Source organism: Litorivivens sp. (assembly GCF_041624475.1).
Taxonomy (GTDB): domain Bacteria; phylum Pseudomonadota; class Gammaproteobacteria; order Pseudomonadales; family Spongiibacteraceae; genus Litorivivens.
Window position 1 is genome coordinate 228,474 of the sequence record NZ_JBFJUX010000002.1, and the last position, 56,986, is coordinate 285,459.

The window sequence follows — 56,986 nt, forward strand, 5'->3', positions numbered from 1 at the left end:
TCGTCAGCAGATGTGGCTGAGCCTTGTTTTTTGCGGCTAGCGCGATACTCGCCGGGCGTCATGCCGGTCCACTTCTTGAACGAGCGATGAAAGGCGCTCGGCTCGTCAAAGCCCAGCAGGGCTGAGACGGCGTTGATCTTGAGCTCCGGTTGGTTGAGCCAGCGTATTGCGTGCTCCTTGCGCAGATTGTCCTTGAATTCCTGATAGGTGGTGTCGTAGTCCTTCAGGCGGCGGCGCAGGGTTCTGACCGACATGTTCAGCTGTTCTGCCATCGCGACCACACTCGGGAAATCGCGGCTCAGGTCGTTGCCGACAATGCGTTTCATCTGGGCCAGCAGTGAGGTGTCTTCGTCGTCGGTCGACACCATCAGATAATAGGGCGCATCGCGCAGGAAGGCGCGCAGGGAATCCTCGGTGTGGACGAGCGGGCAATCAAGGTAGTGCTCGGGCAAGACAAAGGCGTTTTCCAGCTGGTCGTAGTACACCTCGCAACCGAGAATGTGCTCATAGTAGCTGGGGTCCTCCGGCTCCGAACCCTTGAGTCGCACTTCGTGCAACTGAATGTGACGACCAATCAGCCAGGAGCAGAAGCGTCGCCAGATCGCCATGCAGTGCACCACCGTATCGGTATCGAGGCTTGGCGTGTCTTCGAGCAGGTAGGTGGTATTGAAGGTGTAGGTTGCGCGACCGTTGCCGGTGCGGCGAATCGGTTTGGTATTGACCGGTGACAACCCGGTTATGCTACGACAAAAGCCCATAAATTCCGCGGCCCGGCGCAGCGCATTTTCCAGGGTAGTGCAGTGGATAATGCACATGCACATCATTCTGAACGTGCCGGTAGGGGTGGCCTGCTGCAGGTTGAGACCAAAGGATTCGTCCTGCAGCAGCCACATTACGCGTCCGTAAATCAGGGTGTAGTAACGGGCGTCGATGGGGGTCTCGGGGTCGGCTTTGGGGTCGAATGGATCCTGGGGCAAGTCGAGCGACTTAATCAAAGCCTTGGGGTCGTAGCCCTGTGCTTCAGCAACGCTGAGCATGGTTCGTGCGTATTTAAGCGGCACATAGTCGTTGCGGTGAGCAGATTTTGGGCGCATATCAGAGCCAGTTGTCGGGTGTTGCATTGAGTATGATGGGCGCCGGCGTTGCCGCAGCGCCACCGGATATAGCAAAAAGCGGCAAAATCATAGCATTATCGGTCACAGATAGACCATCCCCGCTTTGCTCCGCAGCCCATCGATTCTACAGGGGGTAGTGGCAGGCAACTCGAACGGCTGAATCTTCAGAGCGCAGTTCCAGCTCGGGTTCCTGCTGCAGGCAGTGGGGCTGGGCCTTGGGGCAGCGGGGCGCAAAGGCGCATCCGGCAATCGCGTCCTGAGTACTCAGTTCACCGCGTACGGTGTCGTCGCCGGCCCAGTGTTTGCCAAAGCTGGGCACTGCATTGAGTAGGGCGCGGGTATAGGGGTGAGCGGGCTGTTCGCACAGGGTATTGGCATCACCCACTTCCACCAGCTTGCCTTTGTACATGACGGCTATGCGGTCTGAAACATGTCGCACCACCGACAGGTCATGTGAAATGAACAGCATCGCCAAATGCATGCGCTGCTGAATCTCCAGCAGCAGGTTGAGTATTTGAGCCTGGACCGATACGTCGAGGGCCGACACCGCCTCATCGCAGATTAACAGTTCCGGCTCCAGTGCGATGGCACGGGCAATCCCGATGCGCTGGCGTTGGCCGCCGGAAAACTCGTGCGGATATTTGTTCAGGGCATCACTGCTGAGGCCGACCACGTCGAGCAGTTCCTGTACTCGGCGCTGTCGTTCTGCGGGGCCGCCGCGGCGGTGAACAATCAGAGGCTCTTCCAGGATATGGGAAATGGTGTGCCGGGGGTTAAGCGATTCGAAGGGATCCTGGAACACCATCTGCATATGCGGGCGCAGGGAGCGCCATTCGCGGTTGCTCAAGCCGGTCAATCGGCGTTCGCGGAAATACACGCTGCCCCCTGTAGGGGTGTGCAGGTTGAGCAGCGCCTTGCCGAGGCTGCTTTTGCCGCAGCCCGACTCGCCGACCAGGCCGAGGGTCTCGCCCGGATGAATGGTCAGGCTGACTCCGTCAACCGCTTTGATGGTGGTTTTGTGTTGTTTGAATACGCCGTAACGCTGATGGAAGTGCAGACAAAGCGCGTCAATGCGGAGCAGGGAATCAGTCGACATGTGCTGCCTCCTGAGTCAGTTCGCGCCAGCGCAGGCAGCGCACAGCGTGCTGCTGATCACTTTCATCCAGGCTTACCGGCTCGGTTTCACAGCGAGTAGTAGCAAACTGGCAGCGGTTGCGAAAGCGACAGAATGTGCCGTAAGTCTCGGGCTTGGCAACGGCCCCGGGAATGCTGGGCAGAGGCTGTTTGTGACCGCTGGCGGCGCCCGGCGTTGAATACAGCAAGGCGCGGGTGTAGGGGTGGCGAGGTTCGGCAAACAGGGTGTCGCTGGCGGCGGTTTCAACAATTTGCCCAGCATACATTACGGCGATGCGATCACTGATCTGCGAGATCAACGCCAGATCGTGGGTAATGAAAAGCAGGGCGGTATTGTGTTCCCGCTGCAGGCGTTTGATGAGCTGTAGAATCTGCGCCTGAACCGTCACATCCAGAGCGGTTGTAGGCTCGTCGGCGATCAGCAGTGCCGGTTCGCAGGCCAGCGCCATGGCGATCATGACCCGCTGACGCATGCCACCGGAGAGCTGATGGGGATAACTGTCGAAGCGGGACTCCGGCTGGGGAATACCGACACTGTTCAGCAGCTCGATAACTCGCTGGCGCATCTGACTGTTGTTGCGCTGGCGGCCGTGGATCTCGAGGACTTCGGCGATTTGATCACCAATGCGATGCACCGGATTGAGCGCCGTCATCGGATCCTGAAAGATCATGCCGATTCGGTTGCCGCGCAAAGCGGCCAGCTGTTGCGGTTTGAGGTCTCTGAGGTTCTGTTCCTGAAAGACAATATCACCGCCGGCGATGTAGGCATCAGGTTTTGGCAGCAAACCCATGATGGACAGCGCGGTAATGCTTTTGCCGCTGCCGGACTCCCCCACGAGACCTAGCGTTTCACCGGCCTTCAAGTGCAGGCTGACACCGTCGACGATGGTCAGGGTGCTGTGCTCGCCGCGTATGCAGGTCCGCAGCTCGTTGACTTTCAATAGCGTGCTCATTTGCGCCAGGTCTCATCGATAATCAAGCTGGGTTTTGCGCGTTCGATTTCGTCGTTCTCAATTTGCTGGCGGATTTCACTGTCGATCCAGAACAGGCCCCCGGTGCTGCCCATGGTGGCGAAGACTGAATCGCTGGTGCGGGTGGCGCGCCAGGGTGGCAACTTCAGCCAGCGCCAGTAACCCTCGCGGGTGTAGGGTACTTTAAAGGTCGGAATAAATGATCCCTGCTCGTGAACCAGCTCCTGCAGTTTATGGGCAAGTCGGACGCGCTCTGCTTTGTCAGTTGCCCGGCGGTATTCCATGATGTAGCGATCGATTTCTGGGTTGTCGGTGTTGGTTATATTGTTGTTCTGCGGCTTGTGCGCGTTATCTGAGTGGTAGAACTCCCAGAACACCGGCGAGAGGCCGCCACCGGACCAGCCCATCCAGGCAATCTGGTGTTTCTTTTCCAGTATCTGTTTAAACCCGGTTGAGGGGTCGAGCAATTGCAGTTGAAGGTCGATGCCGGCCTTGAGTGCCTCGCGCTGGATTATCACCAGCCGGTCGCTGTGATTACTGCTCAGGTAGGTCACCCGCAAGCTAAGCGGTCGACCGTCTTTTACCCGAATGCCTTGACCGTTGCGCTCCTGCCAGCCCGCTTCATTCAGCAGTAAATTGGCTTTGGCCAGATCAAAGTCGCGTGCGCGAATATCGGGGTGGGTGTAGTCACCGTAACCTTCGTACTGCGAATTCAAACGTTCATAGTCGCCGCGCAATACCGTATCAATAACTTTTTGGACATTGGTGGCATGGGCGATGGCGTAACGCACCTTGCGGTCGCCGAGTGTCGGGTCGTCTTCGTTCAGGTAGATGCCCGACGAAGGCTGTGGTACGTCATTGTAAAATTTTATCTTGCCCACGAGGCCTTGATCGTAAATATCGCCCTGAGCTTTTTTATGCCAAAAACGCGGAGAATTCAGCGGGAAGGTGTCGAGCTCGCCTTTAGCAAAATACTGATAGGCCATATTGATATCGCGGATTACTTTTACGCGGATATGATCCGGGTTGAAGCGATATTGCAGGTAGCGTTTATTGTCACCCCACCAGTTCCGCTTGCGCTCAAACTCCACGTATTTTCCCTTGCGGATTTTGCTGATCTGATAGGCGCCGGTATTCGGTTCGATCTTCCAGTTATAGTTGCGTACCCACTGTTCATCGAGCTGGTGGAAGTGGGCGGGTGTGGGGCGCAGACCATATTCATACAGCAATTCTTCGCGCGGTTTAGGCACCGCGCCGGTAATGGCAATTGTATGCTGATCGTATTTTTTTACCTCAACAATCACCTTGCTGTAGTGGTTGTTGTACCAGGGCGCCACGATATGTTCGGAGCGCATAAACTCCAGAGTAAACAGGTAGTCATCTGCCGTTACCGGCTTGCCATCGGACCAGCGCGCGTCCGGGTCGAGCCGGTAGTAAACGGTTTTGCCGTCCCCATCAAAGGCCCAGTGAGTCGCCAGCATGGGGATGGGGTTCAGCGTGTTGGGATGAAAGTCTACCAGCGCCAGCGCATTGGCGCGCAGATAATGGGCGAAGCTGCCGTTGGCGTCCGGGCCGACCAGGCGCAGGGTGAGTGGAAAGGTCGTGATAAAACTGCGAAAACGACCGCCGCGCTCGGCCTTCGGTGAGGCAAAAATCGGATCTTCCAGATTGGTCTGCCAATTCAGTTTTTCCGGCAGAGTTTCCGGCGCTGCGACAATATTTGGCGACAGCGCTGCAAGCAAGAGCGCAGCAAAAACTAAAGTGAATCTATTCATAATAGCTGAACTTGCGTGGATCAAAGGCTTCCCGAATGGCTTCACCAATGTACGTGACCAGCATTAATACCAGGGTCATTGCAGTAACGACCGACAGTACCAGCCACAGGGAATCCAGATTCTCTGTACCCTGTTTTAGCAGTTCTCCCCAGCTGGGGGTGGGTGGCGGCAGCCCAAAGCCCAAATAATCCAGTGCGGTTAGTGAGGTTATGCCGCTGGCAACGGAAAAGGGCACAAAGGTGATCAGCGTCGAGACGCTGTTGGGTAATATGTGTCGAAACACAATGCGGCTGTTAGATGCACCGATGGCGCGCGCCGCCATGACATAGTCGCGTGCAGCCTCTTTGTAGGTTGCCGTGCGCATATACCAGGTAATGCCGGTCCAGCCAAAAAACACCATGATGCCCACCAAGGTCCAGAATCCCGGCTGCACGATAGAAGCGACGATCATGATGACGTAGAGAAAGGGCACGTTCGACCATATTTCAATAATGCGCTGAAAGATCAGATCAAAACTGCCACCCCAGAATCCCATCAGACAGCCAATACTGACCCCGATCAGGTAGTTGAAGAACAGCAACAAGAGCGAAAACAACAGCGCTATGCGAAAGCCGTAAATGATCCGGGCCAGCACATCCCGGCCGCTGGTGTCGGTGCCCAGATAGTGTCCGCTGTCCCATGAGGGTGCGTGCGGCGGAAAATCACCGACGGCCAGATCGGTTTCCAGCGGGCCATAGGGAACCGGCGGCATGATGACGATACCTTCGCCGCTTTCAGCCAGCCGTGCTTTCAGAGCCTTGTAGTCGGTCTCGTAGCGATAGTCGAAGCCAAAGGTCTCACCGGGGATAATGTCGCCATAGGTGGGGAAATACCACTCTCCCTCGTAAATCACCAACAGTGCTCGTTGGTTGGCGATCAGCTCGGCGCCAAGACTCAGTATGAACAGTGCCGCCAGAATAATGGCGGAATAGTAACCGCGACGGATGGCCTTGAAGCGCTCCAGCCTTTTGCGCGCGACCGGATTGAGTTTCAGCATCAGCGCGCCTCTCCGAAGCGGATACGCGGGTCAACCAGGGCCACCAGAAAGTCGGAGATGATATTGCCTATCAGAAACAGCAGCGAAGTGATCACCAGTATGCCCAGTACGACCGGGTAGTCGCGCTCGAGAATGGCTTCATAACCAAGCAGGCCGATGCCGTCGATGTTGAAGATGGTTTCGATCAGAAAGGAACCACTCATAAAAAAAGCGATATTGCCGCCGAAGGAGGTGGCAATGGGAATAAGACTGTTGCGAAAAGCGTGCTGCCAGACCGCTTTGGAGCGGGTCAAACCCTTGGCGGCGGCGGTGCGCATATAGTCTGCGGCCTGATTGTCCATCAGCGCGTTCTTCATCATAAAGGTCGTAACCGCAAAGCTGCCCGCCATATACGCGATGAGGGGCAGGGTGCCGTGATAGAAGATATCTTTGAATTTTTCCCAGGTCGATAAATCATCGTAGTCGTCGCTGACGAAACCGCCGAGGGGAAAAATATCCCAGTTGGCCGCGAATAAAGAGACCAGTGCTATACCGACTACATAGCTTGGCAGGGCATAGCCGAGAAAAATAACCGCCGAAGAGGCGTTATCGAGGAAAGAATTGTGATGCAGGGCTTTGCTGACGCCCAAGGGAATGCAGACCAGGTAAGTAATGAATAAGGTGGTGAGGCCGTAGAATATGGAGACCGGAAAACGCTCTTTGATAATGCTCCACACCGGGTCGTGGTAGCGGCTGGACTCCCCCAGATCAAATTGCAGTACGCGCCCGAGCCAGTGAGTGTAACTTTCCAGCAGAGGCTTATCGAAACCGTAGTAGGCCTCCAATTGTTTGATCTGTTCTTCCGAGAGGGTGTTGCCGCTTTGGGTGTCTCGGCGGCCGGCGGATTGCTCGCCGCTGACCAGCGCCGATGTCATCATTCGCTCTATAGGGCCACCGGGTACCACCCTGGTGACGGCAAAAACCAACAGGGTAATGCCGATAAATGTTGGAATAATCAACAGAAAGCGGCGTATGAAATAGGCGCTCATAGAATCCTGTCTGGCGGTATTGGAAGTTAGCGACCGGAGAGCTGGGTCACATCGACATACAAACTAAGCACTTGGCCTGGTTTCAGATATTTGCGGGTATCAATATTGTTCCACTGCGCTATTTCGTCAACGTTAACACTGAAACGGTCTGCAATTCTGGCGAGTGAGTCTCCGCGTCGCACGGTATAGGCCACCCAACGAATTACGCTGCGATTGCTGCGTTCATTGCTGGCAAGGCTGATCGACTTGCTCTGCCAGATCACCAGTTTGCGCCCAGTCTGCAATGGGTCCTTGGGTACCATGTTGTTCCAGCGGGCAAGCTCCTTTACTCCAACCCCGTATTGGCGGCTGATGGTCCACAGGGATTCTCCGGATTTTACCTGGTGGTATACAGACTGTTTGCCGGTACTTTGACCTTTTTGTTGGGCCGAGGCCAGGCGCTGTTTCTCGCTCAGGGAGTAGTGAGAGTCGGCCATCGAGGCTGAGGGCAGCAGCAGTGTCTGGCCAGCGCGAATGGTGTTGCTGGAGAGCTTGTTGGCCGCTTTGATAGTGGCTACATCGGTATTGAAGTGGCGAGCGATCTTGATCAGGCTGTCGCCGGGTTCGACGCGGTAGCGGCTCCAGTTCAGGCGCTGGGAGGGCGGAATCTCGGCCAGGGCGGCTTTGAAGTGGCTGGCGTTCTCGATGGGAATGGCGAGCCGGTGGGGCCCGTTGGGATCAGTTGCCCAGCGGTTATAGCCGGGATTGTAGTGATACATCTCATCAATGCTGATGCCCGCGAGTTCGGCCGCTTGTGCCAGATCGATCTGGCCATTGGTTTCGACAATCTCAAAGGTTGCTTCATTCGGGATCGGCGCAATGCTGATACCTTCCTGCTCGGATTGCTTAATCAGTTGAGTCAGGGCGATCAGTTTGGGAATGTAGGCTTCGGTTTCCTCGGGCAGTGACAATGACCAGAAGTCCGTGTCCCGGCCGGCCTTGCGATTGCGGCGAATCGCACGGTTTACGGTGGTGGCGCCGGAGTTGTAGGCGGCCATGGCCAGTAACCAGTCGCCGTCAAAACGCGAGTGTAATTCCAGTAGATAGTCCAGGGCCGCTTCGGTGGAAGCCATTACATCGCGGCGCCCGTCATACCACCAGGTGCGGGGAAGGCCCATGTGTTTGGCTGTAACCGGCACAAATTGCCAGAGCCCGGCGGCGCGGCCGTGGGAATAGGCGAAGGGGTCAAAGGAGCTTTCGATGGCAGGCAGGAGCGCGAACTCCATCGGCATATTGCGCTCGTTGATGGCTTCGACGATAAAGTGCATGTAGCGGCTTGAGCGTTCCGTTATGGTCTGAAGGAACACGGGCCGGTCGCGGTAGAACTCAAAGTACTCCTGAACGCGAGGGTTGTCGCTGAGGTCCGTCAGCTGATAGCCATCGATAATATGGTGCCAGAGGTCATTATTCGTTTCGGGTGCTGGTTCGGTGAGGCCGAGGAGTTTGCAGTCCCCTTTGCGTATCGAACCTTTTGCACAGGTGCTTGGCTTGGCAGAGACTGACTCTTCCTGTTCGGGTTGCGGTGCGCAGCCTCCCAGTGAGACCAGGGAAGCAAGAAGAAACAGCGTTTTTAAATTATTGTTTATGGGTTTGCTCATAAAAAAATACCATCAGTACATACCGCGTCACTGAATGGTTTGCCCGCAAAAAGTTCAGGCAAAACAATCGTCTAAAAGTTATCTTTCCAGCGCCTTATCGCCGCAAAGACTTCAGCTTCCCTGTCGATGTGAATATTAGCATAATCCCTTGCAGAAGCTTGCACGCTCGTTTTGTCGGCCCGCAGGAAGGGGTTGGTCGCGAGTTCTTCTGCGATGGTTGACGGCACCGAGGGCTGGTTTTTCGCCCGCAGGCGATCCACTTCGCGGCTCCGGGCGATCAGTGATTCGTTGTCGGGCTCGACAGCTCGAGCGAAAGCCAGGTTGGCCTGAGTGTATTCGTGGGCGCAATAGACCCTTGTATCAGCGGGCAAATCCTTCAATTGTGCCAATGATTGATGCATTTGCTCGGGCGTGCCTTCAAACAGGCGACCGCAGCCGCCGGCAAACAGGGTGTCACCGCAAAACAGACCGGGCTGATCGGTTTCATTGGTATAGAAAGCGATGTGGTCGAGGGTGTGGCCGGGTACTGCCAGTACGTCAAAGCCGGTGTTGAGGGCGGTAACGCGGTCACCGGCGCAGACGGGCTCATTGATTTCCGGTGCCGACGTTTCAGGGCCGATGATACGCAGAGAGGGGTGGGCGGCTGTCAGCTCGGGCAGGGCGCCAACGTGATCGAAGTGGTGGTGAGTGATAAGCACCCCTGTCAGCTTCAGGTTTTTGGCCTGCAAGTGCCGCTCTACGGGAGCGGCTTCTCCGGGGTCAACGACAAAGGCCTGGCCCTGGGCATTTGACAGGCACCAGATGTAGTTATCGCTAAAGGCTGAAATAGGCTCTATGGTAATCATGCATACTCAGTTTCGGGATTTTGGGGTACGCTAATTGACTGCCGGCGGGAACGCAAGCAAAGTTCCTGCCATGCAGTAGAGCGTTTAGAGTACATTCCAGTCGAGGAGTTTCACTGTGTCCACCTGGCGACGCCAAGCCCCCGATGGGGAGCTGCTGCCGAAACTGAAAGCCTGGTTTGATACCGGGCTTGGGCGGCAGCTGGTCAATGAGGAGCGCGCACTCGTCAAGTCCGCTCTGGACGGGGCGTTCGGACACTCGCTGCTGGAACTGGGCCTGAGTGGTCGTACGCTGACCTCCTGTCCCGAAGCGATTAGGCGACACTACTGCCTGGGGCCTCCGCTGCAACGTGAGCTGGGCAAAAATCTGGATGTACTGACCGGCTATGCTGATCTGCCCATCGCCACTGAGAGTCAGGATGTGGTGGTGGTACATCATCTGCTGGAGTTTATCGCCAACCCCCATAATATGTTGCGCGAGCTGGAGCGTATCACGGTCCCGCACGGCAAATTGTTGATTGTCGGCTTCAATCCCTTGTCTCTGCTCGGCTTGAAGCTGCATGTGCTGGGGCGCTTGTCGAGCGACAGTGTCTGGCAGCAGCACTGGCTGACCATTTCTCGGCTGGAAGACTGGCTGGGATTGCTCGGTTTTCGGGTCGAGCGGCGCTGGTACGGTTTTCATCGTTTGCCTTTCAGCAAGCCCGAATGGCTGACTCGGCCGCCACCGCTCGAACCTGATAGCTTGAGAAATCTACCGATGGGTGGCACTTTTCTGCTTTCGGCGACAAAATACCGCGTGCCGGTCACGCCGGTTCGTCTGCGCTGGATGCGCGACCCCATGGTGAATGTGCGCCCGTTGGGGGCCGCTCGCCAGGGAACCTATAAAATCAGTGAGTAATCAATGACAGTTGAAGTATTTACCGACGGTGCCTGTCGGGGAAACCCGGGGCCTGGCGGATGGGGCGTGTTGCTGCGCTACAAGGGCGTTGAAAAGGAGCTTTACGGGGGCGAGCCGGAAACCACCAATAACCGCATGGAACTGCGAGCAGCCATTGAAGGCTTACAGGCGCTCACCCGGCGCAGTGAGGTGGTGATTACCACGGACTCCCAGTATGTGCGCAAGGGCATTACTGAGTGGATAGCGAACTGGAAGCGCAGGGATTGGCGCACAGCGGACAAGAAACCTGTAAAAAACAAGGATCTCTGGCAGCGGCTTGATGAGCTCAGTCAGAAGCACCAAATTGAGTGGCGCTGGGTGAAAGGCCACAGTGGCCACCGGGAAAACGAAATCGCAGACCAACTGGCCAATCGCGGCATCGACGAGCTGTCAGCCTGATCGCCACGCAAACCAAAACAGGAGTAGTACGTTGAGTCGTCAGGTTGTACTGGATACTGAAACCACGGGTCTTGAACCTTCTCAAGGGCATCGGATCATCGAAATCGGCTGCGTCGAACTGGTAAATCGGCGCTTGACCGGGCGCCACTACCACCAGTACATCAACCCCGAACGTGAGGTGGAAGCGGGCGCGATTGAAGTTCACGGCATCACCAATGAGTTTCTTGCCGACAAACCCGTGTTTGCCGCCATCGCCGACGATTTTATGGAGTTTATCCGCGGCGCCGAACTGATTATCCACAATGCGCCTTTTGATGTGGGCTTTATCGACAATGAGTTGAAGCTGTTGCAGCGCGATGAGCGCACAGCAGATACGTGTCGGGTGATAGACAGCCTGGTCATGGCCCGACAGAAACACCCGGGGCAGCGCAACAGCCTGGACGCCCTCTGTTCGCGCTACGGTGTGGATAACTCTCAGCGCGACCTGCACGGCGCCTTGCTCGATGCGGAAATTCTGGCGGATGTTTATCTGCTGATGACCGGCGGTCAGACCGATCTGGCGCTGGCCGGCGACAATGCCAGTGGCAGCAACGACGGCGGCGCCAGGGTCACCGAAATTCGCCGCGTATCCCCGCAGCGACCTGGCCTGAAGGTCTTGCGTGCCAGCGATTCAGAGCTGGCCGCGCATCAGGAACAGCTTCAGGCCATCGACAAAGCCAGCGACGGCAGCTGCCATTGGCTGCAGAAAACCTGAACTATTTCGTTATGAGGGCTGGGTGTAACAGTTACATCGGCTCATGACGAGCCTCATTTTTTGGCAGTATTCACATCAATCGGCGTATCCGGCTGGTCGCTGGCAGGTAAACTGTATTAGTTTTAATAACAGATACTTATCGCGCACCTTGGATAAACGACAGGCATAGTTGCCGGGCCGGGGCTGGGCGCACAACAGAATAAAAGCCAGCCAACGCCGCTGGCGCGGAAAGGATTACAGATGGCCGTCGTTCGATGTTTTGTACGCGTGGGAGTTGCCAGTGCAGTATGAAGTCCCTGTCAATATGTCTTCTCTGGATCTGGTGTCTGCTGAGCTGTCTGCAACGCTCGACGAAGCGACTGACGCTTTTGAAGATTACATTTCTGAGACGGATAATCTTGACAAGCTGAAGGGCGTGGCCCAGCTCACCTGGCAGATAGCCGGCACCCTCGATATGATTCAGATACCCGGTGCGGCCTTGCTGGCGCGCAATATCGAGCAGGCACTGCAGTCCTGCTGTGACGCCGGGCGCGGCCCCAGCGAAAAGCAGGCCGAAGCTCTCAGTACCTCCCTGTTTGTTCTGCCGCGCTATCTCGAATCGGTTGCTGCCCGGCAGTCAGATATCGCCGTCATTCTCTTGCCCCAGGTGAATGAGCTGCGCACGGCACACGGCAAAGATCCGGTCTACGAGCACGCCCAGCTGGGTATCAAACAACCGCGATTCAGCAGTGATTTCAAGATTGAAATTCCGGTGGCTGCCGTAAAGGTCGATCAGGACACGCTCAAGCGGCTGCGCCATATGTATCAGGTGGGTCTGCTGGGTGTGCTGCGCGACTCGCAGGTGACTCTTCATCTCCGCTTGATGTTTCGCGCGGTACAGCGGCTCTGCGCCCTGATTCCGCCTGGGCCGTCCCAGCGTTTCTGGCTGTTGGCCAATGCTGTGCTTGACGCCTTCCAGGAGCACCGGCTGGCGCTCAATACGACTCGCCGCAGAATCTTTACCGTGCTGGACAAGGCCATTCGCGCGATTGCTGCGGACCCAGAACAGCTGACTGTCGTGCCTGAGGCACCCGGCTGTGAAGAAGAAATGCTGTACCTGCTGCAAATCAGTGACAGTGAGGCCGACTCTATCGCCGGCCGGCTGATCAAATCAGCGGGCATCGCCTCACTGGGTGTCTCCGATCGCGACATGCAGATAGCCATGCGGCGCATGTTTGGGCCGGGACTGGATGCCATGACCACGGTGATTCGAGAACTGCGGGCTGAGCTGCGCAATGCCACGGATATACTTGAAATACTGATGCAGAGCGGCCGCACCGACGACGAAGAGGTGGCTCCGCTGTGTCTGATTCTGGTGCAGTTGAGCGGCATACTGCAAGTGCTCGGTTTGCCAACCCTGTCGCGTTACGCCAGGGCTCAGGCCGAACAGACTGAGGGCTTGAAAAACCTAGACCATAAAAGCACTCAGGCCTTACTCCCTGAAATCGCAGACGCCATTCTCTTTATCGGGCACAGCCTGGACAACCTCGAACGCAACCCCGGTGCAGTGGACGAACTCGACGAGCTCACGCCCGATCGCCAGTTGCAGATCAGCAGCCTGAGTCAGCTTGAGACCTCTCGGATACTGCTTTTTAAGGAGTCCGAGGCCGGCATCAGTCTGGCGAAGCGGGCTATCGGTGCCTATGTCGAATCGGACTATGATATCGCCCATATCTACAACGTGGGCAGCACTCTCGATACTATTCGAGGCGCGTTTCAGATGCTGACCATGAAACGCATTACCGGGGTACTGCGGGCCGCGGTCAACTTCGTAAATGACTTCGTTGAAAAGCGCGATATGCGTACGCCAGAAAAGGCCAGCATGCTGCTGGAAACACTGGCCGATGCACTGATCAGTGTAGAGTACTATCTGAAGGAACTAAGCCGGCATCACCACGCCGATGAAGAGCTTCTGTCGCTGGCAGAAGAGAGTCTGAAAGCGCTGGGCTACCAGTCGAAAGCCGCCTGAACAGCGCTTTTCCATCGTCATAGGATGACTCAGTCATGAGCCTGACTTTGCTCGTTATATGCCTCGTCCTGCTTGCAATTCCTTTGGCCTGGGTTGCGCTGAGGCTCCTGTTCCGGCTGCCCGTGTTGAAGCACTTTGCACAGGGTGCTGTGGCCCTGATCGCGGCGGGCCTAGCCGGGCTGGCGCTGTTTACTGCCTGGGACCTGACCTCTTACCGCGCTTTACTCGAAGAAACGCCGGTAGCCGAGCTGGCCTTCTACCGACAGGCTCCCCAGCAGTATCGGGTGGAGTTGCGCGTGGAGGATGAGCCGCGTGAGTTTCTGCTCTACGGCGACCAGTGGCAGCTGGATGCGCGAATGATCAAATGGCAATCGGTGGTAGCGCGTCTTGGCGTCGACCCGCTGTTTCGGCTGGAAAGAGTTTCCGGTCGCTACGCGAGTGTAGTGGATGAGTTGAACAAGCCGCGCAGCGTTTACGCGCTTGGCGAGTCCCGGGGCCTTGATTTGTGGCACTGGCTGCGACAGAGCGATCAGCTTACCCGGCTGGCAGACGCTGATTACGGCAGCGCCGCCTACCTGCCGATGGCCCACGGAGCCCGGTTTCAGGTATCGATGACCAGTTTTGGCCTGATAGCGCGCCCCCTCAACGCCGAGGCCGCCGCAGCGGTCGCCCAATGGGCGCCTTGACAGGCTGCTCCGCTAACGCGAATATGCGTCGCCCAAGTATTTGAACCCGGAGCAAAATTTGGAATTCCTCTCGGACTACGGTCTTTTTCTGGCGAAAACCGCAACCTTTGTGGTTGCGGCCCTGTTAATTATTGGCATGCTGGCCTCACTGGGTTCGCGGCGGCGCGATCACGACGGCCACATTGAAGTCACGGCGCTCAACGAGCGTTTTGAAGACTGGGAAGAACAGATAAAGTCTGTGGTGCTCGATGAGGCTAGCTTCAAGCAGGAGCGGAAGGCGGCCCAGAAGAAGGCCAAGGCCGAACGTAAGGCCAAAAAGAAAAGTGGGGAAGACGAGCAGCCTAAGCCGCGCCTGTTTGTGCTCGACTTTGATGGCGACGTAAAGGCCTCTGACGTTGAGCACCTGCGCCACGAAATCTCTGCCGTGCTGACCCTGGCCAAGGACAGCGACGAAGTTCTGGTTCGCCTCGAAAGTGCCGGAGGTATGGTGCACAGCTACGGACTGGCAGCTTCTCAGCTGGCCAGGATTCGCAGTCACGGTATCCCGCTGACGGTAGCCGTGGACAGAGTTGCCGCCAGCGGCGGCTATATGATGGCCTGTATTGCCAATACGATTCTGGCGGCCCCCTTTGCAATTCTCGGCTCTATCGGGGTAATTGCTCAGCTCCCCAACTTTCATCGTCTGCTGAAACAGCACAACGTGGATTTTGAGATGCATACGGCAGGGGACTATAAACGAACCTTGACTGTATTCGGCGAGAACACGGATGAGGGTCGGGATAAATTTCGCGAAGAACTGGAAGAAACCCACGTCCTGTTCAAGCGGTTTGTTGCGGAAAACCGGCCTCAGGTTAACATCGAGAAAGTCGCCACCGGTGAGGTCTGGTACGGCACTCAGGCGTTGGACGAAAATTTGGTGGATGTCATTTCGACCAGTGACGAGTATATTCTGCAGAAACGCACAGCGTGTGACCTGTTCGAAGTAAAATACGTTGCCAGAAAAACGCTGGCAGAGAAAGTAGGTGTTGCCGCACATGGGGCACTGGATACTGTGCTTGGAAAATGGATTTCACGTTTGAGCCAACGACCCCTGGTCTGAGGCCAAAACGCTAGAGGTACTGCGTGGATTGTCGTAATCATTCCGGCCTGACTCTTCTTGAAATACTGATACTGCTGCTGGTTTTCGCCGGGCTTGCAGCACTGGTATATCCCGTGGTGGTAGAACGCCTCGACGACTACCGGGTAGAGCAGGCTGAGGCCGATCTTGAAGCGCTGTCGTCGGCGCTTGAGAAATACAAGCTCGACAATCACTTTTATCCCACCACAAAGCAGGGCCTGCAGGCTCTGATCGCGCACCCGACATCGGGCCCGATACCCAAAAACTGGAGCCCCGGGGGCTATCTCAGCCGCGGCGTCGTGCCGCTCGACCCCTGGGGGCAGGCCTATCACTACCAGAGTCGGGAGGATGGGCGCTACTACGAACTAAGCACCCTCGGCGAGGATAATAAGCCGGGCGGAGAGGGTGTAGCAGCGGATATTAAAGTGAGCCGTTAGATTTCCGCGCCTTGTACTTTCCGCCCTGTCGTATCTGTGTTAAGAAGTAGTCAAATAACAAGGCAGATACTGCAGGAAGGTCCATGAAACAACTTGGCGTACTCGACACCGCCTTTATCAATCTCGAACAAACCAATACCCCTCAGCATATCGGCGGTCTCGGCATTTACGATCCTTCCACCGCTCCCGGTGGCTTTGTCCGCTTTAAGCAGGTCATAGCCAGTTTTGAAAAAAGGCTGCACCGGCTGCCGCTGTTTCGAACCCGTTTGCATCCGGTGCCCGGTAACATCGATCGACCATACTGGGTCGTCGATGAAAACTTCGATGTCGAGTTTCATTTGCGCCATATCGCCTTGCCGCAGCCGGGCGATTGGCGCCAGCTCTGTATTCAAATAGCCAGGCTGCATTCGCGGCCGCTGGATATGTCCCGGCCGCTGTGGGAAGCCTACATAATTGAAGGTCTCGATAATATCGCCGAATTGCCGGAAGGCAGCTTTGCGGTCTACACAAAAATGCACCATGCTCTGGTGGACGGGGCCGGCGGCCAGTCCTTTATGGCGGCGCTGCACGATCTCGAACCGGATCCGGAAGAGAGCTCTGATTTTCAGCTATATCAGCCGCCGATCGTTATCGATCACAAGCCCAATTCCGGTGAGTTGCTGGCCAGGGCAATGGTCAACCAGACCAAAAACACCCTGTCGCTGGCCTCTGGGGGCGTATCGCTGGTGCGGGATTTCGCCAAACTGGGTTACGGCATTTTTAAAAAGTCGGTACCTCTGCCGGATATTAACGCCCCGAAGACCCGCTTCAATACCCCGGTTGGCAGCCATCGCGCCTTTGAGGCAACCACTTTTCCGCTGGATGATTTCAAGGCCATCAAGAATGCTTTTGGCGTCAAAATTAACGATGTCGCCCTTGCGGTAGTCTCCGGAGCCATGCGGCGCTATCTCGACCATCTTGGCGAGCTGCCGGAGGAATCCCTCGCAGCGGGTGTGCCCATGAATATGCGCTCCCGGCGCGGTGAGAACGAAGACAACAATCAGGTGGGCTCTGTGTTCTGCAAGCTGCACACGAATATTGCCGACCCGGTGGAACGACTGCAGGCGATTCAGCAAAGTGCGAGCGATGCCAAGGAGTTTGGCGAAAAATCTCCGTTGGTTGATGCGATGAAACTGGTGGGTGTTTTTTCGCCCTGGTTTGCTCACGGTGGGGCAAAGCTATACTCGTCGGGCAAGATAAGTCGGCATATGCCGGTCAATATCAGTACAGTCGTAACCAATGTCCCTGGCGCAAATTTTGACCTTTACTGCGCCGGGGCGCGACTGGTGCGTTATCACGGATTGGGGGTTCTTACGCCCGGTGTCGGACTGTTTCACGCCGTATTTTCTTTCGGCAACGCAGTAACAATCTCAATTCTCGCGGACCGCGAACAGCTCGAAGATCCCATGCGCTACCGCGAGTTTGTTGAAGAGTCTTTTGCCGAGCTCAAGGCAGCAGCGGAAAAAGTCAGCGCCTCGCCGACGCCGCGTCGCAAACGAAAAACCTCAACGGCAAACTGATTTATCTTATGAGTGAAAGACTTTGGGACACATTGATCTGCAATGCGCTGGTATTTGATGGCAGCGGCAATCCACCCTGTACGCAGGATCTGGCGATAACTGACGGAAAGATTGTGGCGCGGGATGATTCCCTGCCGCAAAGTCGCGCCCGAGAAACTGTCGATGCCAGCGGCCAGTGGCTGCTGCCGGGGATGGTCGATATTCATACCCACCTCGATCTGGAGGTCGAGGTGAATCCAGGGCTGGGCGAGGCGGTGCGTCACGGCACCACTTCGGTGGTTGTAGGCAACTGCTCATTGGGCACTGCCTTTGGCGCCCAGGAAAAAAACGGCGAAAGTCCGGTCATCGACTGCTTTACGCGCGTTGAAAATATGCCCAAACGGGTGCTGCAAAAGTGCGTCGACAACATGCACTGGGACAATACTGCAGATTATCTCCGCCATTTCGAAGAGCTGCCGCTTGGCCCGAATATTGCGCCGCTTTTGCCGCACTCCATGCTCCGCGCCGAGGTCATGGGGGTTCACGACAGCGTAACCCGGCCGCCGACGCAGCAGGAACTTGAGGCCATGCTGGCACTGACTCGGGAGGCGATGGATCAGGGCTATATCGGCTTTTCCACCGACAGCATCATTTTTCATTACCTGGCAAACGACCCCCATAAGGAAAAACGCATACCGACCCAGTTTGCGTCGGAGGATGAACTCAAAGCCCTTCTCAATATTGTGCGGGACTACGACCGGGTTTGGCAGGCGACGCCCGACAGCAAACATCTGCTGACTACGCTGCGGCGGTTCTTCTGGACCTCGGGCAGATTGTTTGGCAAACCGCTGCGAGTCAGCGCGCTGACAGCACTGGATTTCAAATCCACGCCCGGTGTCTGGAAGCGCTTGTTGCGACTGGCCAAACTGCTGAACTCGCCATTGCTTAAGGGGCGCTTCCATTTTCAGGCCCTGTCGACCAATTTCAGAATGTGGGGCAATGGCGTGCAGGCGCCCATATTTGAAGAGCTCGAATCGACCCGTGCGCTGATCGCCTATGAAGTCGACGACGTTGAAGGGCGCCGCGCGCTGATGGAAACCAGCGAATGGCAGGAGCAGTTTCGCAAGGACTGGCAGTCCGTTTCACCGGAATCTGCAAGCTGGCTGACCCGGATCGGCGTTCCGACCGCCACCTTTCAGCTTGATCCGGAGGATATTCATATCGACCCGGTCACACCGGTTGAAAGTTGGCACAACCACAAACTGTCGAGCATTTTTGCGCGTTTTCAGAAATACCGCAGGGGCGAGACCGGCCCTGCCTGTGAAGCGGAGGCGGAAGTGTTCGACAGTGCGCCTGATGATTGCGGTTCGCTTGCGGATTTTTTTGCCCACTGTCTGCGCCGTTTTGATCTCAAGTTTCGCTGGTGGCTGGATGTCGCCAATCTCGATCCAGAAATTACGGAACAGATTCTGTTCGACGACAATACGCTGCCGGGTTTTAACGACAGCGGAGCTCATATTACCAACCTCGCGTTTTACGATGGCAACCTGTTGACCCTGCAGATTGCCCAGCGCCGGGGGCTGGAAAAAGTGGCTCACGCTGTGCACCGGCTTACCCGGGCGCCGGCTGACTTTTTCAATCTGGATGTCGGCACGCTGGAGATCGGTGCGCAGGCTGATCTGGTGCTAATCAACCCGGAAAATCTAAAAAAATACGACTCCAATGCCAGTCGTGAGCTGGTATACAACCCTCACTTTGAGCACGATGTGCTGGTGAATCGCTCTGATGGTGTGGTGGAGCAGGTGTATATTCGCGGCTGTCGGGTATGGGAGGAAGCCGGGCGGTTTACCGACTCCTTGGGCTCTGAAACCCTGGGTAGGGCGCTTACCGCTCGGCATAGCACCGTTTAGTATTTCCGCAGTTGTGCCTGATTCCAGTCAACAGCTGGCTGGCTCGGTCTGCGTGGTTTATCTGATCCATAAGATCCCCGCACTACGTAAGAAAATCCATTTGGAGATATAGTTATATGATCACTGTTTATCACCTCGCCGTTTCCCAGTCTGATCGCATCGTTTGGATGCTGGAAGAACTGGGTGTGGAGTATAAACTTGAATGGTTTGATCGCGGTGAAGACATGCTTGCGCCGCCGGAGTATCTGGCACTGCACCCCGCAGGCATGGCGCCGGTAGTGAAGGACGGTGACAAACTGCTGACTGAATCGGCGGCCATTCTGGAGTATCTGAATCATCGCTACGGTGGTGGACGGTACAGCGTCAAACCCGAGGAAGAGGATTACGCTGACTACCTCTACTGGATGCACTTCAACAACAACGTGCAGTCGGTGTTTTTCCTGAAAATGGCGCTGGGTGGTGACTTAAGCGCCCAGCCAGATAACATGGTGGCGAAAACCGCCCAGCGTCGTGAGGAGCGTTACTACGCGCACCTGAATGATTATCTGGAGGGGCGTTCCTATCTGGCAGGCGATCGTTTTACCTGTGCCGATATAATGATGATGTTCAACCTCACCGCGCTTCCACTGTTTGGAGGCCGCAGTATCGATGATTTGCCGAATGTTAAAAAATATGTAGAGGGGATATCCCAGCGCCCGGCCTACCAGAAGGCTATGGCGATCGCGGGGCCGGGCGCGTCGCGACCGGACTAATCCGGGGCTATTAAATCGGGGTATAAACAGGCGGGGCGTGAATCGCCCCGCAGTTTCATCAAGAGCCTGGTCGGCGCACCGTTTCAAAGGTGCCGTGCAGGTTCCAGCCATCTTTCAGTTCCCCGGCCGTTGAAATGGCCACTTCCTTGGCTTCAACGATGGTGCAGTTACCCGGTTGGAGTACCGTTTTCTTCTTGTCGTATTCAATTTCCAGCGCTACGACATGTCGGGCATCCGGCAAACAGAGCCGCACGTCCCTCGGTGATTTGAAATTAACAACCTCAACATCCGTATTGGAGTTGACCGTAAATTCGCCCGGCTCCTGATACAGTCTTTCGACGGCCTGGCGAAAAGTGCTCTCATTCTCTACCTGAGCTATAGCTGGTGCGCTCAGGGCCGCAGTAATGGCAATAACGGGTGCTGTTTTTGTCAGTTTCATGCGTCCTCCCTAGCTTGCTTGGTAATGAATAGCTAATTCCGTCCAGATTGGCGTACTTGACGCGTTGCACACAGTGATAAGTGTTAGAGCGCAGACCTTCAAGGCGGGTTACCGGAAATGTGTTAACCGGCTCACAGCGATCCAGATCAGTTTTTGTGAATTTTTACAGGAGTGCTGCTGCCGGTACGACAGCCCAGTCAGCGTTTAAATAGGCTCTTTTTCCAGCGCGAGGCTGTCTGCGCTTGCTTGGAGATACCAGAGATGGCTGTCCCAATCGCCCAGCACTATGCGCTCAGCATCTTGGCCGTCGATCTTGAGTGCATGGCGAGCCGGGCGGTGGGTGTGGCCATGTATCAGGCGCTTGCAGCCGTGTTCCGACAGCGCTGTGAGCACTTCGGCGGGGGTGACATCCATGATGTCTTCAGCCTTGTTGCTGGTCGCTTCGCTGCTGGCCATGCGCAATTGCTCTGCCAGTTGCCGGCGGGCGGCGAGGGGTTGCGACAGTAATTGCTGTTGCCATTCTTGGGAGCGCAGTTGCTGCCGCAGCTTCTGGTATTCAGTGTCGGCGGTACACAGGCTGTCGCCGTGCATCAGTAAGGTGGGCGTGCCGTAGAGTTCGATTTTGCAGGGGTCGGAGAGCAGAGTGCCGCCGGTTTCTTCGGCGAAACGCTTGCCGAGCAGAAAATCGCGATTGCCGTGCAGAAAATAGAGCTGGGTGCCGCTATCGCTCAATTTTCTGAAGGCGGCAACGCTGTTACGGGCCAGTGTCGCGTCGTCATCATCCCCCACCCAGGCCTCGAACAGGTCGCCGAGCACGTAGAGCGTTTCTGCTTTTGCTGCTTTATCGTTAAGGAAGTGCAAAAACGCCCGGAAAATATCCGGGCGTTTTTCATCCAGATGCAGGTCTGAGATGAAGAGGGTAGTCATTATTCCGCGACGTAGGCCTTCTCGATTACCACATCCTCTGCCGGGACATCCTGATGACCGGCGGCCATGGTGGTAGAAACGCCCTTGATCGCATTAACCGTATCCATACCGTCGACGACCTTGCCAAATACTGCGTAGCCCCAACCCTGAGCGGTTTTGCTGCTGTGGTTGAGGAAGTCATTGTTCTTCACGTTGATGAAAAACTGGGAAGAAGCCGAGTGAGGATCCATGGTGCGGGCCATGGCCAGCGTGCCCAGCTCATTTTTAAGGCCGTTGTCCGCTTCGCACTCGATGGGGTCGCGGGTGGCCTTCTGCTGCATGCCGGGGGTGAATCCGCCACCCTGAATCATGAAGCCGTCGATGACGCGGTGGAAGATGGTGCCATCATAGAAGCCTTCTTCCACATATTGCTTGAAATTGGCCGCTGTATTCGGGGCCTTTTCGAAATCCAACTCGATTTTGATATCGCCATGATTTGTCTGAAGAATAATCATTTTACCGCCTGTGTTGATCAGTGTTGAAAGCCGCTATAATACCCGCCTTTTGCGTTGGACGCGAAACCCAATCCAACCCTGCTGGAAGAGTGCATGAGCAAACCCGAAACCCAGGCCACCAATTTCGTTCGCGACGTGATCGCGGCCGACATCGCCGCCGGTAAATTAAAGCCTGAAGAGGTTGTCACCCGTTTCCCGCCGGAGCCCAACGGCTATCTGCACGTGGGACACGCCAAATCGATTTGCGTCAATTTTGGACTGGCAGAGCAGTTCGGCGGTCGCTGCAACCTGCGTTTTGACGACACCAATCCCGCCAAGGAAGAGCAGGAGTACGTGGATGCAATCAAAGAGGATGTGCGCTGGTTGGGTTTTCAGTGGGCCGGCGATGTGCGCTTTGCCTCGGATTATTTCGATCAGTTCTACGAGTGGGCCCAGCATCTGATTCGCGCGGGTTTGGCCTATGTGTGTGACCTGAGTGCTGAGCAGGCGAGTGAATACCGGGGCTGGGCGACCAAGCCCGGCAGGCCAAGTCCTTTTCGCGAGCGCAGTGTTGAGGAAAATCTCGATTTGCTGGAGCGGATGAAAAACGGCGAGTTTGACGAGGGCAGCAGGGTGCTGCGCGCCAAAATCGATATGGCCTCGCCAAATATGAACCTGCGTGACCCGATTCTGTACCGAATTCGTAAACAGGCACATCACCATACCGGCGACAAGTGGTGCATCTACCCGAGCTACGATTTTGCCCACGGACAGGAAGATGCCATCGAAGGCGTGACACACTCTATCTGCACGCTGGAGTTCGCCGATCACCGGCCCCTGTATGACTGGTTTCTGGAGCATCTGCCGGTGCCTTCGCGGCCCCATCAGTACGAATTTGGCCGCCTGAACCTGGACTACACCGTCACCAGCAAGCGCAAGTTAAAACGTTTGGTAGACGAAGGGCATGTAGACGGTTGGGATGATCCGCGCATGCCCACCATTCACGGCATGCGCCGGCGAGGCTTTACCGCTCGCGCCATTCGCAATTTCTGCGATGCCTTGCCCGTGGCGAAATCAGACGGTGTGGTCAGTATTGCCCAATTTGAATCAGCTGTGCGTGACGATCTCGACAAGCACGCTCCTCGCGCCATGGCGGTGCTGAACCCGCTGAAGCTGGTCATTGAGAATTTTGCCGAAGGTGAGGTGGAAAATCTCAGCGCTCCCCGGCATCCGAAGGAAGATATGGGCGAGCGGCGGCTGCCCTTTACTCGAGAGCTGGTTATTGATGGGGAGGATTTCAGCGAAGACACCTCTCTGTCACGTAAGAAATTCAAGCGACTTGTGCTGGGCGACTATGTGCGCCTGCGCGGCGCTTATGTGATCAAGGCTAATCGGGTTGAGCATGATGCTGATGGCAATCCGACAGTGGTTTTTTGTGAGTTGGTGGAAAACACTGTCGGCGAGAACCCGCCGGAGGGTATTAAACCTCGTGGCGTGATTCACTGGGTGTCGATGAGTGAAGGGCGCAAGGCAACCATTCGCAAGTACGACCGACTGTTTCTCAGCCCTTCGCCAGACAAGGGAGAGGAAGACTTTCTTGCCCACATTAACCCGGCTTGCAAAACGGTTCTGGAAGCGTGCTGGATAGAGCCGGAGCTAGCCGATGCGGCGCCGGAAAGCAGTTTCCAATTCGAGCGGGAAGGCTATTTTGTGGCAGATCGTTTTGACCACAGCCCGGAACACCCGGTATTCAATATGACCATTGGTCTGCGTGACAACTGGTCAGACAAGGCATAGGCATGGCATTAACACTTTACAATACTCGCACCCGCAGCAAGGAAGCGTTTCAGCCGATTAACCCCCAGCGGGTCACCATGTATGTGTGTGGGCCGACGGTATACAACTTTATTCATATTGGTAATGCACGCCCGGCGGTGGTGTTCGACACCTTTTACCGCCTGCTGAAAACCCAGTATCCCGAGGTGGTTTACGCGAGGAATATCACCGATATCGACGACAAGATCATGAAGGCTGCTAAGGACAATCAGGAGTCGATTGCCGATGTCGCCGAACGTTTCACTCAGGCCTATCTGGAAGACATGGTGTCGCTTAACACCCTCAAACCGGACCTGACGCCCAAGGCAACCGAAAACGTCGATGCAATGCAGGCAATGATTGCTACGTTGATTGAGCGTGACCATGCCTATGAAGCCGAGGGCCACGTGCTGTTCGCCGTTGAATCCATGGAGGGCTACGGCAAACTGTCCAACCGCTCACTGGAAGACATGCTTGAAGGTGCGCGGGTAGAAGTTGCGCCTTACAAACGCTACGCCGGCGACTTTGTGTTGTGGAAGCCCTCCGGTGAGGGCGAACCGGGTTGGGACAGCCCCTGGGGTTATGGCCGGCCGGGGTGGCACTTGGAGTGCTCCGCGATGATCAAGGCGCACTTGGGAGATCAAATCGATATTCACGGTGGCGGTCGGGATCTGATTTTTCCCCACCATGAAAACGAGCGCGCGCAAAGTTGCTGCAGCCAGGACGGCGATGAGTTTGTTCGCTACTGGATGCACAACGGCTACCTCAATATCGACGGCGAGAAGATGTCGAAATCCTTGGGTAATTTCCGCACCGTGCGCGATTTGCTGGGTCAGTACAAGGGCGAGGTGCTGCGCTTTGCGCTGCTCTCTGCCCAGTATCGCTCTGAACTGGATTTTTCCAAGGCGCTGCTGGATCAGGCCAAGGCCAGCCTCGACTCTTTGTATACTGCCCTGAAGGACTGCGCAGAAATCAAAGCTGATCTGACCGTGTCATTGGATGAGCAGCCGGCTTACAAGGCCCTGCTGGATGATTTGAATACGCCGATCGCCATTGCCGAGCTGCATCAGCTGGCCAAAGCTCTGAACAAGGCTGAAGCGGCAGATAAGCCGGCGTTAAAAGGCCAGCTGCTGCGCTGCGCCGAGCTTATGGGGCTGCTTCAGGCCAAACCGGAAAGCTGGTTTAAGGACAGCGCGGGCGAAGCGGGAATTTCCGCCGACGAGGTGGAAACTCTGATCGCTGAGCGGCAGCAGTCGAAACTGGATAAGAACTACGCACGTGCTGATGAAATTCGCGAGCAGTTAAAAGCGCAGGGAGTGGTGCTTGAAGACAGTCGTGAGGGAACTCAGTGGCGCCGGGAGTAAGACTTAACCGCTGACGACGCGGTTGCGCCCCTCTTTCTTTGCGCGGTAGAGATATTGGTCGGCAGTGAGCATCGCGGCCTGCAGGTCGCTGTAGTGCTGCGCAACGACCACGCCGAAACTCGCGGTAATCTTTTCGACGAACCCTTCGATATCCAGCTGTTCTACGCGGGCGCGCAGCTTCTCAGCAATTTCCCTGGCACTGTCTTCGTTTGCCCGCTGCACCAGAATCAGAAACTCTTCGCCGCCCACGCGACTGATAACGTCGCTGGATCTCAGGCTGTCGGTCAGCGCCGCGGCAAAACTGACCAGCACGTCGTCGCCTTTCTTGTGCCCATAGCGATCGTTAATCAACTTAAAATTATCGATGTCGCAGGCAATCACCGTCAGGGGAAAGTGAGCACTTTCCTGACGCATGCAGTCGGGGAAGAAAAAACTGTCGAGAAAGCGCCGGTTGGTCAGGCCCGTTAGCGGGTCGGTTACGGCCTCAATGACTTTGTCGGTATGCTGGGTGCTCAGGGCGAGGTGGCTGTGGTGGCGGTAAAACTCACTGATTGCAGCCAGAATCATCAGTGTGATAAGGGCTGCCATGGCCCGAGTAACCTCGGCGGAATCGTAGGTGGCGGGAATGGCATCGGCATTCCCAAGCATAATCAAGAAAACCACCAGCAGCATCACCGACACAGCCAGACCGCGTTTGGCCCCGAGGTATATAAACTGGATAAACAGCAGGGGGAATACCCAGAAAAGCCCGCTGTTGTTTTCCCCGCCGGTGTATACCAGCGCAATGCTGAGTGCGGCGACCAGGGCACTGGCTATCGCCACGCCCAAATCGACCCGCTGCGTTATGCGAACGTAAATGAAGGTGAGCCATACCCCGGCAGAGGCTAAAAACAGTGAAATGCGGAGTACCTGATCCTGGCTTTCCAGCTGGCGAAAGGCGAAGAGCAAAAGCACCAGCCCACCTACAAACGTGCTCAAGTTGAACACATAGCGCAAGCGCTTGGCGTCGATATCCTCGGCGGTATCACGGGTGGCGGTGTGCGACAGATCCTTCACGCGTTTCACTACGATCTACTCCGCTGATTCCTTGCGGGAAATATATTGTTACAGACGGAGACTAAGGGGTTTCCTATAGCGGTATACCGCGATTGCGGTGATGACTCCGAACGTATTTGCAAGCGCGTCGAGCAATGACGCATGGCGCCCGGGAATCAGCAATCCCTGACAGGCCTCAATGACTATGCCATACAGTACGATGCCAAGTAAAAGGCTGTGCAGTTTCCGGGTGGGCAACGCCAGGGCGCAGGCGTTCAAGGCAAGCAGAAAATAGGCTGCGAAATGTGCGATTTTGTCGTTGTAACTAATGTGTGGCAGGCCCTCGCTGGGCGTCAGAGAGACGACAGTCAGCGCCAAGATATACCCGATGAAAAGCAGCCGTGGCAGCATTCTACTGTCCCATTTGGCGCAGTTGTTCGTTGCAATGCGGCAGCAAATCTTTGATCGCTCTTTTTTCCTCGCCGCTGCTGAAATCAATCAGCTGATGTTCAACTCTCACCCGGGCAAAGGGGAGGGGGATAAGAAATCGGTCCCAAGTGGGGAGCCGCAATCCGCTGCTGCGGCAGCGCAGCAGATAAAGCGGCACGCGGTTTTTCTTGGCGAGCATAATCGCGCCCGGTTTCATTTCATGGCGGGGGCCGCGAGAACCATCAACGGTAAAGATGACCGATTTTCCTCGGGACAGGGCGTCGTTGAGTTCGTAGAAGGCTTCGCGCCCACCCTTGCTGGTCGAGCCATAAACCATCTCAAAACCGGCGCGGCGCGCGATGACCTGAGCCACGGCGTAGCCGTTGTGGTTCAGGGATGCGATAGAGGCTACCGGCTGGCCGGCAAAAAGGCCTGTGGCGGCGACCATTTCATCGTGAAACACCGCGATGACTGAGGGTTTTTCAGGCCTTATAGACGCCGAAAAACGCAGGCTGGACATGCTGGCAAAGCAGAACTCAAAGAAGCCTTGCAGTATCTTGCGGGCGACTTTCTGCGATGTGGTTAATGGCCGTTTTCTTCGCGCCATCAACGGTTACCGGCAATAGCCCGCTCGCCTGACTCGACACTCTGCATGATGAGTGTGTTTATCGTCATCGGGCCGACGCCGCCGGGCACGGGGGTGTAGGCTGCCGCCCGCTCGGTAATAGCTGACAATTCGATATCCCCAACGCCGCCCGGGTGATAACCCGCATCAACCACAACCGCACCGTCTTTGATCCAGTCCCCCTTGATAAATTCAGGGCGGCCTACGGCGCCAACCACAATGTCCGCCTGCCGGATATGCTGATCAAGGTTGCGGGTCCGTGAGTGACAAATGGTTACGGTGGCGTTTGCTTCGAGCAGCATCGCAGCCATGGGTTTGCCGAGTATGGCGCTGCGGCCGACGACGACGGCGTGCTTGCCTTCAATATCAATCTGGTAGTGGTTCAACAGCCGCATAATGCCCTTGGGGGTGGCGCAGCCGTAAGCCTCTTCGCCCATGGCCATGCGGCCGTAACCGAGGCAGGTAACGCCGTCGACATCTTTGTTCAGGCTGATGGCATCGAAACAGGCGCGTTCGTCAATCTGTTCCGGGACCGGATGCTGCAGGAGAATGCCGTGAACATCCGGATTGCGGTTCAGCTCATCAATTTTGGCCAGCAGTTGCTCAGTGCTGGTGGAGGAGGGGAGCTCTACTGCGAGGGACTCCATACCCACCCGGCGGCAGGCGTTGCCCTTCATTTTCACATAGGTGGCAGAAGCGGGGTCATCGCCCACCAAAATGGTGGCGAGAATGGGAATTTTACCCCCGGATTGCTCCTTGAGCCGGGCAACCCGCTCGCTGAGTTGCTGTTCACATTGGGCGGCCAAAGCTTTTCCGTCCAGGACACGTGCCGACATGAAATCTCCCTAACAAGGCAATTTTTTGCGGCCGGTATTGTCGCACCTTGGGTGGAATTGGCCAAGCTTTCGCTCCGGCTGGGTAAAACTTCGCCAAGTGCAGGATATTGCTGTGCTTTATCCGGTCTAAAAGAACAATCAGATAGTAAAAAGCAATTGACGCCGTGGGGGGTGGTGCGTATTATGCGCACCTCCTCTTGCGGGGCAATTTAAAGCTTGGTTTGTCGGGGTATAGCGCAGTCTGGTAGCGCGCCTGCTTTGGGAGCAGGATGTCGGGAGTTCGAATCTCTCTACCCCGACCACTTCTTCGCTTTATATTCGCTTGGAGGGTCCGTGCGCCCGTAGCTCAGCTGGATAGAGCAACGGCCTTCTAAGCCGTCGGTCGCAGGTTCGAATCCTGCCGGGCGTGCCACCGCAATAGAACAAGCCCTCAGTGGTGGCCGTAGCTCAGTTGGTAGAGTCCAGGATTGTGATTCCTGTTGTCGCGGGTTCGAGCCCCGTCGGCCACCCCATTTCCCCCCTTTTATTATTCAATCTCCGATGTTGCTTCTTTGCGACGTGATTCCGGCATTTCTTCATGTTCTTTGCGGCGGAGGGTAGATAGTTCCGGATAGTTGCAGTAAATTGTTTTCAAAATGAAGTGCATAGCGCTCCGCGCGTGTGCATCGACAAATAAGATACTGACTTCTGGAGAACCTGAATGACCACATTGTCCCGTGGCTTGACAGCGTTGGTTTGCACGCTGTTTTTATCAACCCCTCTAGTGTCTCAAGCCCAGTTAGGTCTGCCCGGTGGCGGCGCGACCGGACCTACGCCTGACTTGAGCTGTACCGGTCGCGGTGCGGACGGCAAGCTGTCCTGTGGCGATATCGGCCTCGAAGAGACTATGGAGTTTTGTGACGATGTCGATGGCGATTATGTCTGCGACAGTAAAGACGAATGTCCCGATACGCCCGAAGGCGTCCCAGTGTTCATGAACGGCTGTCATGAAATGGAACTCAGCGCGGACCGTCCCTGGGTATTGCGCGGTGTTAATTTCGAATTTGACAAGGCGACCCTTCGACCCGAATCGATCTCCATTCTGAATGCGGCCGTGAACGTCTTGAACGAAAACCCGGAACTGCTGGTATCGATCGACGGTCACACCGACAGCAAAGGCAGTGACAGCTACAATGAAAGACTGTCTCGCGATCGGGCCAAGGCCGTTTACGATTACTTCGTCGACAATGGCGTCAAAGCCGATCGCCTGGTGTTCCGCGGTTTTGGCGAGGCCCGGCCGGTTGCGCCAAATGCCTTTGACGATGGCACCGATAATCCGGAAGGTCGTTTCGAGAACCGCCGCGTTGAGTTGAACGTGCTCGACATGGAAGCCTTCAACAGCGCCAAGGCAGAAATAGCCGAGCGCGAAGCAGAGCGTCAGGCCGAGTTGGCCCGTCGCGAGGCGGCACGGGCTAAAGCAGCGGCAGAACGCGCCGAGCGCGAGGCCGAGGAAGCTGAAGAGGCCGCCGAGGAAGACGCCGAGCAGGCTGAAGAAGGGTCTGCTGAAAAGAGCGACTCCGACAGCGGATTTGACGCTTCCGAGTACCTTGATTTCACCTCTGGAACTGAAGGCGCTTCAGATGAAGAATCCAGTGAGTCGGAAAGCAGCTCGGCGAGTGAGGCTTCTGCTGGCGCCAGCGAAACCAGTGCCGAGGAATCCGAGGATGGTGCAGAAGAGTCAGGTGCCAGCGAAAGCAGCTCCGAGTTCAATGAAGAAGAATACCTCGACTTTCTCGAGACTTACGACGAATCACAATAATGAGTCTCGCCGGTGAAACCAGGGCTTCTGGCTTCACCGGGAAACAGACAAAAAACATTTACGGATATCTTTAGGAAACGACTATGGCAATCGATTTACCACCCGCGGTACCACCAACATTAGTCAATGCGAGTGCGATTTCCGAATTCGCAAGCTCAGCCTCTCCCTACGTTGGCAAAGTGGGTAGTTTTGAGCTCCGTGTGACCGGTAGCCACCAGCTGAGCGGCGCCGAGCTCGATAAGATTTTCAGCGCTGCCAAATCGCCGGATCAGGCTATCCTGCTGATCAGCTCGGCGACCAACCGCAAAGGCCATTTATTGGTGAATACCCTGTATTCGCGCGATGGTGCGGTGGTCTATGTTCACGCCCTTCAGGCGAGAGTGGGCGACGTAAGCGGTGATGAAGCCATTACCGGCTTTTTCGACGGCCTGGAAGGCGACCCTGACCTCAAGCGCAGCGAGTTTGATCGCGCCCGCGCCATGGCTGATGTGAAGTCCAAGCGCACCGGTGTCGACTACAGTGTCAGCTACGATGTGTCCGAGAGCGATCCGGGCGTTGTTGGCATGGTGTTTACCGGCGAGCCGCGTGACGATGCGGACCGCACTGATCTGAGCCTGAAACTCAGCAACGAAGGCAGCCGTTTTGCTGGCCGCTACTACGGTGATGTCGGTCTTTCCCATAACACCATGGGCGGCACCTCAATGTCACTGGATTATCAGACAGCGATTCCAGAGTGGGGTGAGTCTCGCGAGGGCGACGACTACGATCAGATATCCCTTTCCCTGAGTCGTCCGTTCAGCTTCGGCCTGTATGGGATTCGAGCCAGTCAGGCTGAATATACGCAGGACTTCCGTGAATCCGTACCTGGTGGCTGTACCGGTGTGGTGATTATGGGCTCCTGTGTGGGTGCATCAACGCCTCCGACCACCGTAACCAGTGTTTTCGATGCGGAAATTCAGCGTATCGCCCTGACCGGTGAGCAGGTGCTGAGTAGCGATATTGATCGCCGTTTCAGCCTGACTCAGGAAATTGAGACCGTTGACTCTCAGATCGAAGACGAGGGTGGCAATGATCTTCAGGACGAGGTTTACACAACGCTCAAGGTCGGCGCCAAATACCAGCGTCAGCACCGCCTGCAGTCCAAGAATATGCTTAACTACACGCTGGCTCTTTCTGCCAAGGGCGGTGTGAGCGATGACGGCGGTACCTTGGAGAGCACGCCAAACATGACGGGCGTTGCCGTTGGCAAGCGGGTAGGTGACTTCTTGGTTTACAACCCGCGTATTGCTGCGCAGTGGAACAATCTGAAGCGGACTACCGTGGATTTTGACTTTGCTGCCCAAATCGCCAGTGACCAGCTGCCGCAACAGCAGCAGTGGGTTCTTGGTGGTGTAAACAGCATTTCATCGCACCTGCCGGGCACGCTGGTTGGTGACTCAGGTGTATTTACCCGCCTGGCGCTGAATCACAAGCTGGTAAAACTCGACAGCTTTAACCTGACAGCCGGTATTTTTGCGGAGTACGGTGATGCCAACTTCGAAGATGCCAATGGTAGCGGTAACGATACCATCGCGATTTCGGATGTCGGCGTGCGCCTGACCGCGAACTATCAGGATGATCTGGAGATAGCTCTGGTAATCGCCAATTCGCTCTCGGAAAAGAATCTCTCCGATGACTATCTGGAGGCTACCGAGGCAGATGCCTTTGCCAGCATTAAGTTAATCTTCTAAGCTCTTGGTTTAGAAAAGAAAACCGCGGCCTATGCCGCGGTTTTTTTATGCCTGAAACTTCCTGTTGATGCATAGATCCCCGGCATAAAAAAACCGCTGCCCCCGAGAAGGGACAGCGGTTTTCGGGTGACGGGCAGTGTTACATATTGGGGTAGTTGGGACCGCCAAAGCCCTCAGGAGTAACCCAGACAATATTCTGCGCCGGATCTTTGATGTCACAGGTTTTGCAGTGAACGCAGTTCTGACCGTTGATCTGAAAGCGCTTGCTGCCGTCCTCATTCTCAACCACTTCGTACACGCCGGCTGGGCAGTAACGCTGGGCGGGCTCGTCGTAGGTGGGCAGATTGTCGCGAATCGGCAGGGCCGGATCCTTCAGGGTCAGGTGGCAGGGCTGGTCTTCCTCGTGGTTGGTGTTGGAGAGGAAAACGGAGGCCAGGCGATCAAAGGTGATCTTGCCATCGGGTTTGGGATAGGTGATTTTCTTGGACTCTGCGGCAGGCTTCATGGCCGCGTGGTCGGCCTTCTTGTCCTCAAAGGTCCAGGGCAGGCTGCCATTGAAGATATTGATGTCGACAAAAGAGTAGGCCGAACCAACCAGGTTGCCCCATTTGTGCTGGGCCGGGCCAAAGTTTCGCTGCTGGTAGAGTTCCTTGTACAGCCAGGAACTGTTGAAAGCTTCCGTGTACTCGGTCAGGTCGTCGCTGGCGCGTTCCTGCTCGGTAATGGCCTTGTGAACCGCCTCGGCGGCCAGCATGCCGGATTTCATGGCGGTGTGGCTGCCTTTGATCTTGGCAAAGTTCAGGGTGCCCGCATCACAGCCAATCAGCAGTCCGCCCGGGAAGGTCATTTTTGGCAGGGATTGCAGGCCGCCTTTGGAGATGGCGCGCGCACCATAGGAAATTCGCTCGCCGCCTTCCAGAAAGTCTTTGATCACCGGGTGGGTCTTGAAGCGGTTAAATTCTTCAAAGGGGCTCAGGTAGGGATTGTCATAGCACAGGTCGGTAATCAGACCCAGGGCAACCTGATCGTCTTCGATATGGTAGAGGAAGCCGCCGCCAAAGGCGCCATTCTCGGACAGGGGCCAGCCGGTGGAGTGGACCACTTTGCCCTGAGAGTGCTTCTCAGGCTTGATCTTCCACAGTTCTTTGATGCCGATGCCGTAGTGCTGGGGATCTTTGCCCTCAGCCAGGTTGAACTTCTCAATCAGCTGCTTGCCGAGATGGCCCCGACAGCCCTCGGAAAAGAGCGTGTACTTGGCGTGGAGCTCCATACCGGGCATGTAAGAATCTTTCTGGGAACCATCGGCCGCAATGCCCATATCACCGGTCGCGATGCCTTTGACACTGCCGTCTTCGTTGTACAGTACTTCAGCGGCGGCAAAACCGGGGTAGATTTCGGCGCCCATGCCTTCGGCCTGCTCAGCCAGCCAGCGGCACAGGTTGCCCAGGCTGATGATGTAGTTGCCTTCGTTGTGCATGGTCTTGGGAACCGCAAAGCCAGGCACCTTGATGGCCTTTTCGTCACTGGTCATGTAGTAAATATCGTCGCCTGTGACTTCGGTGTGCAACGGCGCGCCTTTCTCTTTCCAGTCGGGGAAGAGCTCGTTCAGGGCGGTGGGCTCGAAAACGGCACCTGAGAGGATATGGGCGCCGACCTCGGAGCCTTTTTCAACCACGCAAACGCTGATGTCTTTGCCGGTACTCTCACTCAATTGGCGGATCTTGCAGGCAGCGGAGAGACCTGCGGGGCCTGCACCTACGATCAGTACGTCAAATTCCATTGATTCGCGTTCCACGATTGAACTCCTCTTCTGAATCAGTAAACACAGCCAAATCAAAGGGAAAGCTGCATTTGGAAGGCCGCAGAGTATACTGACTGAGCCATAAAAACGCTACCGCTCCCGTATCTCTGGAGGGCCTGCCTCCCCAAGCATAAGATTGTCAGCCAATGGGAAATAGTCCAAACAGGTCAACAGTTTAGGCAATTTGTGCGGTTTTGGCGCGGGGCGCCGGAAATTTGTCCCGGAGACCGCTCGAATAAAGGTTATAAATCCGCTAAATGCTTGTGTTTTATTGACCTTACTGGCGAGAAACGTCAAGATACCCCCCGATTTTTACGGGGTGTCAGCTGGCCTTTCGGGCTCTTGGCATCACTTTTTCACCTTGATGAACAGAAAATGGGGAATCCATGAAGGTTCTTGTCGCTGTCAAACGTGTCGTTGACTACAACGTCAAGGTTAGACCCAAGTCCGATGGCTCTGGTCCTGACCTGAACAACGTTAAAATGTCCATTAACCCTTTCTGCGAGATCGCTGTTGAAGAAGCAGTGCGCCTGAAAGAAAAAGGTGTAGCTACTGAAGTGGTAGCGGTCTCTCTGGGCGCCAAAAACTGCCAGGAGCAGATCCGTACTGCGCTGGCGCTGGGTGCCGATCGCGGCATTCTGGTTGAATCCGACGAAGAGCTGCAGCCGCTGGCCGTAGCCAAACTGCTGAAAGCTGTTGTCGACAAGGAGCAGCCACAACTGGTTATCCTGGGCAAGCAGTCCATCGACGGCGACAACAACCAGACCGGTCAAATGCTGGCTGCATTGGCTGGCATGGGCCAGGGCACTTTCGCCTCTGAGGTAGCGATTGACGGAGAATCTGTCAGCGTGACCCGCGAAATCGACGGTGGTCTACAGACCGTCAAACTGAGCCTGCCGGCGGTTGTGACTACCGACCTGCGTCTGAACGAGCCTCGCTACGCTTCGCTGCCGAACATCATGAAGGCCAAGAAAAAGCCGCTTGATACGCTGACGCCTGACGAGCTGGGTGTTGATGTTGCGCCGCGTGTGAAAACCCTGAAAGTTGAGCCGCCGGTTGAGCGTCAGGCTGGTATCAAGGTTGAATCCGTTGCTGAGCTGGTAGACAAACTGAAGAACGAAGCGAAGGTGATCTCATGAGTATTCTGGTAGTTGCTGAACACGACAATACAGAAATCAAGGGCGCCACGCTGAGCACGGTTGCAGCCGCACAAGCTATTGGCGGCGATATCGCCGTTCTGGTCGCCGGTGAAGGCTGCAGCGCAGCCGGTGAAGCGGCCGCCAAAATCGACGGCGTAGCCAAGGTTCTGGTTGCTGACAATGCGGCCTACGGCCATCAGCTGGCGGAAAACCTGGGCGATCTCGTTGCAGAGCTGGGCAAGGACTACAGCCATATCCTGGCGGCTGCGACCACTACCGGCAAAAACTTCATGCCGCGTGTTGCGGCGCTGCTGGATGTATCGCAGATCTCCGAGATCATGTCAGTGGAAAGTGCTGATACCTTCAAACGCCCCATCTACGCAGGCAACGTGATTGCCACTGTGCAATCTGAAGATGCCATCAAAGTGCTGACAGTGCGTACTACCTCATTTGACGGTGTTGCTGCAGAAGGCGGTTCCGCTGCGGTTGAAGCAGTTGATCTGGCCAAGGATGCCGGTAAATCCGAGTTTGTGAAGGAAGAGATTGCCGAAAGCGATCGTCCTGATCTGACGGCTGCCAGCATTGTGGTATCCGGTGGTCGCGGCATGCAGAATGGCGACAACTTTGAAATGTTATACAAAGTTGCCGACAAACTGGGCGCGGCGGTTGGTGCTTCGCGTGCGGCTGTTGATGCAGGCTTTGTGCCGAACGACATGCAGGTCGGTCAGACCGGCAAAATCGTTGCTCCCGACCTCTACATTGCGGTCGGTATCTCCGGCGCCATCCAGCACTTGGCCGGTATGAAAGACAGTAAAGTCATTGTTGCCATCAACAAGGACGAAGACGCGCCAATCTTCCAGGTTGCTGACTACGGGCTGGTCGCTGACCTGTTCGACGCGGTACCGGAACTGGACGCTGCGCTGTAATCAGCGATCTGCCTCACAAAAACCCGGCCAAGTGCCGGGTTTTTTTATGCTAGGATTTCACCCATTGGATCGTCTAACGCACGTCACGGAGTTACAAAATGAAAAAATGGCTTGTACCGTTGCTACTGATCAGTCCACTGGCTTCAGCTGATCTGCTGCTGGACAAGGAAGTCTCCCAGCTGAATTTTGGCAGCATCAAAAACAACACGGTAGCTGAGTTGCATCGCTTCACTACACTGTCCGGTGAAGTCGACGACCAGGGCAACGCCTTGATTACCATTGATCTCGCCAGTGTCGATACCCGCATTGATATCCGCGATAAACGCATGAAGGAACACCTGTTTCAGGTAGGTCAATTCCCGAATGCGGTGTATAGCACGACCGTGGATATCGCTAATATTCGCGACATGGCCATAGGCGAGATCCAGCAGCGGCGCCTGAAAGGTGAGCTGGATCTGCACGGCAACAAGAAGCCGCTGGAATTGTTGGTGCGGATTGTGAAGGGAACGGGCGGAGCCTTCAGTGTGTTTACCGTAGAGCCGGTGTTTATCAGTATAGCGGATTTTGGCCTGGGCGCCGGGGTCGACAAACTGCAGGAAATTGCCGGACTGAGCTCTATTACCCGTGCGGTTCCAGTTACGTTCACCGCCGTATTCCGGGAAAAGGAAGCTGAAGAGGGTGGTGACGATTCCGAGGAGGACTCGCCACTGAAAAACGTTCTGCCGTTCTAGGTCTTTTCAGCGGCAACTGCTAATCCCGGCGTAACCTGTCAGCAATAGCAATGGGCGTCGGGTAGTTCAGTATGATGATATAGGACGACACCACAAAAGTGATTATGGTTGTCGCCTGTATCAGGTGAGACGCCTCGCGGCCAATGATGGCAGACCCTGCTGCCATGTAAGCGATCAGCAGGGAGAATTCGCTGACTTGCCCAAGTCTGAAGCCCAGGTCCCAGGCCAGTGAATTGCGCTCACTGAGACCGTGCAGCAGGTAGCGAAAAATCACCGGTTTCAGGCACAGCATCGTTGTCGCCAGTACCATCGCCGGCAGCAGAACTTCACCAATCAGTCCCAGATCGAAACGCGCGCCCAGCGAAAAGAAAAACAGTATCAGGAAAAAATCGCGCAGCGGCTTCAGGTTTACCGCGATGTATTGGGAAATCGGGCTGGTTGCCAGGCTGATCCCTGCCAGAAACGCGCCGATTTCCGCCGACAGCCCCAGCGCGTGACCCGCCTCCGCAAGCCCGAGACACCAGCCCAAGGCGACAAGAAAGATATACTCATGAAAGCGGTCAAAGCGGCGCAGCAAGGGCAATACCACCCAGCGCACCGCGGCAAAGGCGGCTGCTACCAGCAAGGGCAGTGACAGCAGGGTCAGGCTGAAACTGGCCAGGCTGAATTCCCCCAGGCCCAGCGACATCAGCAATAACAGTACAAAAATGGCGATCAAGTCCTGCAGCAGTAGCAGGCCAATCATCAGCTCTCCGGTGTGTTTGTGGTGCAGAACCGTTGTTGGAAGTAACTTGATGCCGATGATCGTGCTGGAAAACATCATCGCTGCGCCGATGACCAGGCTCTCAACGAGGTTGAAACCGAACAGCGAGGCAATACCGATGCCCATTGCGGCGAAGGCCAGAGAAGAGAGCAGGGCGACCACGGTGGATTTCTGAATGGTATCGATCAAGGCGCGGGGCTGCATATCCAGCCCCAGCAGAAACAGCAGGAAGAGGATGCCAACGTCGGCAATATCGGCCAGTAGCTTCAGGTCAGTGACCCATTCAACACCATAGGGGCCAATCACCGCGCCGAGAACGATGTAGGCAATAATCAGAGGTTGGCGGGTGTAGAGGGCAAGCGAAGCCACAACGGCTGCACCGGCAAAAATCAGGAAAAAAGACGTGGTAATGCCACTCACCTGTGAAAACCCCACTCAGCAAACCAGTTTTGATCATACGGGATTCGGCTAGCCTTCGCAGCTTTTGCTCCGGTATCAGCAAGCCCGCGCCACGGCGAGAATGTCACTTGTAGTGCTGGGGCTCTAACCTTTAGCTGACTGAACTGATACTATCGACGGCCCATTGTGTCGAAGTCGGAGTCTCGACCATTACAGCCCGCATATGACTGCAAGCCCCAGCACAACACGTTCCAGTATCCCCTCAGACACTCTGGTATCCATTCGCCAGCTGGACGCGTGCCGCATTCTGGTGATCAACAGTAAAGGCGGCGCCGGCAAGACCACGGTGGCAACTAACCTGGCGGCCTGGTTGGCCGCTCGGGGTGAGGGTACGACGCTAATTGATGCTGACCCTCAGGCCTCTGCGCATCAGTGGGTGAAATCCAGAAATTCGAGTTTGCCCGAGGTTCACGGAGTGCGCCTGGAGAATAACAGCGCGACTACGCGAAGCTTTCAATGGCGAGCTCCACGCTCTACTCAGTGGTTGATTACCGACTCACCGCCTGGTCTTGGCGGCGCTGATCTTAATGACATGGTAGCTGATCACGATGTGCTGATTATTCCTGTACTTGCTTCGGATATCGATATTCGTGCGAGTGCCCGCTTTATCAGCGAGTTACTGCTGACGCCGATTATGCGGCGTGAGCGACGCCCCGTAGCGGTAGTTGCGAACCGCGTGAAAAAACAGGCAAAAGCCTGGGGGCGACTGCAAAAATTTCTCACCAGTTTGAACATTCCCTATCCCGCAACCCTGCGAGACACGCAGAATTACGTATCGGCCTTCGTCGACGGCAAAGGCATCGGCGACTTTCCTGCTCACAAGAGCTACCAGCGCGATCAGGAAGATTGGCGGGAGTTGCTGGCGTGGTTGATGAAAGAGGGAGCGCAGTAGCGCTATCTTGCAGCCTGGTTCGTAGGCAGTAAATGTCAGACAAAAAAATGCCCGCATAAGCGGGCATTTTTTATCGCTTGCCAATAAGCCGCTTAGGCGACTTCCTGGATCTCCACGGCTGCAATGCGGGCGCCTTCCTCGGCACCTTTCTGGAACTCTGCAATCTGGTCAAAGTTCATGTAGCGGTAGATTTCACTGGACATGGAATCCAGCTTTTCAGCGAACTGCAGATACTCTTCCGGTGTGGGCAGTTTGCCGAGGATCGCACCCACCGCAGCCAGCTCCGCTGAGGTCAGGTACACATTGGCGCCATCACCGAGACGGTTGGGGAAGTTGCGGGTCGAAGTCGACAGTACAGTGCTGCCCGGTGCCACACGTGCCTGGTTACCCATGCACAGTGAACAGCCCGGCATTTCCATACGTGCACCGGCGCGTCCGAAGATGTTGTAGTAGCCTTCTTCCATGAGGGTGTGCTCGTCCATCTTGGTGGGCGGCGACAGCCACATGCGGGTTGTTATACCGCCTTTGTGGGCGTCGAGCAGTTTACCGGCAGCGCGGAAGTGACCGATGTTGGTCATGCACGAACCGATAAAGATTTCGTCAACCTTGTCGCCAGCCACTTCGGACAGTTTCTTGGCATCGTCCGGATCATTCGGGCAGCAGACAACGGGCTCGGTCACGTCGGCCAGATCGATTTCAATTACGGCTGCGTATTCGGCGTCTTTATCCGCTTCCATCAGCTCGGGGTTGGCCAACCATTCTTCCATCTTCTTGGCGCGGCGCTCCAGGGTGCGCTTGTCGCCGTAGCCTTCGCTGATCATCCAGCGCAGCAGGGTGATGTTGGAGCGCAGGTATTCGGCAACCGACTCTTCGCTCAGCTTAATGGTGCAACCGGCAGCAGAGCGCTCGGCGGAGGCATCAGACAGCTCAAAAGCCTGCTCGGCGGTCAGGTGGTCCAGACCCTCGATTTCGAGAATGCGGCCAGAGAAGATGTTCTTCTTGCCTTTTTTCTCGACGGTCAGGAGGCCTTCCTGAATGGCGTAGTAGGGAATCGCGTGAACCAGGTCGCGCAGGGTGATACCCGGCTGCATTTTGCCTTTGAAGCGAACCAGAACGGACTCGGGCATATCCAGCGGCATAACGCCGGTGGCTGCAGCAAAAGCGACCAGGCCAGAACCGGCCGGGAAGGAAATACCCATCGGGAAGCGGGTGTGAGAGTCGCCACCGGTGCCGACGGTGTCAGGCAGCAGCATGCGGTTCAGCCAGCTGTGGATGATGCCGTCACCGGGGCGCAGGGAAACACCACCGCGGGTCATGATGAAGTCAGGCAGGGTATGCTGGGTGTCGATGTCTACAGGCTTGGGGTATGCCGCCGTGTGACAGAAAGACTGCATGGTCAGATCGGCAGAGAAGCCGAGGCAGGCCAGATCTTTCAGTTCGTCGCGGGTCATCGGACCGGTAGTGTCCTGGGAGCCGACCGTGGTCATGCGCGGCTCGCAGTAAGTGCCGGGGCGAATACCTTCCACGCCGCAGGCCTTGCCGACCATCTTCTGAGCCAGGGTGTAGCCCTTGGTGCTTTCCGCGGGTGCTTCCGGTTTGCGGAACAGGTCAGTTTCCGGAAGACCCAGTGATTCGCGGGCCTTGGTGGTCAGACCGCGACCGATGATCAGGTTGATGCGGCCGCCAGCCTGCACTTCGTCCAGCAGCACGTCGGACTTCAGCTCAAACTCGGAGATGGTCTCGCCGGCTTCGTTCAGGATCTTGCCGTCGTAGGGGCGGATTTCAACGATGTCGCCCATGTTCAGGTCGTCAACGGGGGCTTCAAAGACCAGTGCGCCGGCGTCTTCCATAGTGTTGTAGAAAATCGGAGCGACTTTGTTGCCGATACAGATACCGCCGGATTTCTTGTTCGGAGTGCCGGGCATTTCGTCGCCGAAGAACCACAGAACGGAGTTGGTGGCAGATTTGCGCGATGAACCGGTACCGACCACATCGCCGACGAAGGCAACCGGCAGGCCCTTGTCCTGGATTTCCTTGATTTGAGCCATTGGGCCGCGAACGCCGGGCTCTTCGGGCTCAAGGCCGTCGCGCTTCATTTTGTACATGGCCAGCGCGTGCAGAGGGATGTCCGGACGGCTCCAGGCATCGGGGGCAGGGGACAGATCGTCGGTGTTGGTTTCGCCAGTTACCTTGAAGATGGCAACCTTGATGGACTCAGCCACCTTGTCGCGCTTGGTAAACCACTCGCCGTCGGCCCAGCTCTGCATAACGGCCTTAGCGTACTCGTTGCCGGCTTTGGCTTTTTCTTCCACGTCGTGGAAGGCGTCAAACATCAGCAAGGTGTGCTTGAGTTCCTCGGCGGCCTGGGCGGCCAGTTCACTGTCATCGAGCAGTTCAACCAGGGTGACGATGTTGTAGCCACCGTGCATGTTGCCCAGCAGAGTAACGGCCTTGGAGCGATCTATCAGGGGAGAGCTGGCTTCGCCTTTGACAATGGCGGAAAGAAAGCCGGCTTTTACGTAGGCAGCTTCGTCAACACCCGGCGGTACGCGCTCGGAAATCAGTTCCACCAGAGTGGCTTCTTCACCCGCCGGCGGGTTTTTCAGCAGTTCCACCAAGGCGGCGACTTGCTCGGGGTTAAGGGGTTTCGGGGGGATACCCAGTGCAGCACGCTCAGCAACGTGTTCGCGGTAGGCTTCAAGCACAGTTAAGCTCCTCTGGTCGCAATTTCGGTACCCAAAAGCAGCCGGGATCGCCAGCTGCCGGGGCTATCGATGCCCATCATCGACGTCGAAAGGTGCGCAATTATACTGTAAATCAACCAGTTCGCTAAGAGGCAAAGGCAGGACTTGTCACTCTGGGCGACTACAGTTACCGTTATAGCCGCCGTTTCTGCTGTGAATAAACCGGAGATTCTCCCGTGGTGAGTCCATCCTCTGCGCGCCAGAGCACAATGCCTCGCGTTACCACCCCTTGTATTGGCGTATGTTCAACGGCACTGGGCGACGCCGTCTGCCGGGGCTGTAAGCGTTTTGCCCACGAGGTTATCGACTGGAACGGCTACAGCGAGGAACAGAAACAGGCGGTTGACCGACGACTGGACGAATTTCTGTCACAGGTTGTTGCGAATAAACTTCAGATTGTGGATGCCGCTCTGTTGGAATGGCAGCTGCAAACGCAACAGATTCGTTATAAGGCCCACAAACGGCCCGAAATCTGGGCTTTTACCTTGTTAAAAGCCGGTGCCACACAAATCGTAGATCCGGCGGAGTTTGGTCTGGATATTGACGCCCAATATCGGGATGTGCCGCTGACTCAACTCAGGGATATGATCGACCGGGAGTTCTACATTCTTTCAGAAGCTCATTACGATCGCTATATGAAGGTCGTGGTTTGAGGCCTGTCTGTTATACTTGCGCGCCGTTTCTGCGTGCTGTTGTAGCCTCTTCATGAAGACCGTTGATATCCAGCCTGTTAAAGATTTTCTCGCCTGTGCAACGCCACAGTCGTGGCTTGAATCTGCTTTAGATAATCAGTCTATCTTGTTGATTGATCATGCTAATTGCGAGAAGAAAGCAGCATCTACAGCACTCAATCTGATGTACCGCTACGTGGACAAGCCCGATCTGCTGCAGCGCATGTCAAAGCTGGCGCGCGAGGAATTGCGTCACTTTGAACAGGTTCTGGCGATTATGCAAAAGCGCAATATCGACTACATACAGCTCAGCTCGGCGCGCTATGCCGGTGGGCTGCGTGAGTTTATGCGCACTTCTGAACCCGGCAAGCTGATTGATGTGCTGATTGTTGGTGCGTTTATCGAAGCTCGCTCCTGCGAGCGTTTTGATCAATTGGCGCCGCTGCTCGACGCGGAGCTTGCCGACTTTTACACCTCACTATTGCGCTCTGAATCCCGTCACTTTATGGACTACTTAAAACTGGCGCGCCAATACGCCAAAGAAGCGGGTGTTGACGCCAGCGACGTCGATGCCAGAATCGACTTTTTCGCAGAGAAAGAAGCCGAGCTTATTCTGGCGCCAGACAGAGAGTTTCGCTTTCATTCGGGGGCGCCACATTAACTGCTGGGCGCCTCCTGCTCAGTGGATCGCCTCGCGAATCAATTCTGTGTTCTCGTGTGCCTGTAACAGCGCAATTTCGTGACGCACCACGTCAAAACTGTGGCAGTGGCTGATAGTGATATCGATCAGTGCCTGGAGCAGGGCGGGGGACACCGTATTTCTGACGTAAAGACTGATATCGATGTCTCCCGCAAGTCGACGCAAGCTGATTCGTAAATCTCCATCGGCATTTACCACAGGTTGGGGCAGGTTAGGGTCAGAGGATACGACATGCTCCAACGTATCCCGGGCCGGGGAGTTTACATCCACAAATATCAGGTCCGGTTGCTGCACTTGCAGTAATTGATAAAGGTCGGGGCGGGCGTGCTCTTTCGGCAGCAGGTCGATACCGAGGTTTTCCAGCAGTGGCAACAGTTTCTCTGATCGCGTCGAGTTGACGCCGATCAACAGGGCGCGAAGGGGGGCGGCGTTAACTGACGGTTTCATTGCGTTGCCTTAACTCGGAGATATTGGCTTGACTGAGCTCGTGTTGTTCCAGGTAACGTAAGACCTTGCCTACATCGAAACGTTTGCCGTCAATAAACTGATTGGGCCCCAGGTGGGGAGTAAAGTTTTGCAGCATCTGCGGGCTCAGGTTTCCTTCAGTTTTGCGATTGATTGCAGGGCAGGGTACGCCCAGCTCGGCGGCAACCTCGCGATAGAGTTCCGGCAAATACACCTCTTCAGCAATGCAGCTGATGCTCACCGGGTTTTTCAATTGGCCCCAGCGGTACATCTCGGCGATAAACCACTCGGCCTGATTCAGCCAGGGGAAATTCGCGCTGTAGCGGTTGAATACGTGAAAATCCGGTGCATCTTCGGGGGGGCGATCTGGATGTCGCTGGTGGATACCACACAGGGAAAGCGCAACGGTTTCCAGTTCCTGATCAATATAACCGCACTTGGTGAGTATCTCCGCGGCAACCAAGCGGTTTTCACTCTGGTCGAGCCAGGCGCAGGCTTTCATCAGCGCGCGTATGATCGCGCGGTGCGTGCCCGGGTAAGTCTCTGACCAGCTTCGTGACACCGCAAAGACTTTTTCCGGACTGTTATTCCAAAGTTCATACTTGGTGGCGACAACGTGGCCCAGTCCAGCACGCACCGCAACGGTATTCCAGGGCTCGCCCACGCAATAGCCGTCGATATCCCCGGATTTAAGGTGATCCACCATATCCGGCGGCGGAATAACGACTATCTCGACATCTAAGTCGGGATTGGTGCCACCGCAGCCCAGCCAGTAGCGCAGCTCGTAGTTTTGGGTTGAGACTGGAAAAACCACTCCGAAGCGGAGTTTCGGTCGTTTGTTCTGGGCGTTCGCGCGAATGACCAGGTTCAGCGCCTTGCTTGCGGCCAGGGGCGAAAAGCCGGCGTCCGGATCCGTCGCGACCACGGCGGAATACAGACGTTTGCTGAGGGTGATGGCGTTGCCGTTGAGGTCCAAAACAAAGCCGGTCACCATATCCAGCCTTGGACCGGCCACACCCAATCGAGCGGCGACCGGCATGCTGGCCAGCATCTGCGCGCCATCGAGTACGCCGAGCCCGACTTTATCGCGAATGCTTGCCCAAGAGTGTTCTCGGCTGAGCGATACGTTCAAACCCTGCTCGTCGAAAAAGCCTTTCTCTTTGGCCACCGCAAACGGCGCGCAGTCTGTTAGCGGGATATGGCCCAATTTGACGTCTGTTTTTTCTACTGACATCACCGGTCTGCCCATCATGCTGCCTGATCAACGGCATTGGTCGGAGCAGCCGACGGTTTAGCACTTTTTTTCTGGGCGGGATTTGAGTGCCGTTGATGGAGAAAGCGCAACACCGCCGCCCGGTATTCGTTGTACTGGGCATCGCTGGCCAGTGACAGGCGATCACGCGGACGCTCAAGTTCGATAGCCAGGATGTCGCCGATGGTCGCCGCTGGCCCATTCGTCATCATGACAATACGGTCGGAGAGCAGCACAGCTTCGTCGACATCATGAGTGATCATCACCACTGTGTTATTGAGCTCGTTCTGGATTTCCATCAGCGAGTCCTGCAGGTGAGCACGGGTCAGGGCGTCCAACGCACCAAAGGGTTCATCCATCAGCAGGACTTTCGGTTCCATTGCCAGTGCACGAGCGATACCAATACGCTGCTTCATCCCGCCGGACAGCTCCGAGGGGTATTTGTGTGCGGCGTGATCCATATGCGCCAGTGCCAAATTGTGCAGGACCCACTCGCGCATTTCGGCTTTGCTCTTTTTCCCTTTGAACACCTGTTTGACGGCAATTTCGATGTTCTCGTAAGCGGTCAGCCAGGGAAACAGTGAGTGGTTCTGAAACACTACCGCACGCTCAGGCCCTGGTTCATTGACCTCTTTTCCTTCCAATACCACCGCGCCTTTGGTCGCTTGATACAGGCCGGCAATAATATTCAGGACGGTGGATTTGCCGCAGCCCGAATGGCCAATGAGGGAAATGAATTCGCCTTTCTGGATTTTCAAATCTACTTTATCCAGCGCGCAGAACGGGCCCTTTGGCGTCGGAAATTCCATGGTCAGATGTGACAGATCAACATAGGGGTTCATGGGGTTCTCCTCAACTTTTTACATCTTCATGGGATATAACTTTTTGCACTGTCAGCATCAGCCAGTCGAGTACAAAGCCGATAAAACCGATAGTGACCACAGCAAACATGATCCGCGCGAGTGACTGCGAGCTGCCGTTCTGAAACTCATCCCAGACAAATTTTCCCAGCCCGGGGTTTTGCGCCAGCATTTCGGCGGCAATCAACACCATCCAGCCGATCCCTAGTGAAATACGCAAACCGGTAAAAATCATCGGCAGGGCGGCGGGAATCGCAATTTTTCGCACCCGGGTAAACCAGCCGAGGCGGATAACGCGTCCCACATTCAGTAGATCCTGATCGATGTTGGCCACGCCCACCGCAGTATTGATCAGGGTTGGCCACATACAGCACAGGGTGACGGTGATCGCTGAGTTGACAAAGGATTTGGCCAGCAGTGGATCATCGCTGACGTAAACCGCGCTCACCACCATGGTTACAATAGGCAGCCAGGCCAGAGGCGAGACCGGTTTGAGTATCTGGATAATCGGAGAAATAGCGGTGTTAAGGCCGGGGCTCAGGCCGCAGGCAATACCCACCGGAACCGCAATTAATGAAGCGACGATAAAACCGGTGAAAACCGTTTTCAGACTGGTAAAAATCTGGTCGATAAAGGTCGCGTTACCGGTATAGCTGCGCCACTTGATGGTCGCTTCCGGGTTGCGCTCCAATTTTTTCGCATTGCGTTTTTCCTGACGCTCATAGAAAGCGTCCTGTTTGGCGCGCTCTTCTTTATGTTCTGCGTACAGGGTTTTACCGGCATCCAGAACCGCTGTTGGCCCCGGCAATTTACCCAGGCTGGTATCGACCTGGGCGGCGCCTGCAGCCCATAAAAACAAAAACAAAGCTATCGCAAGCAGGGGTAAACCAATCAGATTGCCCAGCTGGCGGGATTGTTCTTTCGGCTCTTCCCAAAATGCCAGTTTGACCACCGGAACCATCCAGCGAAAGCCTGCGACTTCGAAAAAACCGATGGTTTTTTGTTTAAACATGATGTCTCCCTATACGTGCTTTCTTTCCGATAGCTGGGGTGAAGCACCAGGCCTCACCCCAACCGTCTCTCTAAGCGAGAGGAAAGATCACACTTCGTCCTTTCCTTTTAGACCAATGTTGAATTTTTTGAGGTAATCGTTTGGCTTGGTGCCGTCGTAGGTGACGCCGTCGATAAACTCTTTTTGTGGCGGTTTAAAGCCGCTTTCCTTGGCAAATTCCGGGAAGTCGCTGGCTTTCATTACGCCGTCGGCGATCAGTTCTTCAGCGGCCGCGCGATAGATATCCGGACGGTATACTTTCTTGGCGGTCTCCATATACCAGCTGTCCGGTTTGTGGTCAGGGATCTGACCCCAGCGGCGCATCTGGGTCAGATACCAGATTGCATCGGAGTAGTAAGGGTAGGTGGCGTTATAGCGGAAGAATACGTTGAAATCCGGTACCGGACGCTTGTCGCCTTTTTCATATTCGAAGGTGCCGGTCATGGAGTTCGCGATAACTTCCGCATCGGCGCCCACGTAATAAGGTTTGGAGAGAATCTTCACCGCTTCAGGCCGATTGGCGTTGCTGTCGGCGTCGAGCCACTGGGCCGCGCGAATCATGGCTTTGACCACCGCAATGTGGGTTTGCGGGTATTTGTCAGCCCAGGCCTTGCTCACGCCAAAGACTTTTTCAGGATTGTCCTTCCAGATTTCGTAGTCCGTGATAACCGGTACACCGATGCCTTTGAATACGGCTTGCTGGTTCCAGGGCTCGCCTACGCAGTAACCGTAGATGGTGCCTGCCTCCATGGTGGAGGGCATTTGCGGTGGCGGGGTTACGGAAAGTTGGGCATCGGCGTTTATCATGCCACTGGTGTCACCTTTTTTCGGTGCGTAGTAGCCCGGGTGAATGCCGCCGGCCGCCAGCCAGTAACGCAGCTCGTAGTTGTGCGTCGATACCGGGAAAACCATTCCCATTTTGAAAGGCTTGCCTTCAGCCTTGTACTTATCAACCACAGGCTTGAGATAATCGGCCTTGATCGGATGGACCGGTTTGCCATCAGCCTGCTTGGGAATGTGGGGTTTCATCTGTTCCCAGATGTCGTTGGAAACGGTTATACCGTTGCCGTTCAGGTCCATACTGAAAGCTGTAATGATATGGGCCTGAGTGCCAAAACCAATGGTCGCGCCTAGAGGCTGCCCAGCCAACATGTGTGCGCCATCGAGCTGGCCATCAATGACACGATCCAGCAGCACTTTCCAGTTGGCCTGCGCTTCCAGGGTTACGTAAAGCCCTTCGTCCTCAAAAAAACCTTTTTCGTAAGCGATGGCCAATGGGGCCATATCGGTGAGTTTGATAAACCCGAACTTGAGTTCTTCCTTCTCGGGCTCAGCGGCCTGCGTAAACGTGGCGCTGCCGAGCAACACAGATGCTGCGATCGACGTGAACCACTGCTTGTACCTGAACGACATAACAATCTCCTTGATGCTGGTGTGGGGGCCTTCGGCTGCAGTCCTGGTGCCCGGATAAAATGCCAGCTGGTTTTGTATGTCCTACAGCAACGACTGTGCCAAGCCGGATTACTGCATAAAAAACAATGAGGTAAGGTACATTTGCGCCATTTTGGTAAGAGAGGATTTTGCGTCGGTGCGCAAGCTTGGTGCCAAAAGTGCACTGTTGGTACTATTCGGAATCAGGTGGTTTGCACTGATTTGGCGCGCCAAGGGCGACGGATCTTGAGTTGGTATAGGTGATACCGCACACTAGCTTCCTAAGGAAAAAACGGTTTTGCAGTCGCTGCCCGACTGCTATTTCACAATAGAGAGACCATGGGGCTAACGGAATCCGAATGGCAGGCAGTCTGGCTAACACTGCAACTTGCCTGCAGCGCGACCTTTCTACTTTTACTGTTTGCAACACCACTGGCCTACTGGTTGGCGCGAACGCGTTCCTGGTTAAAAGGCCCGGTGTCTGCTGTTGTAGCGCTGCCGCTGGTGTTGCCTCCGACCGTGCTGGGTTTTTACCTGCTTGTCGCCATGGGGCCGTCGGGCTTTATCGGGCAGCTCACACAGGGGCTGGGCCTTGGCTCACTTGCTTTTAGTTTCGAGGGCCTGGTTATCGGCTCGATGATCTATTCACTGCCCTTTGTTGTGCAACCGATTCACAACGCCATAGAAGCCGTGGGCCAGCGGCCTTTGGAAGTTGCGGCAACGCTGGGCGCTGGCCCGGTTGATCGATTTTTTACCGTGCTGTTGCCGCAGGCCCGGGCCGGTTTTATCACCGCGGCCGTGCTGGGCTTTGCCCATACTCTGGGTGAGTTCGGTGTGGTGCTGATGATTGGCGGCAATATCCCGGAAGAAACCCGTGTTTTATCTGTACTGATTTACGATCACGTGGAAGCGCTCGACTATGCCGGCGCGCACCGGCTTTCTGGCGGGCTACTGCTCTTTTCATTTTTGGTGCTGCTTGCGCTGTATGCGGTGCAACACCGAATGGCGCCGCAAGCTCGAGCGGATTTCAGATTGTGAGCACTGGGACAGGCTTACAGGCTCGCTTTGAGTTGGCCTTCGACAGCCGCTTTTCGCTAAAGGTTGATCTCGAGTTGCCCGATCGCGGTATTTCAGCGATTTACGGTGCATCCGGCTCGGGAAAAACTACCTTGTTGCGTTGTATTGCCGGTTTGCATCGCTCTGGCGGTGGCTTTCTGAAGCTGAACGACACGGTCTGGCAAAACGACCGACAGTTTGTTCCCACACACCAGCGCTCACTGGCCTATGTTTTTCAGGAGGCGAGTCTTTTTTCTCACTTGAATGTCGAAGGAAACCTGAAATTCGCCTGGCGGCGCAGTCGTGACAAAGACAGCTGCTATCTTCAACAGGTGATCGGCCTGATGGGAATAGGGCCCTTGTTGTCTCGTTCGACCGATGCTCTGTCGGGTGGTGAAAGGCAGCGCGTGGCCATTGCCCGCGCCTTGTTAACACGCCCCGGTTTACTGCTTCTGGATGAGCCATTGTCCGCACTCGATGCCGGGCGCCGGCAAGAAATACTGCCTTACCTTGAACGTTTGCACGAAGAGTTCAGCGCACCGGTACTGTATGTCAGTCATTCACTCGATGAAATCGCCCGGCTTGCGGACCAGCTGGTTGTTATGGAAGCCGGCCGTATTGTCGCAAACGATGCGCTGTGTGCGGTTCTGACGCGTACCGATATTTCGCTTTCGCAGCACGATGAGGCGGGTGTGGTTCTGGAGGCTCGTGTACTTGAGCGCGATGATGACTGGCATCTGGTTCGTGTTGAATTTGCCGGTGGCAGCCTGTGGATTCGCGATAACGGCGATCATCTGGGAAAAAACCTGCGGATCCGCGTGCTGGCAAGGGATGTGAGTCTGGCACTGGACGAGCCCGGGGCGTCCAGCATCGTCAATCGTTTGCCGGCTCAGGTTGAGGCAATCAGTGAAACAGCCGACAGTGCCATGGCGCTGGTGACGCTGGTTTTGGGTGAGACCCGCATTCTGGCAAGGCTTACCCGACGCTCGGTGCATACGCTGGAACTTCAGCCGGGAAGGGCCGTTTGGGCGCAATTGAAATCGGTGGCGGTACTACGGTAGAAGGCTGAGTTGGAAGGGCAAGCCCCTCGCCCCAAGGCATGTTGAGGCGGGGGCCTTGGCTCAGTTGGACTGAGCGGGGGTTGCTTCGGTCTCTACGGCTACGGGAGCTGCAGCCACTTTGGCTTTGCGCTTGCGACGCTGAGTGCTTTGGGCAGACTTAAGCGCAGCTTTCTCGCGGCGGGCCAGTTCACGGTCTGCCTTTTTACGCAATGCGGCAATTTGCTTGTCGGCTTTTGCCTGAATGCGGGCGATGGCTTTGGCGGTGCTGCTTTCCAGTTTCGCTTGAGCGTTGGCCACAACTTTAGAGGCAGTATTTGCCTTGGCGAGTTTTGCTTTGGCTTTTTTCAGCTCTGCGCGTTTGGCAACAACCGCTTTTTTGCTGGCTCGAACTTCTTCGCGGGCGGCGGAGACGGCCGCACGGGCTTTTTCTACCGCGGCTTTTTTGGCTGCAGTCGGTTTATCCTTGGCGGCATTACGCTTAGCTTTCAGGGTTTCGGCAGCTTTTAACTGTTTGGCTTCGCTTTTGCCAACTTTGGCCTGGAGTTTGTCCAGTTGCGCTTCAACCGATGCAAGCTCCTTTTCGAGATTGGCAACCAGTTTGATGACTTCAGAGGTTTTAGCGGCCGACGTTTTGTTGGCAACGACGCGCTTGGTTGTTTTAGCTGGAGATTTTTTTGCGGTAACTTTTTTTGCGGTAACTTTTTTGGCAGGTGCTTTCTTGCTGATGGCTTTTTTGGCTGGGGCTTTTTTAGTGCGCGGCATATAACACAATCCTTATTGCATAAAAACTGCGCGCATTAAACAGGAATTAAAATAAAATTAAAAGATGTGTTGCAGAAACTGAGTGAAAATTGTTGGGTATTTTGCAATGCCGGGCGAGAAGGTATTTGCTTTGGTTTTTTTTTTAATGCTGGAAGGCTTATAGGCTGAGGCGGCGAAACCGAACATCCTCCTTCGCTTGATGCCAGAGCTGATCAAATTGCAGTGTGTAGTTTTGAGCCAGCGGACGGTTGTTGAAATCTGCCCAGTGTGTTCCCGGAGTATGGCGCAGTGAGACTATCAAGCCACAATGATCGGCGACCAAAAATTCTTCATCGACTTTGCCGGCTTGTTCTTCCGCCAGTACCCGCAGTTGAATGGAGGAATTCAGGCGACGATGCAATTCCACCAGGCGGTGACCGGTCGATGCGAGAAGATCCGGGCGCAGCACCAGCAGACGGACTTCAGTGGATTTATGCCGTCGCGCCAGATCTGAAAGTGCATTGCGAACAGCTTCATTGTCGTAGGCGGCGGGGTTCAGGCATTCGCTGAAAATACGTACTTGATGACGGCACTGGCTTAGCATGGAGACTGCGCTGTCTGACAGCTCGTTTATGGCTTGTCGGCCGCTGTCTTGCCCGAGAATGGACTGATGCCGCAGAAGGAAGCGCATCGATTGGTGGGGAATGCCTGCGTCCATAAATTGCGGGCCGTAGGCGACAAAGCCGAATTTTTCATAAAAGCCAATGGCCTGCTCCTGACTGTGCAGCCAGGCTTCACGCATGTTCAGCTTTTTGGCGCAGTGTAGTGCGTGGGCGAGGAGATCTTCGCCAATGCCTTTAGATCGATAGGGCTTTAGTACTGCCATGCGGCCGATATGACCGTCCGCCAACATGCGCACGGTGCCGACCGGCTTGTCGCCATCCAGGGCCAGCCAGTGATACGCGTGATCATCTTTGCCATCCCACTCCAGATCTTCGGGAACCGATTGTTCTTCGACAAAGACTTCGTGTCTTACGGCGCGCAGTTGATCCCGGTGGGTTTTCCATTCAGCGTCTATTATGTTCATGGGTACATAATGACATTGTCAGCAAAAAAGTTTAATCCGGATCTGATAATACCGTACCCGTAGACAGAAGAAAGCTGGCAGCTTGTGGGCTGGCTTTCAGCAGTGCCGTCCAGAGTTGCGCCTTTATCACGCCGCCGGGCGGGCATTCACAGATTTCAGCGAGCAGGGGGGCGGCTTCCGGTTTTACCGCCAGGCTCATGCCGTTGCTGAACAGCAGGTTGCGGGGCTCACCGCAGTAGAGGGTCATGCGCGAATCCAGCGCCCGGGCGACTGCCGCGGCGGGTACTTCGCGGGGGCCAGATTGTGGCAGGTAGTCACCGGCAGGTTCGGTAACAAGCTCGCCAAAACTTTGCAGCAGGGCTTCCTGATCGTTCAGAGGGCCTTTCAGTAGTGATTGAAGTTGGTCGATGTGGGCGCCAGTCAGTTGCTGCCCGGCATCCAGGGTTGCCTCAATATCGCGATAGCGCTGGTCTTCGTTCAGTTTGCTGCTCAGGGTGTCGAACCAGCGCTCGAGAATCTGGTTGAGGGAAGGCGCGCGAAAACCGATCGACAGGGTGATGCACTCATCGTCCAGCGCAGAGCCCCAATGGGCGACACCCGGCGGCATGTAGAGAATATCGCCAGGCTCGAGCACGTGACGTTCGCGTTCCTGAAAGTCGTGCAGCAAGCGCAGAGGTTGCTCTTCCATAAGATTGTCAGATTCACTGCAATGCTGACCAATTCGCCACTCGCGCCGTCCGCTGCCCTGAATAAGAAACACATCATAGCGATCAAAATGGGGGCCGACACCGCCGCCGGTAACTGCGTAGCTGACCATGACATCTTCTATGCGCCACTGAGGCAAGAAATCAAATTCCCCGATCAGCTCGGCGATTTCTTCGACCCAATGGTCAACGCGCTGCACCAGTAAGGTCCAGTGACTGGCGGGAAGATCTGAAAAATCCTCTTCGTCGAAGGGGCCGTTGCGCAGTTGCCAGACACTGTCCTTACCGGAAACGAGGCGTGCTTCGGCATCCTCTTCACAGGCAATTCCAGCCAGATCATTGCCGTCTATAGGACTGCGATAGCCGGGTAAGCCCTGCCGAATCAGCAGGGGCTTCTGTTGCCAGTAGTTGCGCAGAAAGTCTGCGGCGTCGAACCCGGCCAGGGCCATTAAATGGCGCGCGCCTGGGCGGCTGCGTTACCAATGTAACTGGCCGGGGTCAGGGCCTGCAGTTCGGCTTTGGCCTGCTCTGGAATATCCAGCGTGGCGACAAAGGCCTGAATAGCTGCCTGATCGATGGTATGCCCACGGGTCAGGGCTTTCAGCTTTTCGTAGGCCTGCTCGACGCTATAGCGACGCATCACGGTTTGAATCGGTTCGGCCAGGACTTCCCAGGCCGCATCCAGGTCTTCGCTGATGCGAGCGGTGTTGATCTGGAGTTTACCGATGCCTTTCAGGCTCGCTTCATAGGCGATCAGGCTGTAAGCCATGCCTACACCCATATTGCGCAGTACAGTGGAGTCGGTCAGGTCGCGCTGCCAGCGGGACACCGGCAGCTTGCTCGATAGGTGACCCAGAATCGCATTGGCTATACCGAGGTTGCCTTCAGAGTTCTCAAAGTCGATAGGGTTGACCTTGTGCGGCATGGTCGAAGAACCCACTTCGCCTTCTACGGTTCGCTGCTTGAAGTAACCGAGCGAGATATAGCCCCAGATATCCCGATCAAAGTCGATCAGGATGGTGTTAAAGCGGGCAATCGCGTCAAACAGCTCAGCGATGTAGTCGTGGGGTTCGATCTGGGTGGTGTAGGGGTTCCAGGTCAGGCCCAGTGACTCTACAAAGCTTTGCGCATTAGCTGCCCAGTCCAGATCGGGGTAGGCCGAAATATGGGCGTTATAGTTGCCCACGGCGCCGTTGATTTTACCTAGGAGTTCAACCTGTTTGATGGCATCGAGCTGACGGCGCAGTCGCGCCACCACATTAGCAATTTCCTTGCCCATGGTAGTCGGGCTGGCGGATTGGCCGTGTGTGCGCGACAACATCGGTACCTCGGCCAGTTCATGAGCCAGTTTCACCAAGGCATCGATGATGGTTTGTGCCTTGGCAACCACATAGTCGCGCCCGGCTTTCAGCATCAGGGCGTGAGACAGGTTGTTGATATCTTCCGAGGTGCAGGCAAAGTGCACAAACTCGCTGCCGGCGGCCAGTTCGGCGTTGTCGGCAATGGTTTCCTTGATCAGGTACTCGACGGCTTTGACATCGTGGTTAGTAGTGCGCTCAATGCTTTTGACACGCTGGGCGTGTTCCTCGTTAAAACCGCTCACCAGAGTTTCCAGCAGGGCGTTGGCTTCGCTGGACAGCGGTTTCAATTCGGGAATGCCGGGATGGTTGGCGAGTTGTTGCAGCCAGCGGACTTCCACTTCAACCCGGTATTTGATCAGACCGTATTCACTGAAAATCGGACGCAGGTCAGCTGTTTTGCTGCCGTAGCGGCCGTCGATGGGAGAAATGGCGGAGAGTGCCGTCAAGTCCATGAAGGTTTCCTTGCAGTGCGGGGATTTTGAAAGGCCGCAATTCTACCGCAGAGCGCGGCCCGCGTCAGTGGGGAATATCCTGCTGCAGTATCTCGCGCAGCGTGGTGAGAATCTGGTTTTTCTTGAACAGAAAATGACGGCGCCTGCCACCCAGCTGCTTCCATAGATAAGCGCCGCGAATGCCGGCAAGCAGCAGGGCGCGGATCCGGTCGGCATTGTGAGCATTCTGCAGCTGCTGGGCGCTGCCATTAACCTTCAAGCGAAACTTGAAGTTGCTGATTGTATCTTTATAAACTGCAGCAATAGGTGACGACAAGTCATTGATATTTTTCCCATTAAGCTGCATGCCTTTTTCCACATGAGCCAGCCTTGAGCGCACGATGGCACCAGCGTCCGGCTGTTTTTCCAGCTGGCGCTGCAGATGGGTAATGCCAATGACATAGCGCACCATTTCCCGGTCACTGGCACTGCGGGTGCCACTGAGCAGGTCGTGCAGCTTGCGCAGGCCCAACTCCAGATTCTCAATGCCGCCATAGGCCTCTGCGGGTGATTGAGTCGAGAAGGCAAACAGGCTGCGCAGACAGGCCTCAAAGGCTGCCGGCTCTGCGTTGCCGGTGCGGGCGATGGAGTCCACCAGCGCAACGCTCTGGCAAACCCCAGCAAGTGCCAGAACCTGTTCGCGTAGACCCTGTTCGCTCATGCCCGCACTTCTCCCGCGGTGGTGTTGTTGTGGTTGAATGCTTCCTCAATGACCGTTCCGCCAAGACAGACCTCGCCCTGATAAAACACCACTGATTGCCCAGGCGTAATGGCGCGCTGAGGCTCATCAAATATCACTGTCAGACCGGACTCGTCCGGGTGTACAGAACAGGCCTGATCCGGCTGGCGATAGCGGGTCTTGGCGGCACAGCGCAGCGGCAACTGCGGGATATCGGCAATCCAGTGAGGCTTGGCCGTGCGCAGCGCTGTTTTAAACAGGGCCGGGTGGTTGCTTCCCTGGGTGACCAGCAGCACGTTACGTTTCAGGTCCTTGTCGACCACATACCAGGGCGCGTCGTCGGTACCCGCCACGCCGCCGATGCCCAGCCCCTGTCGCTGGCCGATGGTGTGATACATCAGGCCGCTGTGGGAGCCGATAACACGTCCGTCCAGATCTTCAATATCACCGGGCTGGGCCGGCAGGTAGGTCTGCAGAAAATCCTTGAAGCGGCGCTCACCGATAAAACAGATGCCGGTGCTGTCTTTTTTGTTGTGGGTGACCAGGCCGTGCTTTTCTGCAATGGCGCGCACCTCGGCTTTCTCGAGTTCGCCGACCGGAAATAAGGTCTTGGCAAACTCCCGGCTGCTGACAGCGTGCAGAAAATAGCTTTGATCCTTGTTGCTATCGAGCCCCTTGAGCAGGCGCCCCTGCGCGTCGCGACGGGCGTAGTGGCCGGTGGCGATCAAGTCGGCGCCCAGCATCAGGGCATAGTCAAGAAAGGCTTTAAACTTGATTTCGCGATTGCAGAGGATGTCCGGGTTCGGGGTGCGGCCAGCCTTGTATTCGTCCAGAAAGTGCTCGAACACATTGTCCCAGTATTCGGCGGCAAAGTTGGCACCGTGCAGTTTGATGCCAATATTGTCACAGACCGCTTGGGCGTCTGCGTAGTCTTCCTTGGCGGTGCAATATTCGGTGCCGTCGTCTTCGTCCCAGTTCTTCATGAACAGGCCTTCAACCTGGTAGCCCTGTTCCAGCAGAAGCAGTGCGGTTACCGAAGAGTCGACGCCGCCGGACATGCCGACGATAACTTTTTCTTTCTGTGAGACCGTCATCCGTAAATCAGCTCCAGCGGATAGCGATGCCCCTGAAGGTACTGGTCGATGGTGGCAAGTACCAGATGGCTGCGCAAGTCAGCTTCCCGTGCCTGCAATTCCTCGCGGCTCAGCCACAGTGGCTGAATAATCCCCTCGTCGAGTTGGGCGTCGGGTCGCTGCTGCTCTGCGGTACCGAAGAAGCTGGTTCGGTAATAAGTTACCCCGTTGGCCGCCTTATAAAGCGTAGTGCCGACCACGCCGTCGATGCGGCAATCGTAGCCGGTTTCCTCAAGTACTTCCCGGCGGGCAGCTTCCGTCAGGCTTTCTTCCTGCTCCAGATGCCCGGCGGGCTGATTGATGACCCGCTTGCCGTCGGCGAATTCCTCAACCACAAGAAAGCGGCCGTTTTGCTCGATCACGGTGGCTACGGTTACGTGGGCGTGCCACGGTCGGTCATCGGTCATGAAGAACTCTGCGTAAACCATTAAAAAATAAAGGCGCGATTATACGCGTTTACGCCGAGGGGATGTAGGGCGTCGCCGAGGGCTTTGTGCTGCGTGCACTTGTTCCTGTCGAAACTCGCCCGGCTGCAGCTGGTCGAGCCGCCAGTTGCCGATAGCGATGCGCACCAGGCGCAGGGTAGGGTGCCCCACCGCAGCGGTCATGCGTCGCACTTGGCGATTACGGCCCTCGCTGATTTCGAGCTCCAGCCAGGTTGTCGGGATATTGGCGCGTTCGCGAATCGGCGGGTTTCGCGGCCACAAATTGGGCGGACGTATTCGTTTTGCGCGGCAGGGCCGGGTGGGTCCGTCATTCAGGGTGATCCCCCCGCGAAGACGTTCAATCGCCTCATCCCCGACCTCACCCTCTACCTGAACTTGATAGGTTTTTGGTAATTTGTGCTTGGGATGGCTAATCTGTGTCTGTAACCTGCCATCGTCTGTCAGAATGAGCAGGCCCTCGGAGTCGTAGTCGAGCCGGCCAGCCGCATAGACATCAGGTGCGTGGATGTAATCTGCCAGTGTTTGGCGCTCGTCGTTGGCGCGGAACTGGCAGAGCACCTGATACGGCTTGTTGAACAGTATTAGCTTACTCATGGCGTGGCTCAGGGTTGCTCATTAATTAGACAGGAAATAGTCACTATAAATTGATATGATACGTCGCCTTTTGCCTACCGGCATACCAAAGGCCTCACTGAAAAACAGATAATCCATGGAGTCAAGAATGGGATACCAACACATCAAGGTGCCTGCAGAGGGTGAGAAAATTTCCGTGAATGCGGATCTTTCCCTTAACGT

The 56,986-nt window shown here is 55.8% G+C and carries 54 protein-coding genes and 3 tRNA genes (2 of these 57 only partly in view); 26 read left to right on the forward strand and 31 right to left on the reverse strand.

All coding sequences use genetic code 11. The annotated features are described in order from the left end of the window. From ABY734_RS03770 to gloB, 8 genes are all read right to left on the reverse strand, one after another. A protein-coding gene (locus ABY734_RS03770) for an AraC family transcriptional regulator (RefSeq protein ID WP_372777638.1) crosses the window boundary here: on the reverse strand, positions 1-1,094 show its 5' portion. The gene continues 10 nt to the left of window position 1, outside the view; the window shows 1,094 of its 1,104 coding nt (coding positions 1-1,094); the start codon lies at positions 1,092-1,094; the stop codon falls past the left edge of the window. A 145-nt stretch (positions 1,095-1,239) separates the two neighbouring features. Then, positions 1,240-2,211 (reverse strand): ABC transporter ATP-binding protein, encoded by a 972-nt coding sequence (locus ABY734_RS03775; RefSeq protein ID WP_372777639.1) that lies wholly within the window; start codon positions 2,209-2,211, stop codon positions 1,240-1,242. Continuing rightward, positions 2,201-3,202 carry an ABC transporter ATP-binding protein gene (locus ABY734_RS03780; protein ID WP_372777640.1) on the reverse strand — a complete coding sequence of 334 codons (1,002 nt, stop codon included), beginning with the start codon at positions 3,200-3,202 and terminating at the stop codon, positions 2,201-2,203. Before ABY734_RS03780 ends, ABY734_RS03775 begins: the two co-directional genes overlap by 11 nt. Then, positions 3,199-4,995, reverse strand: a complete 1,797-nt coding sequence (locus ABY734_RS03785; RefSeq protein WP_372777641.1) for an extracellular solute-binding protein — start codon at positions 4,993-4,995, stop codon at positions 3,199-3,201. Before ABY734_RS03785 ends, ABY734_RS03780 begins: the two co-directional genes overlap by 4 nt. Next, complete coding sequence (locus ABY734_RS03790) at positions 4,988-6,028, reverse strand: ABC transporter permease (protein WP_372777842.1); 1,041 nt, start codon at positions 6,026-6,028, stop codon at positions 4,988-4,990. The genes ABY734_RS03785 and ABY734_RS03790 overlap by 8 nt, the downstream gene beginning before the upstream one ends. Before the next feature lie 2 nt (positions 6,029-6,030). After that, positions 6,031-7,059, reverse strand: coding sequence for an ABC transporter permease subunit (locus tag ABY734_RS03795; protein ID WP_372777642.1), 1,029 nt, complete (start codon positions 7,057-7,059; stop codon positions 6,031-6,033). Between the two features lie 26 nt (positions 7,060-7,085). Continuing rightward, a complete protein-coding gene (locus ABY734_RS03800) occupies positions 7,086-8,696 on the reverse strand; it encodes a LysM peptidoglycan-binding domain-containing protein (RefSeq protein ID WP_372777643.1) in 1,611 nt (536 codons plus the stop codon). A gap of 71 nt (positions 8,697-8,767) precedes the next feature. Continuing rightward, a complete protein-coding gene (gene gloB / locus ABY734_RS03805) occupies positions 8,768-9,541 on the reverse strand; it encodes a hydroxyacylglutathione hydrolase (RefSeq protein WP_372777644.1) in 774 nt (257 codons plus the stop codon). 115 nt (positions 9,542-9,656) lie between these two features. On the opposite strand from gloB, the gene ABY734_RS03810 reads away from it, so the two are divergent. The 10 genes from ABY734_RS03810 (at position 9,657) to ABY734_RS03855 (ending at position 20,076) form a co-directional block, all read left to right on the forward strand. Then, positions 9,657-10,436 (forward strand): class I SAM-dependent methyltransferase, encoded by a 780-nt coding sequence (locus ABY734_RS03810; protein WP_372777645.1) that lies wholly within the window; start codon positions 9,657-9,659, stop codon positions 10,434-10,436. A gap of 3 nt (positions 10,437-10,439) precedes the next feature. After that, on the forward strand, positions 10,440-10,874 hold the full coding sequence (rnhA, locus tag ABY734_RS03815) for a ribonuclease HI (RefSeq protein WP_372777646.1): 435 nt from the start codon (positions 10,440-10,442) through the stop codon (positions 10,872-10,874). Positions 10,875-10,905: 31 nt separating this feature from the next. Further along, positions 10,906-11,628, forward strand: a complete 723-nt coding sequence (dnaQ, locus tag ABY734_RS03820; protein ID WP_372777647.1) for a DNA polymerase III subunit epsilon — start codon at positions 10,906-10,908, stop codon at positions 11,626-11,628. Positions 11,629-11,908: 280 nt separating this feature from the next. After that, entirely contained in the window at positions 11,909-13,636 is a 1,728-nt protein-coding gene (locus ABY734_RS03825; protein WP_372777648.1) for a hypothetical protein, read from the forward strand. Between the two features lie 35 nt (positions 13,637-13,671). Beyond that, on the forward strand, positions 13,672-14,322 hold the full coding sequence (locus ABY734_RS03830; protein ID WP_372777649.1) for a cation/multidrug efflux pump: 651 nt from the start codon (positions 13,672-13,674) through the stop codon (positions 14,320-14,322). 58 nt (positions 14,323-14,380) lie between these two features. Continuing rightward, positions 14,381-15,421: a protease SohB gene (gene sohB / locus ABY734_RS03835; RefSeq protein ID WP_372777650.1), complete on the forward strand. Its 1,041-nt coding sequence runs from the start codon at positions 14,381-14,383 to the stop codon at positions 15,419-15,421. Between the two features lie 23 nt (positions 15,422-15,444). Then, positions 15,445-15,876: a type II secretion system major pseudopilin GspG gene (gspG, locus tag ABY734_RS03840; protein ID WP_372777652.1), complete on the forward strand. Its 432-nt coding sequence runs from the start codon at positions 15,445-15,447 to the stop codon at positions 15,874-15,876. A gap of 83 nt (positions 15,877-15,959) precedes the next feature. Next, positions 15,960-17,435, forward strand: coding sequence for a wax ester/triacylglycerol synthase family O-acyltransferase (locus tag ABY734_RS03845; protein WP_372777653.1), 1,476 nt, complete (start codon positions 15,960-15,962; stop codon positions 17,433-17,435). Between the two features lie 8 nt (positions 17,436-17,443). Further along, positions 17,444-19,324, forward strand: a complete 1,881-nt coding sequence (locus ABY734_RS03850) for an amidohydrolase family protein (protein ID WP_372777654.1) — start codon at positions 17,444-17,446, stop codon at positions 19,322-19,324. Positions 19,325-19,440: 116 nt separating this feature from the next. After that, positions 19,441-20,076 (forward strand): glutathione S-transferase family protein, encoded by a 636-nt coding sequence (locus tag ABY734_RS03855; protein ID WP_372777655.1) that lies wholly within the window; start codon positions 19,441-19,443, stop codon positions 20,074-20,076. A 58-nt stretch (positions 20,077-20,134) separates the two neighbouring features. On the opposite strand, the gene ABY734_RS03860 is transcribed toward ABY734_RS03855, so the two are convergent. The 3 genes from ABY734_RS03860 to ABY734_RS03870 form a co-directional block, all read right to left on the reverse strand. Continuing rightward, complete coding sequence (locus ABY734_RS03860) at positions 20,135-20,515, reverse strand: hypothetical protein (protein ID WP_372777656.1); 381 nt, start codon at positions 20,513-20,515, stop codon at positions 20,135-20,137. Between the two features lie 204 nt (positions 20,516-20,719). Beyond that, positions 20,720-21,442 carry a UDP-2,3-diacylglucosamine diphosphatase gene (locus ABY734_RS03865; protein ID WP_372777657.1) on the reverse strand — a complete coding sequence of 241 codons (723 nt, stop codon included), beginning with the start codon at positions 21,440-21,442 and terminating at the stop codon, positions 20,720-20,722. Beyond that, a complete protein-coding gene (locus tag ABY734_RS03870) occupies positions 21,442-21,936 on the reverse strand; it encodes a peptidylprolyl isomerase (RefSeq protein WP_372777658.1) in 495 nt (164 codons plus the stop codon). Before ABY734_RS03870 ends, ABY734_RS03865 begins: the two co-directional genes overlap by 1 nt. A gap of 93 nt (positions 21,937-22,029) precedes the next feature. Between ABY734_RS03870 and ABY734_RS03875 the strand changes: the two genes are divergently transcribed. Both ABY734_RS03875 and cysS read left to right on the forward strand, forming a co-directional pair. Then, positions 22,030-23,712, forward strand: coding sequence for a glutamine--tRNA ligase/YqeY domain fusion protein (locus tag ABY734_RS03875; RefSeq protein ID WP_372777659.1), 1,683 nt, complete (start codon positions 22,030-22,032; stop codon positions 23,710-23,712). A 2-nt stretch (positions 23,713-23,714) separates the two neighbouring features. Next, the gene (gene cysS / locus ABY734_RS03880; RefSeq protein ID WP_372777660.1) at positions 23,715-25,094 is read left to right on the forward strand and encodes a cysteine--tRNA ligase; all 1,380 of its coding nucleotides are present in this window, start codon (positions 23,715-23,717) and stop codon (positions 25,092-25,094) included. A gap of 3 nt (positions 25,095-25,097) precedes the next feature. Here the strand turns inward: cysS and ABY734_RS03885 are convergent, their stop codons facing one another. The 4 genes from ABY734_RS03885 to folD are packed head-to-tail and all read right to left on the reverse strand — an operon-like array spanning position 25,098 to position 28,019. Further along, on the reverse strand, positions 25,098-26,159 hold the full coding sequence (locus ABY734_RS03885; protein ID WP_372777661.1) for a diguanylate cyclase domain-containing protein: 1,062 nt from the start codon (positions 26,157-26,159) through the stop codon (positions 25,098-25,100). A gap of 39 nt (positions 26,160-26,198) precedes the next feature. Beyond that, positions 26,199-26,540 (reverse strand): VanZ family protein, encoded by a 342-nt coding sequence (locus ABY734_RS03890; protein ID WP_372777662.1) that lies wholly within the window; start codon positions 26,538-26,540, stop codon positions 26,199-26,201. A gap of 1 nt (position 26,541) precedes the next feature. Further along, positions 26,542-27,165: a lysophospholipid acyltransferase family protein gene (locus ABY734_RS03895; RefSeq protein WP_372777663.1), complete on the reverse strand. Its 624-nt coding sequence runs from the start codon at positions 27,163-27,165 to the stop codon at positions 26,542-26,544. Next, entirely contained in the window at positions 27,165-28,019 is an 855-nt protein-coding gene (folD, locus tag ABY734_RS03900; protein ID WP_372777665.1) for a bifunctional methylenetetrahydrofolate dehydrogenase/methenyltetrahydrofolate cyclohydrolase FolD, read from the reverse strand. Before folD ends, ABY734_RS03895 begins: the two co-directional genes overlap by 1 nt. 225 nt (positions 28,020-28,244) lie before the next feature. On the opposite strand from folD, the gene ABY734_RS03905 reads away from it, so the two are divergent. The 5 genes from ABY734_RS03905 to ABY734_RS03925 all read left to right on the forward strand — a co-directional run bounded on the left by ABY734_RS03905 (position 28,245) and on the right by ABY734_RS03925 (position 31,547). Then, positions 28,245-28,321 (forward strand) — tRNA-Pro (locus ABY734_RS03905). 33 nt (positions 28,322-28,354) lie between these two features. Beyond that, a tRNA-Arg gene (locus tag ABY734_RS03910) sits at positions 28,355-28,431 on the forward strand. A gap of 24 nt (positions 28,432-28,455) precedes the next feature. After that, positions 28,456-28,531: transfer RNA gene (locus ABY734_RS03915), tRNA-His, on the forward strand. Positions 28,532-28,719: 188 nt separating this feature from the next. Beyond that, positions 28,720-29,817 carry an OmpA family protein gene (locus ABY734_RS03920; RefSeq protein WP_372777666.1) on the forward strand — a complete coding sequence of 366 codons (1,098 nt, stop codon included), beginning with the start codon at positions 28,720-28,722 and terminating at the stop codon, positions 29,815-29,817. Positions 29,818-29,900: 83 nt separating this feature from the next. Continuing rightward, a complete protein-coding gene (locus ABY734_RS03925; protein WP_372777667.1) occupies positions 29,901-31,547 on the forward strand; it encodes a ShlB/FhaC/HecB family hemolysin secretion/activation protein in 1,647 nt (548 codons plus the stop codon). Between the two features lie 139 nt (positions 31,548-31,686). Here the strand turns inward: ABY734_RS03925 and ABY734_RS03930 are convergent, their stop codons facing one another. Next, positions 31,687-33,342, reverse strand: a complete 1,656-nt coding sequence (locus ABY734_RS03930) for an electron transfer flavoprotein-ubiquinone oxidoreductase (RefSeq protein WP_372777668.1) — start codon at positions 33,340-33,342, stop codon at positions 31,687-31,689. Positions 33,343-33,734: 392 nt separating this feature from the next. Here ABY734_RS03930 and ABY734_RS03935 point away from each other — a divergent pair, with 392 nt between their 5' ends. The 3 genes from ABY734_RS03935 to ABY734_RS03945 all read left to right on the forward strand — a co-directional run bounded on the left by ABY734_RS03935 (position 33,735) and on the right by ABY734_RS03945 (position 36,144). Next, the gene (locus tag ABY734_RS03935; protein WP_372777669.1) at positions 33,735-34,487 is read left to right on the forward strand and encodes an electron transfer flavoprotein subunit beta/FixA family protein; all 753 of its coding nucleotides are present in this window, start codon (positions 33,735-33,737) and stop codon (positions 34,485-34,487) included. Further along, a complete protein-coding gene (locus ABY734_RS03940) occupies positions 34,484-35,413 on the forward strand; it encodes an electron transfer flavoprotein subunit alpha/FixB family protein (protein ID WP_372777670.1) in 930 nt (309 codons plus the stop codon). Before ABY734_RS03935 ends, ABY734_RS03940 begins: the two co-directional genes overlap by 4 nt. A gap of 98 nt (positions 35,414-35,511) precedes the next feature. Next, a complete protein-coding gene (locus ABY734_RS03945; RefSeq protein ID WP_372777672.1) occupies positions 35,512-36,144 on the forward strand; it encodes a YceI family protein in 633 nt (210 codons plus the stop codon). Positions 36,145-36,163: 19 nt separating this feature from the next. On the opposite strand, the gene ABY734_RS03950 is transcribed toward ABY734_RS03945, so the two are convergent. Continuing rightward, positions 36,164-37,342 (reverse strand): cation:proton antiporter, encoded by a 1,179-nt coding sequence (locus ABY734_RS03950; protein ID WP_372777673.1) that lies wholly within the window; start codon positions 37,340-37,342, stop codon positions 36,164-36,166. A 187-nt stretch (positions 37,343-37,529) separates the two neighbouring features. On the opposite strand from ABY734_RS03950, the gene ABY734_RS03955 reads away from it, so the two are divergent. After that, entirely contained in the window at positions 37,530-38,258 is a 729-nt protein-coding gene (locus ABY734_RS03955; RefSeq protein WP_372777674.1) for a ParA family protein, read from the forward strand. Between the two features lie 92 nt (positions 38,259-38,350). Here ABY734_RS03955 and acnB read toward each other — a convergent pair whose 3' ends face one another. Beyond that, complete coding sequence (gene acnB, locus ABY734_RS03960) at positions 38,351-40,963, reverse strand: bifunctional aconitate hydratase 2/2-methylisocitrate dehydratase (protein ID WP_372777675.1); 2,613 nt, start codon at positions 40,961-40,963, stop codon at positions 38,351-38,353. A 248-nt stretch (positions 40,964-41,211) separates the two neighbouring features. On the opposite strand from acnB, the gene ABY734_RS03965 reads away from it, so the two are divergent. Together ABY734_RS03965 and ABY734_RS03970 are read left to right on the forward strand one after the other, a co-directional pair. Further along, a complete protein-coding gene (locus ABY734_RS03965) occupies positions 41,212-41,655 on the forward strand; it encodes a DUF1289 domain-containing protein (RefSeq protein WP_372777676.1) in 444 nt (147 codons plus the stop codon). A 52-nt stretch (positions 41,656-41,707) separates the two neighbouring features. Continuing rightward, complete coding sequence (locus ABY734_RS03970) at positions 41,708-42,334, forward strand: tRNA-(ms[2]io[6]A)-hydroxylase (RefSeq protein ID WP_372777678.1); 627 nt, start codon at positions 41,708-41,710, stop codon at positions 42,332-42,334. Between the two features lie 18 nt (positions 42,335-42,352). Here ABY734_RS03970 and ABY734_RS03975 read toward each other — a convergent pair whose 3' ends face one another. The 5 genes from ABY734_RS03975 to ABY734_RS03995 form a co-directional block, all read right to left on the reverse strand. Further along, positions 42,353-42,820, reverse strand: coding sequence for a hypothetical protein (locus ABY734_RS03975; protein WP_372777680.1), 468 nt, complete (start codon positions 42,818-42,820; stop codon positions 42,353-42,355). After that, on the reverse strand, positions 42,804-44,072 hold the full coding sequence (locus ABY734_RS03980) for a CmpA/NrtA family ABC transporter substrate-binding protein (protein ID WP_372777681.1): 1,269 nt from the start codon (positions 44,070-44,072) through the stop codon (positions 42,804-42,806). The genes ABY734_RS03975 and ABY734_RS03980 overlap by 17 nt, the downstream gene beginning before the upstream one ends. Before the next feature lie 14 nt (positions 44,073-44,086). Further along, entirely contained in the window at positions 44,087-44,932 is an 846-nt protein-coding gene (locus ABY734_RS03985) for an ABC transporter ATP-binding protein (protein WP_372777682.1), read from the reverse strand. A gap of 10 nt (positions 44,933-44,942) precedes the next feature. Further along, entirely contained in the window at positions 44,943-45,962 is a 1,020-nt protein-coding gene (locus tag ABY734_RS03990) for an ABC transporter permease (protein WP_372777684.1), read from the reverse strand. 87 nt (positions 45,963-46,049) lie between these two features. Beyond that, on the reverse strand, positions 46,050-47,414 hold the full coding sequence (locus tag ABY734_RS03995; protein WP_372777685.1) for a CmpA/NrtA family ABC transporter substrate-binding protein: 1,365 nt from the start codon (positions 47,412-47,414) through the stop codon (positions 46,050-46,052). Positions 47,415-47,771: 357 nt separating this feature from the next. On the opposite strand from ABY734_RS03995, the gene modB reads away from it, so the two are divergent. Together modB and modC are read left to right on the forward strand one after the other, a co-directional pair. After that, positions 47,772-48,470, forward strand: a complete 699-nt coding sequence (gene modB, locus ABY734_RS04000; protein ID WP_372777686.1) for a molybdate ABC transporter permease subunit — start codon at positions 47,772-47,774, stop codon at positions 48,468-48,470. Further along, on the forward strand, positions 48,467-49,549 hold the full coding sequence (gene modC / locus ABY734_RS04005; RefSeq protein WP_372777687.1) for a molybdenum ABC transporter ATP-binding protein: 1,083 nt from the start codon (positions 48,467-48,469) through the stop codon (positions 49,547-49,549). Before modB ends, modC begins: the two co-directional genes overlap by 4 nt. Positions 49,550-49,609: 60 nt before the next feature. Here the strand turns inward: modC and ABY734_RS04010 are convergent, their stop codons facing one another. The 8 genes from ABY734_RS04010 to ABY734_RS04045 all read right to left on the reverse strand — a co-directional run bounded on the left by ABY734_RS04010 (position 49,610) and on the right by ABY734_RS04045 (position 56,785). After that, on the reverse strand, positions 49,610-50,311 hold the full coding sequence (locus tag ABY734_RS04010; RefSeq protein ID WP_372777688.1) for a histone: 702 nt from the start codon (positions 50,309-50,311) through the stop codon (positions 49,610-49,612). Between the two features lie 157 nt (positions 50,312-50,468). Beyond that, positions 50,469-51,377 carry a GNAT family N-acetyltransferase gene (locus ABY734_RS04015; RefSeq protein WP_372777689.1) on the reverse strand — a complete coding sequence of 303 codons (909 nt, stop codon included), beginning with the start codon at positions 51,375-51,377 and terminating at the stop codon, positions 50,469-50,471. Between the two features lie 31 nt (positions 51,378-51,408). Next, entirely contained in the window at positions 51,409-52,530 is a 1,122-nt protein-coding gene (locus tag ABY734_RS04020) for a cupin domain-containing protein (protein WP_372777691.1), read from the reverse strand. Further along, the gene (purB, locus tag ABY734_RS04025; protein WP_372777692.1) at positions 52,530-53,894 is read right to left on the reverse strand and encodes an adenylosuccinate lyase; all 1,365 of its coding nucleotides are present in this window, start codon (positions 53,892-53,894) and stop codon (positions 52,530-52,532) included. Before purB ends, ABY734_RS04020 begins: the two co-directional genes overlap by 1 nt. A 64-nt stretch (positions 53,895-53,958) precedes the next feature. Then, entirely contained in the window at positions 53,959-54,594 is a 636-nt protein-coding gene (hflD, locus tag ABY734_RS04030) for a high frequency lysogenization protein HflD (RefSeq protein WP_372777693.1), read from the reverse strand. Beyond that, entirely contained in the window at positions 54,591-55,706 is a 1,116-nt protein-coding gene (gene mnmA, locus ABY734_RS04035; protein ID WP_372777694.1) for a tRNA 2-thiouridine(34) synthase MnmA, read from the reverse strand. Before mnmA ends, hflD begins: the two co-directional genes overlap by 4 nt. After that, complete coding sequence (locus ABY734_RS04040; RefSeq protein WP_372777695.1) at positions 55,703-56,152, reverse strand: NUDIX hydrolase; 450 nt, start codon at positions 56,150-56,152, stop codon at positions 55,703-55,705. Before ABY734_RS04040 ends, mnmA begins: the two co-directional genes overlap by 4 nt. 39 nt (positions 56,153-56,191) lie before the next feature. After that, positions 56,192-56,785 (reverse strand): pseudouridine synthase, encoded by a 594-nt coding sequence (locus ABY734_RS04045; RefSeq protein ID WP_372777696.1) that lies wholly within the window; start codon positions 56,783-56,785, stop codon positions 56,192-56,194. 127 nt (positions 56,786-56,912) lie between these two features. Here ABY734_RS04045 and icd point away from each other — a divergent pair, with 127 nt between their 5' ends. Continuing rightward, on the forward strand, positions 56,913-56,986 hold the beginning of the coding sequence (icd, locus tag ABY734_RS04050) for an NADP-dependent isocitrate dehydrogenase (protein ID WP_372777698.1). 1,183 nt of this gene lie beyond the right edge of the window; only the first 74 of its 1,257 coding nucleotides appear in the window; it begins with the start codon at positions 56,913-56,915; its stop codon lies off the right edge, out of view.

What these genes read in the sequence shown, in the direction of transcription:
- ABY734_RS03775 (WP_372777639.1), bottom strand. Translation starts at nt 2,211, where the DNA reads ATGTCGACTGATTCCCTGCTCCGCATTGACGCGCTTTGTCTGCACTTC.
- ABY734_RS03780 (WP_372777640.1), bottom strand. Translation starts at nt 3,202, where the DNA reads ATGAGCACGCTATTGAAAGTCAACGAGCTGCGGACCTGCATACGCGGC.
- ABY734_RS03785 (WP_372777641.1), bottom strand. Translation starts at nt 4,995, where the DNA reads ATGAATAGATTCACTTTAGTTTTTGCTGCGCTCTTGCTTGCAGCGCTG.
- ABY734_RS03795 (WP_372777642.1), bottom strand. Translation starts at nt 7,059, where the DNA reads ATGAGCGCCTATTTCATACGCCGCTTTCTGTTGATTATTCCAACATTT.
- ABY734_RS03800 (WP_372777643.1), bottom strand. Translation starts at nt 8,696, where the DNA reads ATGAGCAAACCCATAAACAATAATTTAAAAACGCTGTTTCTTCTTGCT.
- gloB (WP_372777644.1), bottom strand. Translation starts at nt 9,541, where the DNA reads ATGATTACCATAGAGCCTATTTCAGCCTTTAGCGATAACTACATCTGG.
- rnhA (WP_372777646.1), top strand. Translation starts at nt 10,440, where the DNA reads ATGACAGTTGAAGTATTTACCGACGGTGCCTGTCGGGGAAACCCGGGG.
- ABY734_RS03830 (WP_372777649.1), top strand. Translation starts at nt 13,672, where the DNA reads ATGAGCCTGACTTTGCTCGTTATATGCCTCGTCCTGCTTGCAATTCCT.
- ABY734_RS03845 (WP_372777653.1), top strand. Translation starts at nt 15,960, where the DNA reads ATGAAACAACTTGGCGTACTCGACACCGCCTTTATCAATCTCGAACAA.
- ABY734_RS03850 (WP_372777654.1), top strand. Translation starts at nt 17,444, where the DNA reads ATGAGTGAAAGACTTTGGGACACATTGATCTGCAATGCGCTGGTATTT.
- ABY734_RS03855 (WP_372777655.1), top strand. Translation starts at nt 19,441, where the DNA reads ATGATCACTGTTTATCACCTCGCCGTTTCCCAGTCTGATCGCATCGTT.
- ABY734_RS03860 (WP_372777656.1), bottom strand. Translation starts at nt 20,515, where the DNA reads ATGAAACTGACAAAAACAGCACCCGTTATTGCCATTACTGCGGCCCTG.
- ABY734_RS03865 (WP_372777657.1), bottom strand. Translation starts at nt 21,442, where the DNA reads ATGACTACCCTCTTCATCTCAGACCTGCATCTGGATGAAAAACGCCCG.
- ABY734_RS03870 (WP_372777658.1), bottom strand. Translation starts at nt 21,936, where the DNA reads ATGATTATTCTTCAGACAAATCATGGCGATATCAAAATCGAGTTGGAT.
- ABY734_RS03875 (WP_372777659.1), top strand. Translation starts at nt 22,030, where the DNA reads ATGAGCAAACCCGAAACCCAGGCCACCAATTTCGTTCGCGACGTGATC.
- cysS (WP_372777660.1), top strand. Translation starts at nt 23,715, where the DNA reads ATGGCATTAACACTTTACAATACTCGCACCCGCAGCAAGGAAGCGTTT.
- ABY734_RS03890 (WP_372777662.1), bottom strand. Translation starts at nt 26,540, where the DNA reads ATGCTGCCACGGCTGCTTTTCATCGGGTATATCTTGGCGCTGACTGTC.
- ABY734_RS03895 (WP_372777663.1), bottom strand. Translation starts at nt 27,165, where the DNA reads ATGGCGCGAAGAAAACGGCCATTAACCACATCGCAGAAAGTCGCCCGC.
- folD (WP_372777665.1), bottom strand. Translation starts at nt 28,019, where the DNA reads ATGTCGGCACGTGTCCTGGACGGAAAAGCTTTGGCCGCCCAATGTGAA.
- ABY734_RS03920 (WP_372777666.1), top strand. Translation starts at nt 28,720, where the DNA reads ATGACCACATTGTCCCGTGGCTTGACAGCGTTGGTTTGCACGCTGTTT.
- ABY734_RS03925 (WP_372777667.1), top strand. Translation starts at nt 29,901, where the DNA reads ATGGCAATCGATTTACCACCCGCGGTACCACCAACATTAGTCAATGCG.
- ABY734_RS03935 (WP_372777669.1), top strand. Translation starts at nt 33,735, where the DNA reads ATGAAGGTTCTTGTCGCTGTCAAACGTGTCGTTGACTACAACGTCAAG.
- ABY734_RS03940 (WP_372777670.1), top strand. Translation starts at nt 34,484, where the DNA reads ATGAGTATTCTGGTAGTTGCTGAACACGACAATACAGAAATCAAGGGC.
- ABY734_RS03945 (WP_372777672.1), top strand. Translation starts at nt 35,512, where the DNA reads ATGAAAAAATGGCTTGTACCGTTGCTACTGATCAGTCCACTGGCTTCA.
- ABY734_RS03955 (WP_372777674.1), top strand. Translation starts at nt 37,530, where the DNA reads ATGACTGCAAGCCCCAGCACAACACGTTCCAGTATCCCCTCAGACACT.
- ABY734_RS03965 (WP_372777676.1), top strand. Translation starts at nt 41,212, where the DNA reads ATGCCTCGCGTTACCACCCCTTGTATTGGCGTATGTTCAACGGCACTG.
- ABY734_RS03970 (WP_372777678.1), top strand. Translation starts at nt 41,708, where the DNA reads ATGAAGACCGTTGATATCCAGCCTGTTAAAGATTTTCTCGCCTGTGCA.
- ABY734_RS03975 (WP_372777680.1), bottom strand. Translation starts at nt 42,820, where the DNA reads ATGAAACCGTCAGTTAACGCCGCCCCCCTTCGCGCCCTGTTGATCGGC.
- ABY734_RS03980 (WP_372777681.1), bottom strand. Translation starts at nt 44,072, where the DNA reads ATGTCAGTAGAAAAAACAGACGTCAAATTGGGCCATATCCCGCTAACA.
- ABY734_RS03985 (WP_372777682.1), bottom strand. Translation starts at nt 44,932, where the DNA reads ATGAACCCCTATGTTGATCTGTCACATCTGACCATGGAATTTCCGACG.
- ABY734_RS03990 (WP_372777684.1), bottom strand. Translation starts at nt 45,962, where the DNA reads ATGTTTAAACAAAAAACCATCGGTTTTTTCGAAGTCGCAGGCTTTCGC.
- ABY734_RS03995 (WP_372777685.1), bottom strand. Translation starts at nt 47,414, where the DNA reads ATGTCGTTCAGGTACAAGCAGTGGTTCACGTCGATCGCAGCATCTGTG.
- modB (WP_372777686.1), top strand. Translation starts at nt 47,772, where the DNA reads ATGGGGCTAACGGAATCCGAATGGCAGGCAGTCTGGCTAACACTGCAA.
- ABY734_RS04010 (WP_372777688.1), bottom strand. Translation starts at nt 50,311, where the DNA reads ATGCCGCGCACTAAAAAAGCCCCAGCCAAAAAAGCCATCAGCAAGAAA.
- ABY734_RS04015 (WP_372777689.1), bottom strand. Translation starts at nt 51,377, where the DNA reads ATGAACATAATAGACGCTGAATGGAAAACCCACCGGGATCAACTGCGC.
- ABY734_RS04020 (WP_372777691.1), bottom strand. Translation starts at nt 52,530, where the DNA reads ATGGCCCTGGCCGGGTTCGACGCCGCAGACTTTCTGCGCAACTACTGG.
- purB (WP_372777692.1), bottom strand. Translation starts at nt 53,894, where the DNA reads ATGGACTTGACGGCACTCTCCGCCATTTCTCCCATCGACGGCCGCTAC.
- hflD (WP_372777693.1), bottom strand. Translation starts at nt 54,594, where the DNA reads ATGAGCGAACAGGGTCTACGCGAACAGGTTCTGGCACTTGCTGGGGTT.
- mnmA (WP_372777694.1), bottom strand. Translation starts at nt 55,706, where the DNA reads ATGACGGTCTCACAGAAAGAAAAAGTTATCGTCGGCATGTCCGGCGGC.
- ABY734_RS04040 (WP_372777695.1), bottom strand. Translation starts at nt 56,152, where the DNA reads ATGACCGATGACCGACCGTGGCACGCCCACGTAACCGTAGCCACCGTG.
- ABY734_RS04045 (WP_372777696.1), bottom strand. Translation starts at nt 56,785, where the DNA reads ATGAGTAAGCTAATACTGTTCAACAAGCCGTATCAGGTGCTCTGCCAG.